Source organism: Nocardia sp. NPDC004168 (assembly GCF_040610355.1).
Classification (GTDB): Bacteria; Actinomycetota; Actinomycetes; order Mycobacteriales; family Mycobacteriaceae; genus Nocardia; species Nocardia sichangensis.
The window spans coordinates 111973-169643 of the sequence record NZ_JBEXME010000009.1 but is presented as its reverse complement, the minus strand read 5'-3'; the positions used below and the strand labels follow the sequence as shown (position 1 = coordinate 169643).

Here is a 57671-nt window from a genome sequence, read left to right as displayed (position 1 = left end):
GTCGACTCCCGACCGAAGCACGGCCGACCACACCGCGCGGCAGAACGCTCAGGCACCGACCGGCGTGCCATCCGCTCCGGACCAGACGGCGCCGCAGGGCGGACACTCCTCGACACCGACCAGCACACAACCCGCACCGCAGCCACCCATCGACCCGGCGACGTCGACTCCCGACCGAAGCACGGCCGACCACACCGCGCGGCAGAACGCTCAGGCACCGACCGGCGTGCCATCCGCTCCACCGTCAGCAGACCCGACCAGCGGCGGGACCTCGCCCGTAACCGGCCCGGAGGGCGCGGCACGGCAGGGCGGACACCCGTCGGCCCCGACCGCCACGCCAGTATCCAGCGCGTGGCAGGCCCCCGACCCGCTGAGCGAAAATGCGCAGTCACCGCACGGCGAGCAATCCGGGCCGTCAACGGACGAGCACGCAGGGCCGCACGGCGCTCCGACAGCGGCACGTTCCGCTGAGGATCCCGTTTCCGGCAGAGCGGACGCTGTTCGGCAGGCCGAGAGCCGAGAAGCGACGCCGACCGGCGCCGAGACCGCCACCTCATCCACCGGCGCAAGCCCGACCGAACCGCACAGCGCGAACACCACTGCCGGGGTGAACCGGAGCGCGGCAGCGGCTCAGGCCCCGACAACGTCGGCAGGTGCGGGATCCGAGCATGGCTCCACACTGGGCACCGGCGACATCACGCCGTCGAGCGATGCCCACCGGACACCGCCCATTACCGAGCATCCGGCGCAAGCCCCGCAGACCGCCGCACCCGCTCCCACGGCGGTGATTCCCGATGGTCCGCCGCCGTGGCTCGCGGCTCCTCGGCCCGAGCAGGCCGCCGCGCCCGCGACCGACGCGCCGCGCCGACTCCCACCGCTGCCCGACCCGCCCGCGCCGCACAACAGTGCATCCGGTACCGCGCCGGAGGCCCCCGTGCCGCCCGACTCGGCCGGGTCGGTCGATGCGACTCGCGCACAAAGGGACTCGAGCGCACCGGCGTCGAACCGCGCCGGCGCGACCGACATCGGCCCGGTGGCGGCGCGACCTGTCGCCGGTGGCGGACGCCACCGGCTGTCGGCGGAGCCGAACGAACCTTCGGCGTCCCAGCCGCCGGTCGGACAAGCGCCGAACTCCGACCAGCAGCCTGCGCCTCAGCCCCGTCCGGATGCGGCTTACGACGCGGGCGCGCCACAGCCGCACCCCAACGCCTCGAGCGACGTACCCGCCGGTCACCCGACGCAGTTCGCGGGCGATCAGGCAGCGGGCAGCGCACCGCAGGTCCCCGTCGACCAGTGGCGCAATGCTGCCGCGCCCGAATCCGCTCCGGCATCACCGCATTCCGTGCCGCCGCACCAAGCCACTGGTCACCCCGCCCCGCAGTGGGGCACGCCTCCCGGCTACCCACAGCCGCCCGCCCGGCAGCAGGGCGCCCCGTTCCAGCAGCCTTCACTCGACGACGTGCCGCTGCGCCGGGCCAAGAAAGCTCCGGGAACCGGGTGGCGCAAGGCCGTGCACCACGTGTCCGGCGGCGCGATCAACCCCGGTATGTCCGCCGAGGAACGCAGGTTGCAGGAACTGGTCGCGCGGATCAGGCAGCCCGTCCGCGGCGACTACCGGATCGCGGTGCTGTCGCTCAAGGGCGGTGTCGGAAAGACCACCACCACAATGGGTCTCGGCTCCACCTTCGCCTCGATCCGGGGCGACCGGGTGATCGCCGTCGACGCCAATCCTGACTTCGGCACGCTGTCGCAGCGGGTGCCCCTGCAGACCAGGTCCACCGTGCGCGACCTGCTCCTCGATTCGACCATCCAGCGCTATTCGGATGTGCGCAGGCACACCTCGCAGGCGACGAGCCGCCTGGAAGTGCTCGCCAGCGAACGTGATCCGGCCGCGTCGGAGGCGTTCAGCGAAGAGGAGTACCGCGCGGTCGCCCGAATCCTGCAACGGTTCTACAACATCATCCTCACCGACTGCGGTACCGGGCTCATGCATTCGGCCATGTCCGGTGTGCTCGACCTGGCGCACTCGCTGGTACTGATCTCCTCCCCCGCGATCGACGGAGCCCGCAGTGCCGCAGCCACATTGGACTGGTTGTCGCTGCACGGCCACGACCATTTGGTGCGCAACGCGGTGGTGGTGATCAACTCCCCGCGGGCCGGATCGCCGAACGTCGGTATCCAGCAGCTACGGGAGTACTTCCTGTCCCGGTGCCGCGCCGTGCACATCATCCCGTTCGACGCGCACATGTCCGAGGGCGCCGAAATCGATTTGCACCGCTTGCACAAGCAGACCAAGCGGGCCTACGTCGAGCTGGCCGCGACCGTCGCGGACGACTTCGCCACCGATCATCGTCGTTACCACCCGTGACACCCGCCGGGCGGTGGCCCGGCGGGGCGAAGGGCGAACGGATCAGCCGCTCACCACTCGGGCAGACGCCGCCTGCCCGCCATGACGTCGCGCACCAGATCGTCATAGGCGTCCGCGAGTTCGGCGAGATGATGCCACGCGTTGTGCAGCAAATCGTCGTGCGCGTTCAGAGTCATCAACGCGTGGTGCGCGCGCACCGACGACTCGGCGAGGCGATCGATCACCGCACCCACCGTTTCGGTGTGCAGAGTGGCGCCGAGCCGATGCTGCGGCACACTTCGCATCACCCAGTCGTCGATGGCCATCACCAATTCGACTCTGCGACGCTCGATTTCGCGAACCACCGCCACGGAGGTGTCCACCGAACCACCGCGGCCGACCAGGCGGCGCTCATGTAGCACTGCCAGATCACGAGCGAACCACAAGAGCGGACCACCGACCACGCGGTGTCCGCGACACGCCCGAACCAATAGGTCGGACGTGGGAAGCAATCCCGGTGCCGAAGAGCGCACCGAAGGATCGACACACCTAGGTGTGCCAGGGAGGGCCATTACGACCGTTGTATCCGAACCTGCCACGTTGCCTCGCCGTCATCGCCGCACAACACCGGATCAGGACTTCATTACAATAAACCTCTGAAGGCACCTGTCAAGCGTTAACGGGCCGTAGGGAGTCACGGAGAGTACACTTCGTTACCTGCATGACCAACCGAGGAGCAAGATGGCGGACGGTCCGACGTATCACCGGATCGCAGACCTCCTCCGCGAGGAGATCCGCGCAGCCAAGTGGAAACCGGGCGATCGACTGCCCAGTCACTCGGAGCTTGCCGATCAAATGCAGGTCTCGATTACCACGGCCCGCAACGCGATCCAGGTGCTGGTGACCGAAAATCTCGTCTATACAGCTACTTCCCGCGGAACGATCGTTCGAAACCAGGAAATCCTGGAATCCGTTGTCACCGATTCCATCCGCCCCGACCGGCCGCAGACCCCGCACGACATCTTCGAGGAGATCGCGCGGGCCGCGCACCGGGAGCCGTCGAAGGAGTTCAGCGCGAAGATGGAGCCCGCCAGCCCCGAAGTCGCGTCTTGGTTGGGGATACCGCCGGATTCGTGGGTGCTGGCCAGGACGGTGGTCCAGTATCTCGACCATGAGCCGTGGTCGTGGGAGGTCAGCTTCTATCCCCGTGATCTGGCCGAGGCCACCGGAATCGACTCACCGCACGATATTCCGGAGGGCACCACCCGCCGCCTCGCCGACCGGGGTCATGCCGAGACCGCGCACCGCGACACGCTCGTCGCCCGGCCTGCCACCGCGGAGGAAGCCTTGGTGCTCGGCGTCGCCACCGGCACCATCCTGCTCGACCACCTGCGCATCGGCGCCAACCACGAGCGCGTCACCCGTGCCACGCGGCAACGTTCGCTCGCCTCCGGCAATCGGCTCGCCTACGAGCTCGGCGACGCCGAAGGCACCGCAGTCATCCGGACCACGCTTGCCGATTCGCACGGGACCGGCCGGGCCTAGCCCATGACGATCGCGCTGCGCCAGGCGACATGGGGCGATCTCGGCATGATCTGCCGCCTGCGCGTGCAGCGCACGGCGTGGCTCACCGCGCGCGGCTCCGATCAGTGGACGGTCGCCGGACGCGGCCTGCCCATCGAGATCTTCGCTCGCGCCGTGGGACGGTCGCTGGACGCGGGCGAGACCTGGATCGCCGAGGTCGCGGGCGAACCGGCGGGAACGATCACGGTCAACGACCGCGCCGACGCCGGTCTATGGTCGGCGTGGGAGCTCGACGATGCGGTGATCGCCCATTACATGATCGTGGATCTGCGTTTCGCGGGCCGGCGCGTGGGCCATCACCTGCTGGCGCACGCGGGACTGCTCGCCCGCTCGCAGGGCCGCACCTGGGTCCGGCTCGACGCGTGGACCACCAATACCGACCTGCACGCCTACTACCGTTCGGCGGGATTCCGTTTGGTGCGCATAGCGGGCCCGCTCGCGCTGGGCCCGTCACGCGCGCTGTTCGAGCGAAGAGCCGATAGCTGGGATCCCGCACTTCCCGTGCCGGTCCCCGCTGTCGGGCGAGTGGCCGCGCCTGCGCTTTTGCGCCCACCGCCGCCGAACAACTGATCCCACGCGGCGACAACTGAACGATCCGCGCTGTCCGGGGCTGCCCGCCGCGCGCGACGGGCACGGTGTAACCGAATATCGCAGGACGCCTTGTGCGCGATCGTGCCGCGCACTCACGAGCCGCTCCGCGCACGCCGGAATATCCGGCGCACGACGGCGAACCGATCAGATGGGCGGCAAGTGCGCGATGTGCACCATCTCGATACCCCTGCTGCGCGAGACCAGTGTTCCACGGCCGGGCGGCAGCTTGCTCGGCCGCACGTCGCCGATCAGCTTGCCCTCGTCGCGCGACCCGCTCATGATCAGCGTCTCCACCGAAAGGTTCTTCATGGTGCCCAGAATCGGGTCGTACAGCGCGCGGGACACACCGCCGCTGCGGCGGGTTACCACGAAATGCATGCCGATGTCCCGAGCTTGGGGCAGGTATTCCAACAGCGGCGCGAACGGGTTCATGCCGGTACCGGCCGCCACCATGTCGTAGTCGTCGACCACGATGTAGATCTCCGGGCCGCTCCACCAACTGCGTTCGCGCAGTTGCTGCGGTGTGATATCCGAGCCGGGAATCCGTTTGGCGAGATACCCGGCCACCTCTTGGATCATCGGACCGCAGGTCTGCGACGACGTCGAGTATCCGGCCAGGTGGTCGCCCTCGACCACGCCGAGCATGGTCCGGCGGTAGTCCACCATGATGATCCTGGCCTGCTCGGTGGTCGACTGTTCCACCACGCCCATCACGATGTTGCGCAACAGGGTGGTCTTGCCGCATTCCACGTCCGCGAAGGCCATGAAGTGCGGTTCTACGCCGAAATCCAGCACCAGCGGCTGCAATTCGGACTCGCCGCGACCGACGACCACGCGGGTGGGGCCGAGCTCGACGCCTTCCGCCTTCGCCGAGGCCATCAGCTCGTCCCTGCCGAAGCGCAGCGGCAGCATGCGCACTTCGGGCGCGCGGCGGTTCGGGTACTGCTGTTCGAGTCCGGCCCGCGCCTGCGCGACACCGTCGGCCAGGCTGCCCTGGTCGGAGTCGGAGTCCAAGCGCGGCAAGGCGATCAGCATGTGCAGCTGGTCCGCGGTCAGACCGCGCCCCGGGCGTCCGACCGGAACCTGGTGCGCGGTGCGCCTGCCCATCTCCGAGTCGGACGGATCGCCGAGCCGCAGCTCGACCCGGGTGCCGATCTGGTCCTTGACCACCGGGCGGATCTCGGCCCAGCGCGCGGCGCCGATCATCAGGTGGATGCCGAACGACAAGCCCTGGGCCGCGATGGCGTTGATCTGCGGCTCCAGCAGGTCGAACTCTTCGCGGATCGCGGCCCAGCCGTCGATCACCAGGAACACGTCGCCGAACTTGTCGTCGGCCAAGGGGTCGGCGGCCCCGGCTGTGCCATCCGGAACGCGACGGCCCTCGCCGAACTTGCGGCGCCGGAACTCGGCCATCGATTCGATGCCCAGCGCGGCGAACCGCTCCTCGCGCTGACGCATCAGCGTGGTGAGCTCGGCGACGGTGCGGCGCACCCGATCGCCGTCGAGGCGACCGGCCACCGAGCCCACGTGCGGCACGCCGGACAAGCCCGCCATGCTGCCGCCGCCGAAGTCGAGGCAGTAGAACTGCGCCTGTTCGGGAGTGTGCGTGGCCGCGGTCGCCATGATGATGGTGCGCAGGGTCGTCGACTTGCCCGACTGCGGGCCGCCGACGACCGCGACATTGCCCTGGGCGCCAGCCAGATTGATGGTGAGCACATCGCGGCGCTGCTCGTAGGGCTTGTCGATGACGCCGATCGGCATCCACAGTTGGCCGTGCCGGTTGACCGGCGAACGCCAGTCCGGGTCCGGCAGCAGCATGTCCACCGTCGGGGATTCGTCCAGCGGCGGCAACCACACCTCGTGCGCCGGGCGGCCGTGCCCGGTGAGCCGCTTGACGACCACGTCGAGCAACGTGTCCGGGATGCCCTCGTCGGCGCTGGGCACGGCCCCAGCGGCCGACGGTGGCGGCGGCAGCTCCAGCAGCGGGTTCGACGGCGCGACCGGTTCCGCTTCGGTCTCCGCATCGATCGGGTCGGGTATCTCCACCGGCACGGCGGTGAACAACGCGGGCCGCCTGCCCGCGACCGGGCTGCCGTCCTCGCCGGTCACCGTGCCCTGCGGCGCGACGTACGGACCGGACACGTAACTGGCGTTGAACCGCAACGGATCCGACGCGTCGCTCTTCAGATATCCCGATCCGGGCACGCTGGGCAGATGGTAGGCGTCGGTGATGCCGAGCACCGCACGCGACTCGTTCGCCGAGAACGTGCGCAGGCCGATGCGATAGGACAGATGCGATTCCAGTCCGCGCAGCTTGTTCTCCTCCAGGCGCTGCGACGCCAGCAGCAGGTGCACGTGCAGCGACCGGCCGAGGCGGCCGATCATCACGAACAGCTCCGCGAAATCCGGCTTCTGCGAGAGCAGTTCGGAGAACTCGTCGACCACGATGAACAACGCGGGCAGCGGATCGAGCGGCACTCCCGCGGCGCGCGCCTTCTCGTAGTCGGTGACGTTGGCGTAGTTGCCCGCCGAACGCAGCAGCTCCTGGCGGCGGTTCATCTCGCCCGCGAGCGCGTCCTTCATGCGATCGACCAGCGAGAGTTCCTCTTCCAGGTTGGTGATCACGGCGGCGACGTGCGGCAGCGAGTCGAGGCCGAGGAAGGTCGCGCCGCCCTTGAAGTCGACGAGCACCAGGTTCAGCGCGTCCGGCGAATGCGTGGTGACCAGCGAGAGCACCAGAGTGCGCAGGAATTCCGACTTTCCGGAGCCGGTGGCGCCGATGCACAGGCCGTGCGGGCCCATGCCGTTCTCGGCCGACTCCTTGATGTCGATCTCCACCGGAGTGCCGTCGGGGGTGATGCCGATCGGCACCCGCAGCCGCTCCCTGCCGGTGCGCGGACGCCACACCCGCGCCGGATCGATCTGGGCCGCGTCCGGGATCTTCAGTAGCGCCATCAGTCCCGGATCGGCCGTGGTTCCCTCACCGAGACTCACGATCTGCGCGGCCGTCGCGAGCCGGTATCTGGCCAGCGCGCGAGCGAAGGACTCGGACTCCGCCGTGCTCACCTCGTCGGCGGTGGCGAACTTCTCCACGCCGGCCGCACTGCGCGCGGCCACCTCGCCGTCGCCGACGACCAGTTGCAGTCCGCGCCGCGCCGCGAGCCCGCCTTCCGGCGCGGTGAGGTCGAGCACCGTCACCGAATCCAGGCCCGATTCGCTGACCAGCCGTTCGCTGCCGCTGACGTAGCCGTCGTCGATGACGACGACCAGATGTAGTCGCCCCTGGGTCGGCTGTGGGTTGCGCATGAACCGGCCGCGCTCGAGCAGCTCGGCCGCCAGCGCTGTTTCCAGTTCACCGAGCGAGTGGTACATCATCCGCGTCGAGCCCATGCCGTCGCGCTGGGTCGGATGCTGCAGTTGCGGTAGCCATTTCGCCCAGGACCAGGCCGGGCCGTCCGGGTCCGAGCAGACGATCGCGATGGCGAGATGGTCGGGACCGTGGAAGGCGGCCAGCTCCATCAGCATCGCCCGCGCCAGCATGCGCGCGTCCTCGACCTGGCCGCCGATGTTGATCGCGGGGAACGCGCGCAGCGACACGGCGGTCGGCAGGCGGTGCACCACCGAATGGGTACGCACGAATCGGCGCAGGGCCACGGTGGACACCGGTTCCAGATCCTCCAGCGGCCCCGTCTCGGGGCGCGCCAGTTTGGTGGCCAGCCGGTGGCTGCCGACCCCGACGCGCACGTGTCCGAAGTCCGGGTCGTTGGGCCTGCGCTCCCACATTCGCCTCGTCCCGATCAGGGACGGCAGGTCGGCGGGTTCGGGGTGACTCCACCGGAGCGTCTCCAGCTGCTTGCCGCCGGTGCGGCGCACCTCCTTGCGGACCTGGTCCAGATAGCGGAAGTAGTCCTTGCGCTCCTCGTTGAGTTCCACCGCGCGCTTGGGCCCGCCGCCACGGAAGCCCGCCATCATGCCGACCATCGACATGAGCATCATCATCGGGAACATCATCATGAACGGATTGGCCAGTAGGTTGCGGCCCATCATCGCCATCATGGCGATCATGCCGACCACCGCGACCACCATGACGACCGGCATCAGCTTCATCATCAGCGGCGCGGGCAGGGCGCGCGCGATCTCCGGCGGAGCGGTCAGCGCCACCTCACCACCGGGTGCCCGGGGCGGCGCGATACGGGGGCGGCGCACAAAGCCTTCGGTAGCCATGATTCCTTCGTTCGGTCGGCGGCGAGCGGTCGAGCTGCGCCCGCGCTACGGATCGAATTCCGCGTTCAGGTCCTGCCTGGTCCGCCGGAACGGAAACGCCACGGCCACACCGATGGCGAGGCAGGCCAGGGAGACGATGGAGCCGATCACCGCGATCCGGCGCGGCCGCGGGTCGGGGCCCGGCGGGATCACCGGCGCGGCGACGGCTCGTGCGGCGTCGGCGCCCGCGCTCACGGGTTTCTCCGGCAGCTGCGCGGTGAGCGCGGCGAGCGGATCGATCAGGCCGTGGCCGATCCGGTCGTCGCGGCCGGTGCCCGGTCCGTGCGCGGTGCGGATGATGCGGTCCATCACCTGCTGCGCGGTGAGTTCCGGAAAGCGGGCCCGCACCAGCGCGGCCAGCCCGGCCACGTAGGGGGCCGCGAAGCTGGTGCCCTCCACGGCCCGGATTCCATCGGTGGTCTGGACGCCGTCGACCAGGCCGGTGGCGCCCGGTTTGCTGTCCAGCGACACGATATTGCGGCCGAACGCGGCGACGCCCACCCATGGGCCGTGCAGCGACAGCTCCGACACCTGGCCCGTCGAGTCCACCGAGCCCACCGAGAGCACGTAGGGCGTGAACCAGGCCGGACTCGCGACCGTGGCCACCGAACTCCAGCCGGAACCCTCGTTCTGTTTCGAGCAGGCGCCGTCGGGCTGCAGATTGCCCGCGGCCGCGACCACGACGACATTGCGGTCGTAGGCGTACTTCACCGCCGCGCCGAGCGAGGCGTCGGCGGTGTCCGAACCGGCTGCGGTGCACGCTACTTCGGAGATGTTGATGACGGTGGCGCCGAGATCGACGGCGCGGACCACGGCCGCCGCCAGGGTGAGCACGCTGCCGTAGCCGTCGCTGCTGATCTTGCCCGGCGGATCGCCACGGCCGCCGCGGTCCTTCGGCTCGTAGGCCAGGCTCAGCTGCCGGATGGTGAGCAGGTCCGCGTCGGGCGCGACGCCTGCGAAGGCGTCGCCGGGGCTGGGCTGGGCCGCGATGATTCCGGCGACCAGGGTGCCGTGGCCGTCGCAATCGACTGTGCCGTCGCTGTCGGAGACGAAGTCACCGCCAGGTTGCAAAGACCGTAACCGCGGGTGCGGATTCACCCCGGTATCGATGACGGCCACCTTCTGCCCTGCGCCGCGGCTGAACTGCCACGCCGACGGCAGATCCAGCACGCGCTGGGCCATCGGAGGCTCGCCCGGCGGCGCGCCGGTGAGCAGGGGTTCGGCGCAGACGGCGCGCTGTTCGGTCGGCTCCAACGGCGCGGGCCGCGCGCTCAAACCTTGTGCGGCGCCGAGCGCGCCGGGGTCGATGCCGGGTGGGGCGATCGCCTGGGCACTCGGCCACGGCACGCCGATTCCGGCGCCGGCAACCGTTGCCGCGCAGGCCATCCGCATGACGATCCGGCGGAAGGCGCTGCCGGTCATATGTTCCGGGCCATCGAGTAGATGTTCATCACCCACAGCACGAGCGGAATCACCGCCACGATCAGCAAGTACTCGAAGATCTCGATCATCCGCCGGGTCACCGGGGTGACCTCGATGTGCGGACCGATCACCCCGAACCCGACCACGCCCGCGGCGAACGCGAGCAGGATGCCTGCCGCGAGCAAGGTGTAATCCGAATCCCCGACGGCGAATCCGACGGCCAGGGCCACGACAGTCAGGCACCCACCGCCGATCATCGTCGCGGCCTGGGTGAGATCGGCGAACGAGCGGCCGCGCAGCGCGAGGATGATCGCGGTCACGACCGCCAGCGTGATGCCCTGCCAGCGTCCGGAACCCAGCGGATCGGCCACGCCGAACGCGCCGACGACCGCGCTCGCGGTGCACGCCGCGACCAGGCCGGACTGGAACCGGTTGGCCGTTCGTGCCCGTACCCCTAGTCCCGCGGCCGAGGGCAGTGCGCTGGCGCCGATGGCGCCGATGCCCTCGATGGTCGGTCGCGGCTCGTGGTCGGCCGGGTCGATCGCGCCGCCCGCGGTGGGAACCGGCGGAATCGGCAGCCGCGCGAGCACGGCCGCCAGCCGCGGCACCGCCGAGATGATCACGATGCCCGCCACCAGCAGACCGGCCGACAATTTCGGCAGGCCCGGATGCCAGATGAGGTGGATCGCCGCGGCGACGCCCGCGATCACGGCGAGCGCGGCGGCGCAGGAGAACAGCGTCGCGCCGGTGCCGGTTATCCGGTAGCCCAGCAGCGCCGCGATCAGCAGCACCGAACTGCCCAGCAGCAGATGGGGACTGCCGAGCGTGCCCGGCACCAGCAGCGCGGCGCCGCCGAAGAGCAGTAGCAGTCCGTCCAGGGACAACCAGGTCGCGGTCGCCGTGTCGGCGTATCTGTGCGCGGCGATACCCGCTGTGACGAATCCCGCTGTGCCACAGCCGAGCAGCGCGAGAGCGGGCGCGATCGGATCGCCGTGCCCGCGCGAGATCACCAGCACGACCAGCGTGACCAGCACGCTGAGCGCCGACACGACCAGACCCATCCAGCGGGCGGCCACCCCGGACCAGCTCCGGAATTCCTCGGCGGTCAGCCGTGATACCGCGTCGATGACGTCGTCGAACAGCGCGGGCGCTTCCTTCGCGGCCACCGACCGCAGCACCAGCAACTCACCGTCGTAGACCTCGGCCTCGGTGAGCGTGCGGCTCGGCGCGATCGCCTCCCGGCCGAGCCGGGCCAGGGTCCAGTGCCGCGCGTCCAGCGGCGCCGACTCCTCCTCGGCCTCGGTCCGCTCCGGGTTACGCGATTCGATGAGCGCCACCAGATCACCGATGAATGTGGCGATCGGCACGGTGGCCGGCAATCCGACATCGACCTGAGTGTTCCCACCGATGACCGAAACACGACTCAATACGGGTTCGGTGGCACGTATACCGCTCGCCGACTCGATCAACGGCAACCTTCCCCAGCCCTCATCCGGAACAATGATTCACGCATCGACAACATTTGCTGGAACCCGTCCCGAGTGCCCGACTTCACCACATCGAGCACTCGCACACATAGCCGACTCTTGCGTTGCGACCTCCCGGCAGCTGAACCTAATGTAACGGACGAACCGGGCCACGCGCGATCGGTAGTCTGGTATCCAGATGAACGTCTCTACTACGAGAAACGAAGATTTCGGGGTTCGACAGCAATGACCGGCAACCGTCAAGCACAACGCGCATTCGATGCCGGAATCCTGTCGCTCGGATTGTCCATCGAGGGGCAAGAATCCGCACGTGATCTCGACTACGCGAAACTGGCTTTTCAACGCGCCACGGAGTGGGATCCCACGATGTGCGACGCGTGGCTCGGGCGCGCCGCCGCGGGCGAGCTGACCAAGGACGTTCTGTTCAATCTGCACAAGACCAGCGCGAGCACGCTCTACCGCGAGCAGCGCAGGCTCGGATTGCGTCCACGCGAACTCGCGGGCCGCTTCCTGCCAGGTCTGTACATCGACTACCCGCTGGCCAACCACACCGAGGTCACGCTGGCCTGGGCGGCACAGCTGATCGCCGACAAGGAGTACGACGAAGCCGAGCGGGTGCTCGACGAACTCGACACGTTCCGCGGTGGACAGCTGAGCAACCCCGAAGGCGAGATCGACAGCCGCATCTGCGCGTATGTCCGTGGCGTACTGCACTACAACACCCAGCGCTGGCCCGATGTGATGGCGGTGCTCGCCGGTTCGGCGGACTGGGAGGATCCGTACCTGGCGGCGGGCGCGCACGTCATGGTCGGCACCGCGTGCGCCCAGCTCGGCTTGTTCGGCGAGGCGATCCGGCGGATGCAGCAGGCCGAGGCGGGCCCGATCCCGGCGGCGCGGTCGACCGCGATGTTCTGCCGCGGCTTGTGCCTGCGGGAATCGGGCAACGAGGAGGAAGCCCAAGCCCTGTTCGAGAAGGTGTACTCGCAGGCACCGGATTTCGAGGCGAACGCGGCCGCGATGCGTGACCGCACCTACCGGATCACCGTCACCAGCCGCGAGGTGATCGATGCGCGCACCGACAAGTGGGACCCGGCGTCCTCGCCGTCGATGGAGCAGATGGAACAGGCCGAGAGCCAGGACCGGGCGAAGAAGATCCTGGTCGAGGCCAGAGCCGAACTGGACTCGCAGATCGGCTTGACCTCGGTGAAAACCCAGGTGGCGAAGCTCCAGTCGTCGGCGCAACTGGCGAAGATCCGGGCCGAGAAGGGCTTGGCGAGTCAGCCGCGCGGCCAGCACCTGGCCTTCACCGGACCGCCCGGCACCGGTAAGACGACCATCGCGCGGGTGGTCGCGAAGATCTACTGCGGCGTCGGCCTGTTGAAGACCGACAAGGTGGTCGAGGCCAAGCGCGTCGACTTCGTCAGCCAGAACCTGGGCGGCACCGCGATCAAGACCGAGAAGCTGATCGACACCGCCATGGACGGCGTGCTGTTCATCGACGAGGCGTACACGCTGATCCAGACCGGTCTGCAAGGCGGCGACGCGTTCGGCCGGGAAGCGGTGGACACGCTGCTGGCGCGCATGGAGAACGACCGTGATCGTCTCGTGGTGATCATCGCGGGCTACGACGGCGAGATCGACCGGCTGCTCACCGCCAACGACGGCCTGGCCTCGCGCTTTTCGAAGCGGTTGCAGTTCCCGTCCTACACGGCGGACGAACTGGGGCAGATCGGCCAGGTGATCGCCAGGAAACGCGATTCGGATCTGTCCGAAGAAGCGCTCGGGCAGCTGGTCCGGGCCTGCGAGCGCCTGTACGCGATGCAGAGCACCGACCAGAGCGGTCAGCCGCGCCGCGGCGTCGACCTCGCAGGCAACGGTCGGTTCGTCCGCAACGTGATCGAAGCGGCCGAGGAAGAGCGCGAATTCCGGCTGGCCAACGACGAATCGCTGGACCTGACCGACATCGATGAGGCGGTGCTGCGCCGCATCGAGGCGTCGGACATGGAGCTGGCCTTGTCCAGCCTGCTCACCTCGCTGAACGTCGGCTGGACGGACTGAGTCCGGTCGGGCGGCCCGGCGAGCGCTATTTCGCGGGCAGCGAATCGTGGCTGACCAGCGCTTCTCGCGCCGACAGCGTGGGCCCGGGGACCATCTGGCCGACGATCGCCCATGGCGCGAGGCGCGGGGGGCTGCCCAGTCCGAGCACGTTCGCGGTGGCTGCGTCCGGAATGCCGTAGCGCACGCCGGTATCGGCGATGTAGAACAGGCTGTCGCGGCGCGGGCTACCCGGTTCCATGCCGGTCACCTGCACGAACTCCCCTGAACCCGGCGGGATGTAGGCCGCGTCGACCCGGTCGCCCGCGCCGTCGGAGGTGGACACCTCGACGGGTTTCGCGGACTCCGCGATCGGCAAGCGGGTGCCGACCAGCAGGCTGACCGCCGCGCGCTCGCCGGGGCCGTCACCCGTGTTGTCCTGGCCCTGCCCCGGAGCGGCGCCCGGCGACTTCGCCCAGGCCACACAGGCGACGGGCGCGTCCTCGGCGGGCAGAATCCTCGGGGCACGCACCGGGAAGTCGTCGACCGGCAGTCGCCGGACCACCGGAACCCGTTCCAGCACATCGGGAGGCATGGTCGCGATCTCCCGCATGCCGTGCGAATCGGCGTACCTGATCACCTGCGCGGTGAACGGCGACACCGGCTGCAAACCGTCGGCGAGCACGACGTACAGCGCGGCACCGCCGTCCGGCCCCACGCCGGACACCGAGATGATGCCGCCGACCGGGATCTCCGACAGCGGGCCCGGCCCCCGCTCCCCCGCCCGGGGGATCTGCGGCGGAGCCAGCGCGGGAACCTGCGTCGTCGCGCCGAGCAACCCGGTGCCGACCGGACGGGGCCGCTGGGGGCGCAGGTCCAATGCCCTCGCCATCACCGAATTGGCGGGGTCCACCTCGGCGCGTTTGCCGTCGTAGACCAGGTAGGTCTTGTTGTCGCGCCGGACGAGCAGCGCCTCGTCGTGATTCGAGGTCCGGATGCGGTCCGCGAGCGCGGGGTGGCCTGCGATCACCGTCGTCGTGCCACCCGATGATGCGGCGGCGCTACCGCCTTCGGACAACGGAATGGTCTCGCACAGCGACCACTCCGAATTCTTGCCCTGCGTGGAACCGGGCAGCGCGCTCGGCGCGCCGGGAATGCCGAGCAGCGGCCCGCGCGGCAGATCGCCGAGCTTGTCGTCCTTCACCGCGTGCGGCTCGGCGTCGGCGCCGGTGATCAACCGCGCGGACGCGAGATTCAGCACCGGGTGCAGGGTCTTGTTGCCGTCCTGGCCCTGTACCACCACGTACAGCGCGCCGCTCTGCTTCCCGGAGACGATCACGGCGTCGCCGATCGCGCCCTGCGGACGCAGGAAGGCCAGGATCGCGGCGCCCGCCACCACGAGTACGCCGAGCACCGCGCCGACGAGCAGCGAGCGGATCTGCGAACGCATCGGATCGTGCAACATGCGCACGTCGCGACGGACCAGCGCGTGATCGAGCCTGCGCAACAGGAATCGGTATCCATTGACCTGAGCGCGGGTGGTCAGCTGTGCAGGCACATGGTCTCCATCGAGCTATCGATCACCATTCTCTTCGACACGGTACCGTAATTCACCGACGGCCCTGAACCGATGGAATCCGAAGCCGATCAACGGCGGCCGTACCGAGGCGAAGCAGGGACAAACAACTGTGCACGAAACGATGAACGGCGAGGCAACCGATAGTGAAATAACGGATGCGCCTGCGCCGAGAAATCAACGCCGATCGGACTATGACACACTGCGCGATCCGGAATTCTGGTTGTTTCGCATTTTTCCCTTGCGCGTGACAGTTCCCGTCTCGATATCGGCCGCCGCGGTCGCGTGGATCGTTCTCGCCGTCAGCCATTCGATCTGGGGTGCGATCGCCGCGGGCGCGGTGGTCGCGCTGGCCGGTCTCGCGCCGCTGCGCGGCCACACGCCCGCCGAACGCCTCGGTAGCGCGATCGCCCGCAGACGTCCCGGACTGCGCCCGGCCGAACGCCTCACACAGGCTCCCGCCCTCGACGTTCCGCTCGCCGAGGGCGGCGGTTACGGCGTGCGCTGGGACGGCGATCTGCTGCTCACCATGCTCCGGATCGATCCGCCGCCGGACACGCTGACGCTGCTGGACCGTGGTTCGCTCAGCACCGACCAACTGCTCCCGCTCGCCGAGATCGCCCGCTGCCTCGATCAATTCGATCTGACCCTGGCCGGCATCGACGTGGTGAGCACGGGCGCGCGCACGGCGGGCACCGGCGTGGCCGCGCAACTCTACGACCGCATCCTCGGCCCCCTGCCCGCCATCGCGCACCGCACTTGCTGGCTGGTGCTGCGGATGGATCCGCTGGCCAACGCCGAGGCGGTCGACAATCGCGGCGGCGGTGGCAGCGGCGCGCTGCGCACCGCGATCATCGCCACCCGCCGGGTCGCCAACCGGCTCGCCGCACACGACATCGCCGCGTCCGTGCTGACCGCCACCGAGATGAACACAGCCGTGCGCCAGCTCACCCACGGCTTCGACGTCGACCAACTCGCCGAGTCCCCGAAAACGTTGGAGTACCAAGGCCGTTACCTCACCCAGTACCAGATCGCGGCCGACATGATCGGCCCACGCGGACTGGCCGACATCTGGGCGGTGCCCAGCTTGTCCACCACGGTTACGTTGCGCCTGCGGCCGGGAGCGGGCCGCCACGATCGGCACACCGATTTCGCCGACACCGTTGTGCTCAACGCCGTCGTCCGCTTCGACACCGTCGCACCGCCCGAACAACCACCCCTGCCAGGGTTGCGCGAGCTGATCGGCAACCAGCTGCGGATCCTGTTGGACACCTTGCCCATCGGTTACGCAGGCCGTTGGGGCAGCGACATCGCCTATCGCGGCACGCTGGCCGCGCTCACCGAGTTCGCGGTGCCGACGGCGGGCTGCGGCCAGCTCATCGGCGCCGACGAGCGCGGGCAGGGCATCGCGGTGCCGTTGATCGGCGAGGGCACCAGGCACCTGGAGGTGATCGGCAACCTGGATCTCGCTCAGCAGGTGATCCTGCGCGCCACCGCGCTCGGCGCGCATGCCATCGTGCACACCGCCAGGCCCGAGGCGTGGCACACCATGGTGGCGAATCTCGGCGCACCGCATGTGCTCTCGATCGCTCCGCGGGCCGCGGGCGCCAGCTACCATCCCCCCGCTCCCCCGCCGCCTCCCGCCGCTCCCTATCCGAGCACGACGGTGCTGGTGTTCGACGGAATCCCGCCGATCGCCCACGCGGGCGGCGCGACGATCGTGCACGTGCGGCGGCCGGACGATACCGGCAGGTCGGTCGACGCGGACGTCACGCTCATCCAGGATCCGGACGCGCCCAATCGGATCACGGTGCGCACCGCCGCGCGCAGCGCGACCGTGCTGATGGTCACCACACCGGACGAGATGCACTACATCGGCGAGTCGCTCGCGGCCCGCTGACCGCACACGAAACGGCCGGCTGGAACCCTTACCGTTCCAGCCGGCCGCTGTTCGTCGCTACCCCGCGATCAGAAGGCGGCGAAACCGTCGCCGACCTTGCCGTCGGCCTCGATGGCGCGGTTCAGCGCGTTCTCCACCTTGACGCCCAGGTTGTCCAGCTTCTGGAGGGTGTCCTCCAGCTCGCCGGTCAGATCCTTGTGCGCCTTGGTGAAGTTCGCGACCGCCTGCTCACCCTGCAGGTTCTGCTGGAACGCGGCGGCGGCGCCGTTGAGTTCGTCGATCCGCGCCTTCATGTTGGAACCGTACTGGTTCAGGTCACTGACCATCTCGGTGATGGCCGGGGAGTTGTACTTGATGGTCATGGTTATCTCCTTCTGCTGAGAGGTTGGGGATCCGGCTGGACGGCATCACCGTCCAGCGGTCACGCCAGACCGGCCTGGTCGGAGCCGACGATGGTGTTCTTGCCGGAGGTCACGGCCTGCGAGAGCCGGTCCAGCTTGCCGTTGAGCGCGGTGACCTCGTCGTGCCAGTCGTGGGCCGCGGTGTTGAACTCGCGGTGGGCGTCGCCCTGCCAGCCGCGCGCGACGGCCTGCACCGACTCGTCGATCTGGTTGATCGAGGTGCGCAGCGTCGAGATCGAGTCCTCCATGCGGCTGACGACGCTGTCGATGCCGCCTGCTTCGACACCGTAGGTGTTCCCCGAGCCGTCGCCGAGAGATGTGTAAGCCATTTCGTTGATCCTTTCGTCAGAACTTGTATGGGTGCGGAGATCCGGACGATCTCACCGAGCAGCTACTGAGGCAGCCACCTCCCCCCGGGCAGCCCTTCCAGCAACGTGGCGACCGCCTGAGTCACCCGGTGGTCGGTGCCCGTCGTGACCGTCGACCAGATCTGCTGATCCGGCGCGACCATCGGGGCGACGACGATGCGGCCGCGGCCGGTGTCGTACACCACCACCGCGCCGGGCGCCCGGCTGGTCAGCCCGTCTCGATGGGCGTAGGCCACGATCTCGGCGTAGGCGCGGCAGGAGCCGAAGGCGAGGCCGAGCACGGCGGCGTCGCGCTCGCCGACGCCAAGGGCGTACACCGCGTCGGCGTAATCGCCGGAGCCCTCGGCCGCGTCCATCCGGTCGGCCAATTCGCTCGCGAGCGCACTGAATCCGGCGATCCGCGCGGGTTCGCACGAGCCGAGCGCGGCCAGCAGTGGACGAGTCAGTGCGGCGTCCGAGCCGTCGGCCCAGATCGACGTCACCTCGAAGCTGTCGCCCGAGCGGACGGCGAGCGCGTGCTGTTCGCCCCGGCGCGCCAGGCAGAAGCGGCGAGCGCCGTCCTCGGTGTAGACGCGGGCGACGAGTTCGCGGTCCGGCTGCGCCAGGACGAACAGCGCACCGGCCAGGTCGGATTCGACTTCACCCTCGGCGTCGAGCAGGCCGTCACCGATCAGGCCGGACAGCGCACGCTCCCGCGCGGCGCGATACTCCTCGATCGAATCCTGTTGCGGCCCGACCGAAAGCACCAGTGGCAAGGTTTGCACACCGAGCCGCTCGGCGACGACGAGCAGCGCGTCATTCGTCAGCGACGTCACGGCGCACCTCCCGTCTGGGCACCGGCCTCGCTCGGCGCGACGGCGTGCGTCGCGGGTTCGGCGCCGCCGAGCACCGCGGGCGCGGCTTGGATGCCACCTTCGAAGCCGATCTGATCGCTCGTCTCCGTGGGAAGTCCGGCGCGTGGGAATCGTGCCGCGTCTTGTGCGGGCCCGGCTTGCCCCAGCGCACCGGGAACGAGCGGAGCGGGCTGCCCACCCGCGTTCACCGTGGCCGGGGCGGCGCGCGGGACGACCTCGGCCGTGGCGGCCGACTGCGCGTACACCGGCGCCTGGTACGCGGTGGGCACCCGCGGCATCGCCGGGATGGGCACCGTCCCGATCGGCATCGCACCGATCGGCGCCGCACCGCGCGGCATCGTGGCCGAATTCGCGGCCTCGGCCGATCCCGCGGCCTGTTCGGCGGCCAGCGCCTGCTCCGGCGCCACGACGGGCGGTTGCTGGTGCTGCCACGGCAAGGCCAGTGGTTCGGTGGCCATCTCGTAGTTCCGCATGACCCGCGAGGCCATCGCCTTCGCCGCGTCCTGCTCGGCGTCGGTGTCCGCCGCGATCGCGCGGATCGGCGTACCGAGCATCCCGGTCACCGACTCCAGCATTCGTTGCACCTGCTGAAGGGTTTCCAGATCGGCGGTGTTCGGCATCGCCAGCCGGGCGATCTCGTACGCGGCGACCTGGGCCTGGAACCGCGCGGCGTTGGCCGACGCAGCGGCGGCGGCGTCGACCAGCCAATCCCGCAGAGTCGTGATCTGTTGCAGCACTTCGTCGCTGCGTCCCGACTGCCAGGCCCCGCGCACGTCCGCGAGAACCTTCTCGTACTCGACCACAGCGGCACCGAACGACGCGGCGAGGCGCGACCACGCGGCGACGGCCTCGGCCATCGGCACAGCGCCCGGCCCCGTGGTGAGCTCGCGCGCGAGCCGCTCGGGCGGGCGCGCGGTCCACACCACGCCGGTGAAACCTGGCTGCGGTGGTTCGATCATTGCCGCGGAAGACCTTTCGGTTGCTCGGCGACGGTCAGGCCGACCGGCCGCCCGTGGTGTCGAAATCGGCCGTGTTGGCCGATTCCATGCCGTCGAACTGGTTCGAGTGCAGCCGCAACGTGGCCGCCAGCTTGCGCAGTTCGTGCACGCTGGCCTGCGCGCCGGCCAGGTACGACGACGCCACGTCGTTCGCGGTCTGCGCGGCCCGGCCGGACACCTCGTCGGCGCCGGCGGGTACGACGGTCAGCGCTTCCTCCGCGGAGCGCAGATCCGACGCCAACCGGTCGGCCAGCGCGTCCAGCCCGGACGACGCCTTGGCCGCCGTGACCGAGTCGAATCGCACGCTGTCGTACACCTGACCCCGCCCGTCACTCATAAGACCCTCCTGTGTACTGCTCGGCACTCGCGTCAGAGCGTGAGTTCCTTATCCGGCGGTGGTTCCGATGTCGCGTCGGCCGCGCCGACCACCGGCAGCGAGACCCCCTCGATCCGGCCGACCACTTCGTCGCCGTGCTGACCGGTGACCATCTGGCCGCGCAGCGCGTCGGTGGTCGATTCGCCGTCGCGGGCCAGGCCCGCTCCCGCCATGCCCGCGCCGCCCATCGGCATGTATCCGGCCCCGGTTCCGGTCCCTGCCGCGGCGGTACCCGCGACGGTGGTCGACACCTCGGACGACGTTCCGGTACCAGCGGCGCTCGCACCGCCGATGCTGCCGAGCGACCCACCGGCCACCCGGGTCCCCGGCCAGGGGTTCAGCGGGGCGGAAGCCGCGGCGATCGCACCCGGGACGCCACCGCCGACGCCACCCGCGCCGCCTGCGTGCTCGCCTTCCTCGCCTTCCTTGCCTTCTTTGCCTTCCCCGGGCTCACCCGCGCCTTCGTGCGCGCCGAGGGCGCTGATCGGTTTCGGCGCCGGCAGCGAAGGATTGGCGGCCGCCAACTGCCCGAGCGACTGCGCCACCTGACCGGCCGTGCTGATCAGCGGCGTGATCATGCTCATCAGCTGGGTCAGCTGTTCGGTCGACTTCACTCCCGTCGGCGCGTTCGTGATCGGCACCTTCTGACCGGCCTGCGTCATGCTCGCACTGTGCCCGACCATCTCCGCCTTGGTCTTGGCGGTGATCGCCAGCGCCTCGGTCATCGCCTCGATCGCGGACGCGACGAGGAAACCCTGCCCGCCCGGCGATGCCGCGAGCAGCGGCGCGAAGGCCATGGTGGTGGAGAACTTCGCCAGCACCGCCGACATCAGGCCCGCGCCGGTGAAGACGCTGCCCGCCGCGCTGCCGAGCACCGACTTCTCCTGGGTGCTCTGCGCCGCGAGCTCGTTCGCGTCGGTCTGCGCCGCACCGGCCTTCTTCGCCGCCTCCATCGCCGCCATGCCCTGCCAGACCGACATCAAGGTCTGCACCAGCGACGAGCCGACCTGCATCACCGTCTGCATCACGGTGGACACGTTCTGCAGCAACTGCGTCGGGTCGGCCGGAGGCGCGGGCGCGGCGGTGGCACCGGCCTGTGCGGGCGCGGGCGCGCCGAGTCGACCGGTGCCGAACGCGGAGGCGAGATCGGTCAACGGGCGCATGAGCGCGCCGAGATCGATCGTCGGCAGCGGCGGCAGCTCCGGCAGCTGCACGAAGGCAGGCATCTCCGGCAGATTCGGTAAACCCATGCTGCGCAAGACGTCGTTCACCGGCATGTCGAGCATGGGCGCGAGAGCGCTGCCCCGCAGCAATTCCAGGATTGTGGGATCCAGTGGATCGGCGCCGGGTGGCGGAATGGCTCCCGGCGTGGTCATGACCGCGTGCGGATGGCTCCGATGGCCGCGCCCGACGCGGTGTCCGTGCCCTCGTAGGTGGCGGCGGCCTGATGCGCCGTCAACGCCGTACCCGCGTGCACGGCGGCGAGCTGCGCCACCGACGACAGGTGGTTGGCCTGGGCGAAAGCGTACGAGACAAGGAACTCTTGGCCGATCAGGCCGAACACCGGGACCACCGCGGCGACCGTCGCGGCTTGGTCGGTCGCGGCGATCGCCCCTACTCCGGCGGCCATGGCCGCCGATTCGCTTCCGTACACACGCAGCGCATCCGGGACTACTTCAATGTGGCTCATGATCATCGTCCAATCCCGAAACATCCCCCGACGTTTCGTATTCAACTTTACCTAGCGAAGACCGCGTATCGCGATCCCGTCGTGGTTAACATCCGGTGACTACCCGGTGGCCTCCTCGTTGAATGCGGTGATAAGTGCGCCGCGCTCCGCAAAAGCCTTGTGCGCAGCCGCTCGCGCGGTGTCGACGACCGTTTTCTCGAACTCGTCCGGTGAAAGTTTCGACACCGCAGCGGAAAAGCTGAGTCCGATCAACGCGGCGTTGCCGTCCACCTCCGCGGTCACCGCGCCGTCGGGCGATGTCTCGGCTACCCGGATCCCATTCATGGCGTCATTGAGATCGGTGAGCCGATAGAGCTGATTCTGTACGCGAGCGATGAGCTCGTCCATTGTTTCGACCATGCCGACCTCACGAATTCCGTTGCCGCTCAAATCGATCGCAGCCAGCTCTGCGGTTCGATGTCGTACTCTTGCTCGTCGATGATCTCCTGCGTCGCCACCTGCTGTTCGGTGGGCAGCCCGGCCAGCGCCAGCATCTCCGAGGTGAATCCCAGTTGCCGCAATTGCGCCCGCCGCGCCAGGCCCGCGCGGTTCGCCGCCTGTTTGCATAATCGCAGCACCTCGCCCGCCAGCGCCTCCGGGTCGCGGCGCAATTGATCGGCGTCGACCTTGACGCCCAGCGGCAGACCCATTTCGGTGGTGCGCACCGAAATCGAGCCGGTGAGCGAAGTAGCCACGAATTCGGCAGGAAAATCGCCAGGGTTCCCCTGCTGCGATGCGGTCATCGAAAACCCCTTCGAAGAATCGAGATCGAAAACGGAATGGCGCGCATACGATCGATCACATCCGCTCGTCTTTGATGGCTTGGACGACTTCGGCGATCCGCGCGTTGATCAATTCGGTCAGTCGCCGGACGTCCGCCGCGAGCACTGTCGGCGGGCTGCCCGGCACGATCGCGTAACGCCCGTCGTCGACGAGATCGCGCCAGGCCAGGTGCGCCCGGGTGATACCGCGCGGACCGAACCGCGAATGCCCTTGCTCCACCACGATGGTGCCCACCGTGGCGGCGGGCGCGCGATCGAAGGACTCGCTGCGGCCGGCCGTGCGGTCTTCGACGTCGTTCACCAGGGAGCGGCCATAGGAGTAGTCCAGCCCGTCGCCGCCCGGCTCGATGAGATCGAAGGCGGACCCGCGCCCGGCGTCGACCTTCGGCAATGCCTCGGCCACGCTGTGGCCGAGCGACAGAACGTCGTGTTCGGCGACCGTGAATCCCTCGGTTCGGCGTTCCGTTCCCGGCTTCTGGGTCACCAGGAACGCGCGGTCGCCCTTGCGGCCGGCGAGCATGCGGATGGCGCCCTTCGGGTTCCGCGCGTCCCGGCCGTCGATCCCGCGGATCACCAGCCGGATGTCGGGAACCGTGAGCACGTCCATCAACTCCTCCAGCGCCCGGCCCCAGCGGGCCTGGATCCGCTGCCACGCTTCGGCTTTCTGCCTGCGCGCGTCGTCGTAATAGGTCGTGCCGCTGAGGTAGAAGAACGGATCCGGCAGGCTCTCCTTCGCCGCGTGCCATGCCGCGGCGAATTCGAGACCGGAGAACTCCCACGTGTCGTTCATTGCTCGACAACGGGTTTCGCTACCACGGGCGCGTCGCCGAGCGCCTCTTCCAGATGCTCGGTGGAATCCAGGTAGTCGGCGCGCTTGTGCTCCTTCTGCTGGCCGCCCTGGGCGGCGCCGGGGCCGCCCATCGGCATGCCGGGGCCGCCCATCATGCCCTGGCCCGCCGCCAGACCCGCGCGCCCGGTGGCCGCCGCTGCGACCGCGTTCGTCGCCCGCGGGAACAACTTCGACGCCTTCTCCAGGTTCTGGTTCGCGGCCGACTTCGGTGCGCCGGGACCTCCCGCCGAACCACCGGGGCCGCCCGCACCCTTCGCCAGGGCCGACTCGAGTTTCTTCGTCGCGTCGGACAGATTCGGCATGCCCGGCAGGCCCGCCAGCGCGGCCTGCTGCGCGGCCTGTTGCGCCGCTTGCTGCGCGGCGCCGGCGGCCTGCTGCCCGATCTGCTGCGCCTGTTGCGCGATCTGCTGGGCGGCCTGCTGCGCCTGTTGCGCCAGCTGCTGGGCGGCCTGCTGGGCGGCTTGCTGCGCGGCCTGCTGTTGCTGTTGTTGTTGCTGCTGCTGTTGCTGTTCGGCGGCGCGGCGCTGAGCGTCCAATTGCGCTTGACGCTGCGCGTCTTCCAGTGCCTTCTGCTGCTGTTCGGCCTGCCGTTGCGCGTTCTGCATCGACGCCAGTTGTGCGGCGCTTGTCCCCGGCCCCGGTGCGGCGCCCGGCCCTGGACCGCCCGGCCCTGGCCCCGGTCCCGGCACTTGGCCGGTGGTCGGGGGGATCGGATCCGGCAGTACCGCGATGACCTTGTCGGTCTCCTCTACGCCGGGGACATAGGCGGCCTGCATCGCCCTGACGTAATTCCGGACCGCGGCCTCTTCCTTCCGCTGCCGGTACGCGTCGTCGGTCTCACCCGAGGTTCGTGTGGGCGGATAGTCGTCACCCTGCTGGAGCAGCACTCCGGTGGTGTACAGCCATTCCGACACGTATTCGAGGCTGTCACCGATCAGTTTCATATTCGTATTCAGCTGATCGGTGCCGGTTCCATAAGCGGTGATCGCTTGGCGTGCTCGGTCCGCACCGCCATTGTTGTTCGGACTCGTCCAGCTCGACCTACTGGTCGTCATCTGGTTGGTGAGGATGTCGAACGTTTCCTTGAGTTCTCCGGCCAGCCACCGCCAATCCGACGCGGCTTGCGCGACCTTGATCGGCATGGTCGGACTGCCCCCGGTGATCGACGAAATGATCGTCTGATACTGGGAATACGTGAAGTTCTCCGGGTCGTCCGCACGCACGCCCCGCGGTTCGAATTTCACATCGCCCGGATCGGCCAGGCTCGTCGGCAATCCGTGGTTCTCCTCGGGCTTTCGGTTCCCGACCTCGTTCCAATCCGGATGCGCGTAGGTGTTTCCGCTGCCGTCGCCCGCGGTGGTCAAACCGGCGGGATCCCAGCGCTTCGAGAGGTTTTCGGTGATACCTCTGTGTTCGCCCACCCGGCGCTCCAGCGCGGCGAAATCGACCCTGTTGTCTTCCTCGGTGCCTCGGTAGTGCCTGGCCGCCGCGAAGAAGGTGTCGGTCAGATCGTCGAGGATGGTGATGTGGTCGTCCAGGATGCTGCCGAGTTCTTTTCCCTTTTCCGAGAATCGGGAGGCGAGCGCCTGGGCCGATAGCAACACATCGGCGAACGGCGGCAGCGAATCGATCTTGGATAGCTCCTTTTTCACCGAGGCGACGCGGACGCGAACTCCGTTCGCCGCGTTGATCAGAGCTTCGAGTGTGCCGGGCCGCAGCTCCAAGGTGCCGTTCTGTGCCTCGCGGGACAGGCTGCTCCATGGATTCGTCTCAGACATGCCGCGCTCTTTCCGTCTCGACGATTCGGAAGGCTCCCGCACCTGTTGTCATCGCTGGGAAGCGCACTGGATGAGCGCCGACGCCCCCGGGAGATACGATGCCGAAGTCCGATCCCGGAGGCAGAGACTCCGACTCGCACAACTGAATACCTCCCCGACGTGGGCGTCGACGATATGCGCGCCACGGCGCGGCGTCCCGTTCGCCCCCGCGTACGGGATCACTCTCCTGCGCCCGGCAACTCATACGCTGACGACCCTCCTCATCGCTGGCGTGCCGTGAACGGCTGTGCGCCACACGTCAATATGGCAGCCGGTTCTTACGGCAGACCGAATATTGTCTTACGACGCACCAACGATTCTATGGTGAGTCGGTTCGCCGAGGCATGTACAGACCCGAATCCTGGTGGGCCCCTCCGCGCCGCACACCGCCCCCGACCAGCCGGTTTGTGACGCGGCGCAGATGAGACACGAAGATCAGGACGCGCCGACCGGACCGTGCCGGCCCTGGAACCGCCGCTCGAACTCCGCGCGGTAGACCGATGGCGCCACCGAGGACGAAGACCGTTCCAGCACACCGTCGTCGGCGATGTAGTAGATCGCCCGGCCGATCGCGATCTCACCCGGCTCGACCGGGACGTACACCATCCAGCCCACGCTGATCCGATCGGCGCGCAGGTCCTCCAGCGAATAGTTCGCGAGATCGGCCCCGCTGTCCCGGATGAACCGCTCGACCCGGGCGAGCGCGTCCTCTCGCGACATCGGCCCCGGCGCCGTCATGGTCACCCCGGCCATGGTCAGCTGGAAGAAAGCGCCGTCCACGTCGAATCGTTCGTCGTCATCGAAGACACCGGCGAGGGTGTCCCGCGTGACCACACCGGCCTCCGCGGCGGACACCAGCGCGCCGACGGCCGCGCGCCGCCGCGCGTTCGCGTCGTCGCCGAGCAGGCTGCCGACGATGTCCACGACCGTCTCCGAGCTCCACACACCCGGCATCGCCTCGGCGAACCGGGCGGGTCCCGGTGACGCACCGCGGTACCAGCGGCCGTTCTCCCACCAGTAGCAGAACGACAGCAGACCGCTGGTGCAGCGGTGGTTCAACACCTGTCCCGCCACCCATTCCGGCGCGCCCGCGTACAGATCGGGCAACTGGAGGCCGTCGTTGTAGGCCGCCGCCAGTTCCGGGGCATTCCACACCCCGCCGGACAGCACGGCCCGCCCGCCGGGCAGCGCGTACAGCGAACAACCGCTGCGCTTGGCTCCCTCGAACCAGCTCACGGAAGGTAGCAGCCTTGGACCCCATGGTGATTCGGCCGCGACGAACGCCGCGGCGAGCACGGCCCACCGGGCGGCCATGATGGGGAACGGAGGCAGCTCGTCCTCGGACGGCACGGCCCGCACGCCCGCCTCCCGATCCGCCCGCGCCTGCGCCGCCGCCACCTGCGGCGGTCGCGACTGACGGTCACCGTGACCGACGTAGGCGCCGAGCCAGACCGGCAGCGAATCCCGGGGAAACGCCGCGAGATCAGCGAGATAGACCTCCGGCGGGAACAACTGCTCGTCCGGAAACGGCTCGTCGCCGTAGTCGTAGTCGACCTCCATCCGGCCGTCGCTGGTCAGCGTGAAGAGCAAACGCCACCAGGGCCCGTCCTCGAGCCCGGCCGCCAGCTCCCGATGCTCGCGGACCAGCGCCACGATCTCGGGTTCGGGAGTCACCCGCGCGGCGTGCTCTCGATCGTCGGAGTAGACGGCCAGCGCGACCTCCGCGGCCACCGTCAGCGCGAACACCGCGTCGACCCGCCGCCAGCCCTGCGGACCGCCCGCGGCCAGCTCCCGGGCGACCTGGTGCATGAGCGCCTTGGCCCGTTCGGCGACATCTTCGACCGGCGCCGCCTCGGAGAGGGTGAAGCCGACATCGGGCTCCTCCGTTGCGACCTCGTGGCCCTCCGTGGACTGGTGGGCTACCGCTTCGGCCGGCACCTCGACCGCGGACGGCGACAGGTGCGGCTCGGCAGCGCCGTGTTCTGGAGCAGCACCGAGCTCGTCGCCGGTCGCCTGGCCGCCTGGTCTGGTCACGTCGCGGAAATCCCCTCATCCACCGCATCGGAGCCGGCGTACACGCCGCGATGCCTGCTCTGCTCGTCGTTCATCCTCATACAGCGCCGGTCCGCGCGGTGCTCGTCACGGCTCCTGCCGCAGGCCCAGTAGCGGCAGGTCGAGCTTGCGATTCCCCGAACGCTCGTTCCACCCCGTATAGGCCAGGGCAGTGGGGGCGTCGATGCCGAACCCGTCGCGCAACCCGGTGACGACCATGTCCGCCAGGCGGCGGTATTCGGTCGTGGGACTCGGCCACGGCAGCTCGGTCCACCAGTTGTTGTGGCTCGTGTCGCGTTCGCGCCAACCCGATTCGGCGATCAGCGCGCGTCCCGCAGCGCCCGCGCGCAAGGCGGGGTCGAGCCATTCGTCATCGACCAATTCGGCCTCGAGCGCGTCATCGAGCTGGAGGAACTGGGCGTATCGCCGCCGCGGTCCGGTATCGGACTCGACCAGCTTCACGATGGAACCGGCGCGCAGCGCGGCCAGTTCCACGGCCAGACCAGCGGCGAAATCTCCCCACCCGGTCAACTCTGCTCCTGCTGCTCCAGCTCGACGGCCTGATCGTGCAGTTCGAGCCAGGAATTGGCGGTCGAGGACAGCTGAACCGAGCGGCCCAGGTCCGCCACCACCAGTGTCGTTTCCGGCCCCGCCCAGCGGACCTCCGCCGTGGCGCCAGGAACCCGGGTGGTCGGTTCGCCCAGTGCGCCGGTCAGCGCCGCGACCATCGCCACGAACGCGTCCCTCGACCGTGCCCTTCCGTCCGCGTCGTCCGGGGCGAAATCGGTGACGCGCAGCTTGATGTCGACGATCAGGCCGGCACGTCCGTGAATCTTTCCGCTGGCCATCCCGAATCCGGCGTCCAGCATCGCCCGGTCCGGATGGGCGGTCAGCACTTTCCAGCCGAACGCCTCGGCCAGCCGCGGCACCGCGTCCATCGGCTGGGAGCCGTCCAGCGACCGCAGGCCGGTCGCCAGGTCGACGATCTCGCTGTCGGTCAGCGCGCGCCATTCGGTCATGGGCCCACCTTAGGTCGTGACATCGGTGCTCACCGGGCCGACCGCCGACGATTGATCTCCTCGATCTTGCGGGCCAGCGCCTCCTTCCGCTCGCGCGCGTTGGAGCCGTCGAGCTGGCCCGCGAACGCCGAGCGGGCCGCGTCGACCAGCGCGTCCGGCACGTCGGGATAGGCGCGGGCGATCGCCCACAGCGCGTCCTCGGTCTTCATGTCGAGGCCCGTCTCCGTGCGGATGCCGCCGCCGGTCAGCACGGAGCGGAGCATCTCGTCGAAGTTCTCTCGCAGTTCGTCATCGGTCGGATGGTCGATCCGCATCACTACTCCTCACGTCGATGGTTACCTTGTCGCATCGCCGTCCGGTCATCCGGCGAAGATCTCGGCGCGGCGCACCGGGTCGTCGACCACGGCTCGGACCAGCGCGCCGATATCCATCTCCTCTGGCACCGAGCGATAGGTCAGCTCGCAGAAGACGGCACCGCCGATGGCCACCGCGAACCGGGTGGTGCGCCATCCCACCGTGCCCCATTCGACGCCGACGGGCCCGTCGAGCTCGACCGTGCGGTCACCGACACGAAGGACGAGTCTGCCGTCGTGTCGATAGAACACCACCGAGACTCCACCGAGCTCACCGTAGACGCCGTCGTGCGCGGACGCCTCGGACGGGTTGGCGCGCAGCGCGCCGGTGATCGGGTCGAACTCCGCGGGTACACCGAAGCCTGCGAACGGGCGGACGAAGATACCGCGTTCCGGGTCCTGGCCGCGGCGCCCGTTCCCCTGCGGCCCGCGGCCGTTGGTCCGTGCGCCACCGTTCACCGCTGGCGTCATCGGCATGCCGGGCGGCATCGGGGGCATGGGCATACCCGGCGGGACCGTGCCGTCGGGCCGGCCTGGGTCGTTCGTGTTGCCAGGCCAGGTCGGTGACGTGGGTGGATACGGTGCGGACGGTCCCGCGTATGGCGGTGCGGACGGTCCGGGGGTCGGCATAGTCGGGTATGAGGGTGGAGTCGACGGGTATGGGGGCAGTGTTCCCGGTGGCGTCGACGGGTACGGAGGCGTCGGCTGGCCGGGTGTCGGCCCGCCGGGCGGGAAGGGAGGCGTCGGCGGGTACGGAGGTTGCGTGGGCGGAACCGTAGGTGTGGGGGGCTCCGTGGGTGTCGGCGGGACCGGCGGCTCCGTGGGTATGGGCGGCTCTGTGGGTATAGGCGGAACCGGCGGCGTGGGAGGAACCGGCGGTGGCGTCGGCGGAACCGGAGTCGGCGGTGGCGTCGGCGGAACCGGAGTCGGCGGTGGCGTCGGCGGAACCGGAGTCGGCGGAGTCGGCGGAACCGGCGGAGTCGGCGGAACCGGCGGAACCGGTGGCGTCGGCGGAACCGGCGGAGTCGGCGGAACCGGCGGTGTCGGCGGAACCGGCGGTGCCGGTGGCGTCGGCGGAACCGGCGGAACCGGTGGCGTCGGCGGAACCGGCGGTGTCGGCGGAACCGGCGGAACCGGCGGGAGCGGCGGAACCGGCGGCGTGGGTGGCTGGGGTGGGTTCGGCGGCTTCGGGGGTTCCGGTTGCGGCATAGGGACGGGCCACCGCTCCACTTCGTTCAGGAACGGCCCCGGCATTTCGAACTCGTAGTCCCTCGGCGGATGCGGAATGTGCGAGCGCAGCGCCCAGTTCGGCGGCATCCGGCGGTAACGCACCGGCCCCGGGCCCGACGGACCCGCGGGCGGCTCCGAATCACCGTCGCGGTTCGAGCGAGCACCGCCCGACGACTCGTCAGCACCGTCGCGATGAACGCGAGTTCCGCTCTCCGGCGAATCCTCGCCACCGTCACGCTCCCGGCGTGACTTCTCCCCGCCACCGCGAGCAGTCCGGGAACCGGACGCGCCCTCCTGGGAGGAACGATGCGCGGAGCGCTCCGAAGGATGCTCGCGCACAGCGTCTTCGGCCCGCGCGAGCTCGTCCTCGGCATCGATCACACGCCGAGCCGCATCCTCGAGCCGCGCAACCCGCTCCTGCCACGGGCCCTGCTCATCCACCCGCATCGTCCGCCCACGCAGACCATCCAACGCGTCATCCAGCGCATCCCGCGTCAGATCCTCGTCATTCACCGGTAGTCCACGACGCGCATCCGTGAGATCGGCCTGCGCATCAGCCAACTCCCGCTCCGCCGCAGCACGCTGCGCGGACAGACGCGCCCGCTCCGCTTCCGCCTCGGCACGAGCGGACTCTTCCGCTGCCCGCGAAACCGATTCTTCCGGTCCGTCGGGCGAGAGCGGCTCGATGGCTCCAGCGGCCTGCTCGAGTGTCTCGTCCAACCGCGCGAGCCCGTCTTCGGCGTCGAATACGCGGCGGGCCGCACGCTCCAACTCCGTGACTCGGTCCTGCCACGGGCCCTGCTCATCCACCCGCATGGTCCGCCCACGCAGACCATCAAGCGCGTCATCCAACGCATCCCGCGTCAGATCCTCGTCGTTCACCGGCAGTCCGCGACGAGCATCCGCGAGTACTGCTTGTGCATCGGTCAACTCACGGGCGGCCGCAGCACGCTGCGCGGACAGACGCTCGCGCTCGGTATCCGCCTCGGCACGGGCCGATTTCGCTGCCGCGTCTGGAGCTGGTTCTTCTGCTGGAACGTTCGGCGACCGGTCGGATGGCTGGGGTGTCTGGGCGAGCGCGTCGTCCAGGCGGGCAACCTCCGCTTCGGCGTCGAAGACGTGGCGGGCGGCCTGCTCGAGTCCGGTCAGCCGGTCCTGCCACTGCTGTTGCTCGTCCACTCGCATCGTCCGCGAGCGCAGGTTTTCCAGTGCGTCATCCAGGGCTTGCGGCGTCAGGTCCGCGTCGTCGACCGGCAATCCACGGCGAGCCGCCGCGAGGTCGGCCCGGGCGTCCGCCAATTCCCGCGCCGCCGCGTCCCGCTGGGCGGACAGCCGCGCCCGCTCGGTATCGGCACGTGGGCTTTCGACCGCGTGACCGGTGTCTTGCCCCTCCGGCTGATGCGCTCGGTCGTGCGAGGGCGCCTCGGCTGCTCGATCGGCCTGCGCGAGGGCATCGTCCAAACGGGCCACCTCCGCATCGGCGTCGAAGACGCGGCGTGCCGCGCGCTCCAACGCTCCGACCCGCTCCTGCCACGGGCCCTGCTCCTCGACCCGCAACGTGCGCCCACGCAGGTTGTCGAGCGCATCGTCCAACGCATCGCGCGTCAGGTCCTCGTCATTCACCGGAAGACCGCGGCGGGCATCCGAAAGATCGGCCTGCGCGTCCGCCAACTCCCGAACCACCGCGGCGCGCTGCGCGGACAGGCGTTCCACATCGGCGCGGGCGGCGCGTTGAACGAGATCGGAGAGGGCGGCGATGTCGTCGGCGCGCCCGACGACCTCGGCGCGCAGCTCGGCCTGCACTTCGGCGAGCTGACCGGGGGTCAGTCGCTCGTTCTGGTCGAGCTTGCCGTCGCGGTAGACCTCGTAGACCTCGGCCCACCGTTCCGGGCCCGCGTCGGTCAGGTCCACGCCGACCAGGCGCGCGAAGTCCCGCCCGGCCCCGCGATCGGGGCCGGGCGCGGCGCTGGTGTCGCCGTCCAGCATGCCGAGCCGGCCGGGAGCCTCGGTGAGGTGGGCGACGTCGCCGATGACCTCCAGCAGGTGGCGAACGGCTTTGTCGTGCACCGGGAACTCGACATCGGACACGCGGGGATCGAGCGCTCGGTCACCGTGGGCGCGCGGGTCGAATACATCGACCGCGGCGAGCGCGTCGGCGTAGTCGGTGAGCGCGTCGACCAGGTCGGGGTGCAGGTTCGGCCGATGTGACTGGTTGGCGATCACCTCGCCCAGCTGCCCGAGGCCGGTGATCCGCACTGTTCCCGGCAAGGCGTCGAGACGCCGGACCAGCCGGTCGTTGGCCGCATCGATCGCGGCCGGGCCCATGCCGCGCAACAGCTTCGCGTATTTGACCAGCGCCTCGGCCCGTTGCTGCCGCAAGGCGTTGCGGATATCCGGGTCCGCCATCGCCTCGGCCAGGCGCCGCGGTGTCATGTCCGCGGCGTCCAGGCCGAGCCGGTGGGCCAGCACATGCCGCGCGTCGCCGACCTCGTGATAGGTGTCGATGTCCCAGGCGGTGCGCGCGTAGTCGATGATCGCCTCGATCTGTCCCGCGCGAATGGCGTTCTCGTCGCGCAGCACCGCGAGCCGCTCGGCGAGCAGTTCCGGGGAAGCCAGCTCCGCTTCGGTGATGTCGAGGCGCTGCGCGAGTTCACTGATGGCGTCGCCGATCTCCTGTCGCGACAACGGTTCCGGCGCCTCGTCCGCGACAGGAAGCGTGTCGGAGTTCACGACAGCGTCCGGCACGACACGCCAGCCGTCGCCGTCGTCCACCACGGTGACGTCGAGGCTGCGTCCCTCGACCTCGCCGGTGAAGTGACGCACCTGCGTCGCCCCGCCGTCGGCGATCGCGATCCGGTCCGGACGCACGTCGGTGACCAGGTAGTGGACCTCGACGATGCCCTCGTTGACGGCCTCGGCGAGCCTGGGGTGCGCCGCGAGCGCGTCGGCGAGGACGCGGTCGTGGCCGAGCGTGCCGTCCACGACCACCAACCGCATCGGCCCGCCGGGCTCGCCGGGGACCAGACCGAGACCGGTACCGTCTTCCAGCATCGCGCCGCCCCGCGCGAGTACCCAGTCCCGCCCGGCCATGTCGCCGATCAGGCCCGTGAGTTCGTCGGCCGCGGCATCGGCCCGCAGGAACTCGTCGGCGTCGGTGCGGAAGGCGGTCATGCCGCGCGCGTGCTCGCGGATCCGGTCCATCTCGTCGGCGAGCGCGTTCGCGAGCTGATGCGCGTCGAGCGCGTGCAGATCGGTGCCGAGCAGCTGCGCCCACACGGAACGCTCGTCCTTGATCTGGTCGCGGCGCAGCGCATTCTCGAAGAAGGAGCGCAGGCCCTGGTCCTGGCCCGGCTGGTCGGTGTCGTAGAGATCGCCCCACTCGCGGCTCGGCTCACCGCCGTTGTTGACGCCCTGCCAGTCCAACAGGGTGGGGTTGCCGCCGAAGGCGCGCACTACCTCACCGAGGAAACGGTTCATCGGGTTGGCGTCGAAGAAGCCGACCTCGTCGCTGTACGGGATCCGCTCGTGCTCGGCATTGTACCGGCGGGACGCCTCGGCGAGGCCGGTGAGCGCGCCGATCCGGCGGATCTGCTGATACCGCAGCAGATCGACGACCCGACGGACGTTCTCGGGGGTCGGTTCACCGAGGTCGACGCCCAGCGCATCGGCCGCGGCCACCAGGGCGTCGGCCAGTTCCTGCCGCCGGACCGTCGCCTCGGACAACTCGCGCAGCCAGTCGGCGAGTTCACCGGTGCTCGCGGGCAGCTCCTCGCCCGACCGCAGGGCCGGTTCCGGTGTGGCGTCGGGCGTCTCGCCGTCGGTCGGCTCCGGCCTGGCGATCGCGCGGGCGGCGTCCTCGGCCTGTCGCTTCAGCTCCTCGAGTTCCACCCCGAGTTCCCTGCGCACCAGCTCCGGATCGGCCTCCTCCAGCCAGTACCGGTACTCCTCGCCGTCGCGGGCGACCGGTGTGCCGTACTCGGCCGCCGAGTCGGCGACCCGGGAGGTCAGGCGCTTCAGGAACGGGACGAGTTCCCGCTTGCGCCACATGGTGACGGCTTCTTTGAGGATGCGGACCGGACTGAACTTGGTCTGCATCACCTCGTATTCGTCGCCGGGCGCGGGAGTCGGGTCGTAGTGCTTGGTGAGCGGCAGGCCCGCTTCGTGCGCGATCAGCGATTGGCCCGCGCTATCGATGCCGGAGCCGGACGGGTACTTCGGGCTCTCGCCGAGGTATCCCGCCGTCAGTGCCTCCCACAGGCGACGCAGCCGCGACTTCGGCCGCTCCGGTTGCCGCGGTGCGGGCACGTCGGTGTCCGCCGGTCCGGGTGCGTCGAGACGTTCGGGTGTCTCCACCCGCCAGCCGCCGTTCTCGTCGGCGACCAGCCGCGCCGGCACGCGCTCACCATCGACCTCGAGGGTGTACCGGCGGGTCTCCCCAGGCTGGGGCTCGGCGCCGGTCTGGCCGCGGGCCGCTTGGACGGCGTCGGCGAGGTCTGCGATGGCTTGCGCGTCGCGGCGCACCGCGGCACGGGCCTGCTCCACCGTCCCGGCCGGATCGCGATCGAGATCGGCCGGATCGATGCGGAGCCGCCGTGCCCAGGCGTCGCGGGTCTCGCGCACCTGCGCGCGCAAGTCCGGATGACGCGTGCCGCGCGCCCGCTCGGTCGCTGCCGCGAGCGCCTCGACCATGCCCGCCTGCAACAGGTTTCGGTAACGCAGGTCGGCGATGGTGGCGCCGAGATGCTCCGGGGACAGATCGTCCTCGTCGAGGGTGAATCGGCGTGCGAGCCGGTCGCGAGTCCGGTCGATCGGTTCAGGACGCGGAGCGCGGGACGACTCGTGCGCATCCCCGGCACGCTCTCGGTTCGCATCATTCGAGTGCGGCTCGGCTGCCCGAGTGACCTGTGCGCGGGCATCGTCCAGCCGAGCGACTTCCGCTTCGGCATCGAAGACACGGCGGGCAGCGCGCTCCAACTCCGTGACACGGTCCTGCCACGGACCTTGTTCGTCCAACCGCAGCGTGCGTCCGCGCAGTCCGTCGAGCGCGCCGTCCAATGCGTCCCGTGTCAGATCCTCGTCATCGACCGGAAGACCACGCCGCGCATCCGCGAGACCGGCGCGCGCGTCGGCCAATTCGCGGGCCGCCGCGTCCCGTTGCGCGGACGGGCGTTCCGAGTCGGCGACCGTGCGGCCTGGGTCGGCAGGTGGCAGGGCATCCGGGGTCGTGGCAGCCGCGGGCAGTCGCGGCTGCTCGATCGGCAGGCCCGCGCGGCGCAAGTCGTCCTGTACGTCGCGCAGGCCGTCGTCGGGCGCCTCGGCCAGCCAGAACTGCTCGTCTCCGTAGCGTTCCGCACTGGTGAGCGGCTCGAAATCGTCCGGGTAGCGCATGCGCGGGCCGTCGGCATCGTCGAGGAAGCCTCGCGCCCGCGCGATTTCGGCGAGTTCGGCCAGGGCGGCCAGCGGATCGCGCAGCGCGGCGAATCTCTCGTCGAGACCCAATGCCTCGGCGAGCAGGCGAACGTGCTCGGCCTCGGCATCGGTGAGCGGGTCGGCATCGCGCTGATCGGTCCAATCGCGCTGTTCGCGAAGGAATTCGAGCACGTCGTGAACGGGATTGCCGGTGCGACGAGCACCATCCGGACGGCCATCGGCCGGTGGCTCGGCATTCGTGGGCGGCGGCCCGGATGGCGGCTCACCATCCGCACCTGCGGCCTCCGCCCGCGGTTCGGCGGTGTCAGGCAGCCCAGCGACCGGGCGATCCTGGTCGGCGTCGGCACGCACCGGTTCTTCGGCCTCGACCTCACGTGTAACCGGCTCTGCGCCTACGTCTTCCGATGGCGATTCGGTGTCAGCAGCCCGAGCCGCTTGTGCACGAGCGTATTCGGCCCGCGCCAATTCGTCCTCGGCGTCGGACACGCGCCGCGCGGCACGCTCCAACTCCGCAATCCGCTCGTGCCACGGCCCCTGCTCGTCCACACGCGATGTGCGCCCACGCAAGGCTTCGAGCGCATCGTCCAACGCATCCCGCGTCAGATCCTCGTCGTTCACCGGCAACTCACGGCGAGCATCCGCCAGGTCGGCCCGCGCGTCCGCCAACTCCCGCTCCGCCGCATCACGCCGGGCGGTCGGGCGGCTCGGTTCGGCGTCGACACGTACCGATTCCCCGGCCACGGTGCCCGCTCCACGCGAAGCAGATTCTTCGCCGGGGTTGTCCGATATCGGACGGGCTACCTGGCCGTCCTCGTCGCGAGCGTCGTCCACCCGCGCGAACGCGTCCTCCGCGTCGAACACCCGCCGCGCCGCATCCTCGAGCCGTGCAACCCGCTCCTGCCACGGGCCCTGCTCATCCACCCGCATCGTGCGGCCACGCAGGGCTTCGAGCGCATCGTCCAACGCATCCCGCGTCAGATCCTCCTCGTTCACCGGCAACCCACGGCGAGCGTCCGCGAGGTCGGCCCGCGCATCCGCCAACTCCTGTGCCGCCGCATCACGCTCAGCCGACAGATGCTCGGCGTCAACACCCGTATACCTTTCGCCGCCAGTCGCACCTAGGTCGTCGGCTCGTGTTTTCCCCGCGACAGGCCCTCTGGTCTCCCGAGCTTCTCCGGGTGAAGCCGGGTCGCCGACGCGCGCACTTCCCGCGACGGGTCTCCTGGGAGACCGGTCGCCGTCACCCGGAGCCGGATCGCCCACGCGCGTAGTTCCCGCCACTGGTTCCCCCGGCGCGGGCGGTGGCGTTGGCTCTGTGCCCGAGGGGAACCCGTCGAGCTCGCGTTCGAGTGCGTCGAGGCGGTCCATGGCGCGGCGGTGGATCTCGTCCAGTTCGTCCAGCAGGCGCGTGTGCAACTCGTCCAGCGTCTGGGCCTCCGGAGACGGGTGTGCCGCGTCGTCCGGCCCGCCTGCGAGCCGGTCGAGCCGGGCGACGGCGGCGTCGAAGTGCTGATCGAGGTCCGTCGCGATCCCGTCGAGCTGGGCGAAGGTGTCGCGAAGCAGCTCGTCGAATCGTTCGTCGGTGCGCCGGGCCGCGTCGTCGAACTCCGCGCGGATGCGCTCCAGCGCCGCCTCGGCCGAGTTCTCCGCGCCCGGGCGGGCCGTGGGCGCCGCGAGCGGCGGGACCTCGGCTGCGGCCGGGACGCCCTGGTCGGGCCGAGCGGACAGCTCGTCGAACCGTGCGGCGATCTCGACTTCGATGTCGGCCAGGCGGTCGAGAGCGCGCTGCTCGATCCGGTCCAGATCCGTACTCGCGCGGCGCAACAGGTCGTCGAGCTGCTGGTCGATTCGGCGGTGCAGCTCGTCGAGGTCGGCGAGCGCTCGGTGCGCATCGTCGCGCGCGGTGACGGATGGGGAGTGCGGCGCGGCGTTCCGCGGGTCGTCCGACGCACTTTCACCGGACTCATCCGGACGCACGGTGCGCGGCGACGCCGCATCCGGCTCGCTCCCGGGACGGTCGGTCGACGGCACGGCTAGCTCACCGTCACCCGAATCATCGGACGCGCCCAGACGCGTGGTGCGCGACGCCTCCGCCGCATCCGGTTCGCGCTCAGGACGGTCGGTCCGCGGCACACCCTGCCCACCGTCACCCGAATCATCGGACTCGTCCGGACGAGCGGTGCGCGGCGACGCCGCATCCGGTTCGTCCTCGGGACGATCGGTCCGCGGCGCACCCTGCTCACCGTCACCCGAGTCGTCGGGCTCGTCGGGCTCGTCCGGACGCGCGGGTGCGGGTGGATCCTCCGGGGGCTTCTGCGCACCGCCGTCGGCGTTCGGCGCCGAGGATTCGTCCTCTTCGCGTGGACGCGACGGCTCCTCTCCGGCGGGCGGGCGGCGATCGCCGCCGCGGGGTCCTTCGCCGGGGCCATCGGTCGGGCCGTGGGGCCGCGACGGCGTCGCACCCGATGCGGGCGGCAGGTAGCCCGGGTCCGGTGCGAGCGGAGCGGGAGCGTACGGGATGCCCGCGCGCCAATCGGTCAACGGCGGGCGGTCGGCGTCCCAGTGATAACCGAGCGTGATCGCGTGCGCGTTGGCCTGCTGCCAGGTCGAAAGCGGATTTTCATCCAGGAATCGCGCTTCGGCCAGCATGTCGTCGAGCAGCACGAAGTCTTGTGACAGCGGGACGCCGTCGATCAGTCGCTGCCACGCCTCCGCTACATCGGCGAGGCGGTCCATCTTCTCGTCGGTGTACCGGCCGGCCGGATCGCTGTGTTCGCGTACCCGATGCTCGTCGACCATCAGGTGGTCCTTGATGCGCGCCAGTTCCTCGCGGGTGAACACGGGAACGTCGTCGCGCATGTGCTCGGCGAGCGCGGTGGCGATGTCGTCGGGATCGCCACCGCCCGCCACCAGTTCGCGGATGTCCTCCACAGTGTCGCGAATCGCGTCGGGGTCCTCGGCGGCGAACCGGTCCGCGAGGTCGGCCGCCATCCGGTCGATCTTGTCGTGGATGCGCCCGAGTTGCGCGTCGACGTCGCCGAGTGGATCGATACCCGGCTGCCGCCGGACCAGCCGTGCGACGGCGTCCACCACCTCGCGCGCCCGGGTTTCCTGCTCGGCGCGCCGATGCCGGTCCAGGCCGTCGGCGATCCGGTCGATGTCGGTGTCGTCGGCGAGGAAGCGCTCATATTCCCCGTCCGCCCAGTCCTCGACCCGCTGCCAGGCAGCGACGTCACGGTCCCACTCGCGCCGCAGGCCCTCCGGGATGTCGACCCGGTCGCCCGGCGGCACATGGTCGGCCGCATTCCACGGCCGGTGCATCGGCTGGATGTTGCGCTGCGGCGGGGCGAACCATTCGTAGTTGCGGAACACCGTGCCGAACGGCGGCACATGTCGCAGCCACGGCCGCGCCTGCACCCACTCGCCGATCTCCGGATGACGCTGGATCCACGCCTTCACCGCCGGATGCTTGGGCACCTGCGCCGCCATCAGCAGCAGGCGCACCACGTTGTACGAATCGCCGCCCCAGTGCTGGGTGTACACGTCGTGCTCGTCGACGCCCGAGGTGTCGTACCGCGAAGGCGCCTGCGGCATGTGCAGCGGAAGGGTGCTCTCCGGGATCATGCCCGGCGGGACGTCGTCGGTCGGCAGGGTGATGTCGTTGACGACGTCCTCCATCGCCCACCCGCTGACACCGTCCGGCAGTTCCTTCCGCGAGTACTTCTTCGGCGGTTCGCTGCGATCGCGCCCGAATTCCCAGTCCGGACGGGTCGGATCGACGCGGTGCCAGACGCCGTCGGCGTCGCGCCACGAGGTGATGTCCAGGCGGCGACCGCCGATCCACCCGGTACTCAACCGTTCGATCTCGGGCGGGTCCATGTCCTGCGTCCGCACGTTGTCTTCGCGGTCGGCGAGCACGTGACGGTAGTCGACCGTGGTCTCCGGGCGCACGATCGCCTGTGCCACATCGGAACTGCGGCGCAGGGCGTCGGCCAGAGCGGCGTCGTGATCGGCGCGCGGGGCGGACGGGTCGGGCCGGGCACCGAACACGATGATGCGCGGGCGCTCGCCGTCGATGATGCCGACCCGGTCGGTCACCATCCGGCCGCCGATGCGTTCGATGAAATCCCGATACGCGCCCGCAACCCTGGCCATGTCGTCCTGGATGCGGCCGATCGCGTTGTGCGCGTCGTTCACCTCGCGTGCGACGGCATCGAGCGCGTCGATGTCCCGGCGGCGAGCGTCGGCCTCCGCCTCGGAGAGCGTGCCGTCGGCGAGCCCGTCCCGGACCGCCGCGCGCAGGTCGGCCACGGTCCGGTCCAGCCGCTCCGGCTCGCAGGCCGCCTGATCGACTCGGCCTTCGGGATCCAGCAGGCCCAGGCGCGCCGCCAGGTCGTCGCGCTCGTGCCGCAGCGGCTTGACCTCGCGCAGCGCGTCGGCCCGCTGTTGGGCCAGCCCTTCCAGCGCGTCGATCACGTCCTGCGGCCGGGACCGCTGCGCTCCGACGCCTGCCCTGCGCAACTCATCGATTCGACGGTCCACCTGCTGGATCCGCTCGTCGAGCTGGTTGACCTGCTCGGCGGCCGCGGCGAGTTTCTCGATCGTCCGCCTGCGATGCTCGAGTTCCAGCGGCTCCGGCGCGACCCGGTCGGTGTGCGGCGCGTCGTCGGGGCCGCCGACGTCGTCGACCGTCCTGACGTTCGCGGCCTCGTACAGCCGCAGCACGGTGGTCTCCAGCTGATCCCCGCGCAACGCCGACTCGTCCAGAACGACGCTGTCACCCCAGGATTCGCAGCGGGCGGCGCGGTCCTCACGTTTGGCCCGCCAGAACTCGCGTTCACGGGTCAGGGCCTGGCGCTGCTGGACGAGCCGGTCGTATTCGCCCACCGGAGTGGTGGACAGTTCGAGATCCGCGAGTTGCGCTCCCAGGCGAGCGGTTTCCACGTCGGCGTCGGCGAAGTGCCGCGCGTTCTGTTCCAGTTCGTCGATCCGGGCGAGACGTTCCGGCATCTCGCTGACCGGCATGGTCCGTCCGCGCAGCTCCTCCAGCGTCCGGTCCAGGCCGTCCGGTCCGGGTCGCAGGGCCGCCCAGTCGTCGGCGTCATCGATCGGCAGCCGTCCCGCCAGTTCGTCGCGCCGCGAGCGCAGTTCGTCGCGCCGGGCCCGCGCCTGCTCGAGTTCGGTTGCGAGCCGGTCGTATTGCGCCCGCGTCTCGGGTGACATCCGAGCGCGCGGGTCGTCATCGGCGCCACCGGTCCGCGACTCGTCCGCGCCGAGCGGGGGTGTGTCCGTCTCCGGAGTGGCGGCGGACGACGGCGCGGAGTCGGTCCGCGCCGAAGCCGCCGAGTCCGGCGTGGCCGAATCGGCGTGTGGTTCGCTCCCGATCGGCGCGTAGAGCCTGCGCAACCACTGCGCCCGGTCCTCCGCCATCCGGGCGTTCCATTCCGCTTGTTGCGCGCGGAGTTCCGCCCATGGGTCGTCCGGATCGACGTCGGCGATGCGCCGCATCCGGTCCGCTTCGAGCGTGGCGGACCAGCTCTCGTTCTCCGCCTGCTCCAGTCGCAACCAGGCCGCGCGGTCGGCGGCCATGCGGGCGTTCCATTCCGCCTGTTCGGCACGCAACCGTGCCCAGCGGTCGTCCGGGTTCGCGTCGGCCAGCTCGCGCAACCAAGCGGCGTGGTCGGCGGCCATGTCCGCCTCCCAGTCGGCCTGTTCGATCCGCATCCGGAAGTACCAGTCGGATGGCGGGCCGGGCTCGTCGCCGGGGTCGTCCGCGGAGCGCGGTGTGGTCGGCGGCTTTTCGGCACCGCCGTCGCCCGAAGCGGGCTGCGCGGGACCGGCATCACCCTCGCCAGAGCTGGACTTCACGGAATCGGCATCACCCTCGCCCGGGCCCGGCTTCACGGAATCAGCTTCACCCTCGCCCGGGCCGGACCTCACAGAATCAGCTTCACCCTCGCCCGGGCCGGACCTCACAGAATCGGCATCACCCTCGCCCGGGCCCGGCTTCACGGAATCGGCATCGCCCTCGCCCGGGCCGGACTTCACATCGGCGTCACCCTCGCCGGAGCCGAGCCGCACGGTCTCGGCGTCGCCGAGCTTCGCGGAATCGGCTCTATCCTCGCCGGAGCCGGGTTTCGCGGTTCCGGATTCACCCGGCTCGGCTGGGCCATCGGATCGCCGCCCGGCCGCGGTGTGCCGCGACTCTCCGCCTGCGGCCGCATCCGCGCGCGGGGCGATCGGCACGACCCGGATGGTGCCGTCGGGGTCGACCCGCAGCTCGCGCGGCCGTGCGCCTCGAGCCAAAGCGTCCGCCACCTCCGGATGCCCTGCGGCCGCATCGGCCAGCGCGTGAGCCGGATCCGTCCCGCCGAGATTCACCACCAGCACCATCGGAGGCTCGCCCGCGAGGACGCCCACGCGATCGGTGACCGGCCGGGCATCCGCGCGCAGCAACGCGTCGCGTTCCAGGGCGGTCGCCATCGCCCGGTCCAGGCGCTCCACGCGCTCCTCGGCCCTTGCGAGCCGTTCCGGATCCTTCGCCGCGCGTGCGGCGTCGCGTTCGCGCACCGCGTCGTGGTTCTGCGCGGCAAGCCGGTCCAGCACCGCCTGCCGCCGGTCGGCCTCGGCGCGGCGGGCCTGATCCGGGTCGGGGGTGCGCGGCCGGTCGAATTGCGGCGGGTTGTGCTCGATCTCGCCCGCGTCGATCGAGCGCGGGGCGTCGTCGCGCGATCCGAAGGACAGCCGGTCGGCCATGCGCCGCAGCGCTCCCCTTGGTTCGCGCCGGACCAGATCGGACCCGCCGTCGCCGAGCAACCGGGAGATCCGCTTGACCAGCTTCTTGACACTGCTGTCGGACATGCCGTGGAAGAGCCTGCCGAAGGCGTCGTCCAAACCACCGTCGCCGGTCGGGGCCGGCACGCGCCACCCGCCGTTGCCATCGGCCTCCAGCACGATGCCGAACGAGTAATCGGCGATCTCGATGCTGCCGACCGTGGTCCGCGGCCACGACACGCCCGGTCCGGTCCCCGGCTCGGGCAGCGGCACCTGCCTGGTGGCCAGCCGGTGGGCCACCACCGCCGGATGCGGTTCGCCGACCTCCGGTTCCGTACGGAAGTTCGTCAGCGCGTCGTGGCGCAGCGAGCCCTTGTTCTGGCGGCCCTCGTAGGCTTCGTGTGCGTCCGCTTCCCGCTGATCCTGCCTGGTGTGAAACATTTCCGGACCGAGCTGACGCAGCCACGCCTCGAAGCCGAGACCGGTGCGGCCTGCCTCGCGATAGCGCAGATAGTGCGCCAAGAACTGTTGCATCGTCTCGTAGCGGTCGGGCGCGCGATACGGCCCCTCCGCCACCCCCGCGGGCAGCCAGCGGGTGCCACCGTCGTCCGGCGAGACGGCGAGGTAGTCGAGGCGATGCGTTCCGCTCCACAACACCTCGGCATATGCCGAATTCCGCACCGCCAGTTCACGCAACGCGTCGATATGCCCGCCGGGCTGCGCCACGATGACCAGGCGGTGCGCACCCCGCTCACCGGTGAACAGCGCGATGCGTTCGGTCAGGCGGACACCGGCGGGATCCCGGTCGAGCAGGGCGTTGACCGTGCGCCGCGCCACCGCCGAGTCGTCGGCCTCGACGGGAGCGTGCCGCGCCGGCTCCGCCGCATCATCGGCCATCGGCCACGGCTGGTAGCGGCCGTGGTTGTCCGCGGCGGAACGGGCGACTTCCATCGTGATCTCGGCCTCGGGCAGCCCCACCTTGTCGACGTACTTGCGCAGCGCCGTCAGCCCGGCGTCCAGCGCGCGACGCTCGGGCGGCACGCCGTCGTCGGCGTGCGACGCCTTCCGGTAGGCCCGATCGTAGGCCTGGGTGTAGGCGGTCTCGGCGGGGCCGACGGGCACGAAGCGCCCCGATTCCCGTAGCACGCGCAGGGTTTCGATCTCGACAGCGAAGTCACCGGTGCGCATCCGCCGCAACTCGGGCGAGTCCGCCTTGTGCGGGCTGGGCGCGTGGTCGAGGTCGGCGGCGGTGAATCCGTTGGCCCGGTCCCATTCCGCGGCGTAGTGGGTGGCGTAGTCGACGCCGTCGATCAGCGGCCCGCGTTCGACCAGCGCGGCGCGCACCTCGCGCACCGCCGCCCGGTAGGCCGCCGCGTCGAGCATCGATGGCCGGACCGACGAGTTGTCGCGATACGCGCGTGCGGCGATCTTGCGTGCCTTCTTGCGTGCCTCGTCGAACGTCTCGCGCAGTCGGTCGTCGTGTTCGACGGTGCGCGGCTCGTCCGGGGTTCGCTCCCGCTCGCTCTGGTACTTCGCGCGTTCCTCGCGGACCCGGGCGAACTCGAAAGCCCTGGCGTGCGCCTCGGCCTGGCGATCGAGCATCGTGCCGACGTACTCGTCACGCGACAGCGTGAGCCGTTCCAGCGGACCGTCGCCCACCCGCGTCTGCTCGGCCATGGCGGCGGCGTGCACCCACGCTTCGGCGAGCTCGAGCGCCGACGAATTCGAGTGCAGCACAATGCTGTCGGCCGACGGCACGTAGCCGCTGTCGGACCGCAGCTGCTGCCTGCCGTCACGCGCGGCCGGTGGGTCGTCGAACGTGAACCGGATATCGACGCCGAGCCGGTCGACGGTGCTCATGGCCCACCGGCCGACGGAATTGCCGTCGCCGCGCACCCGCTCGCCGCGCATGTTCTGGTAGACGCGCAGGTTGTCGCCGTCCAGCTCGCGCATCACGCGGTCGAGCCGGTTTGCCAGGTGGTCGGCCGGTACCGGCTCCTCGGCCGCGGGCCGCTCCGGTCGAGCGACATCGTCGGGCGGATTCGGCGTCCGCTCGCGCATCCAGTGGCCGTCGTCCTCGGACCGGACCGCGGAAGGATCGGTCTGCTCGTGCCGCAACCGCACCGCGCCGGAGTCGTCGACGTCCACCCACACCCGATCGGCGACGACATCCTCCACCGCCAGGGTGTGCCGCAGTGACGTGTCGGGCGCCTCGTCGCCGGTCACCCGGGTGAACCGATCACCGGTCTCCGCGACGAACACCTTCGGCGGCCGTCCGGGCAGCCACGCCACCCGGTCGGTGAGCCAGCTGCCACCGGCCTCGCGAACCTGCCGGTCCATCAGGTCGTGCCCGACTCGCGCCGCGAGTTCGAGAGCGACGCCGTCCCGCGCCGCGACCGCGCGCCCGCGATCGGCGGCGAGTTCGCTGAGAATCCGCACCTGAGCGTCGAACGTGACCAGCTGGTCGTCGCCGAGTTCGCGCCGGGCGCGGGCGAGTTCACGCAGGTGGGCGAGCACGTCCGCTCGATCCTGTGCCAGCGCGCGGCGATCGAGCGCGTTGTGCTCGGGATCGAATCCGTCGAGCTTGTGTACCAGTTCATCCCACACCGCGTCGATGCGGCCGATCTCCCTGGTGTGAGCCGCGTGCCTGCGCACGAGGTCCTGCGTCTCGCGCGCGGCCTCCGCTGTCGCGGGCCGGTATTCGGCGGCCGAGCGCTCGTGGTGCTGGGCGGCGTCCCAGTCCCGGCCGTGCGTGCTGCGGGCACTGGCGCGCTCCTCGGCGGACCACGGCGGGTCGAACAGGTCACCGGCGAGCAGCGCCTCGACGCCCGCCTCTCGTCCCCGTTCGCGCAACCGGCCGGCATCCATCGCCGGGTCGGCCTCTTGCGCCCGGGCCACGGCCGCGTCGTAGGCCTCGAGGTACTGCCTGCGTACCGCGCGCTGGTACTCGACCTCGACCGGCGCCAGCGCGGTGGGCCGGCCGGGATACCCGGCGTTCTCCAGTTCGCGCAGGAATTCCGCCTGCCTGCCGGTCGCGACGGCATCGGCGCGCAATTGCGCCGTGACGTAGTCCTCCCGTGACATGCCCCGGATCCGGGACGGCGTGACCTCCACCTGCCCTGCCCGGATCGCCTCGGTCAGCGCGGCCACACGCACGAGTTCGCCGGCCAGCTCCACCTGTCCGCGGTCATGGGTGTCGATCCGGATGTCCATGGTGCGGCGGTCGAAGACGTCGGCCGCGCCGATCTCGTCGCCGAGGTCGGCGAACCGCACTCGGGCGCCCTCCGCGCGGAGCAGTTCCGCCGCCTCGCGACCGACGGCGGACTGTTCGAGCACCTGCCACACTTGGGCCGATTCGGCGTCGACCCGGCTCAGCTGCCACAGGTCGTCGGCGCGGACTTCGCTGTAGGCGCGCTCCGGCTGGTCGGCCGCGTCGTCCGCCGCCGGTTCCCGCTGGTTGTCGTCGACCCGCTCGCGCGATCCGGTGGCGTCCGGCGTCGAGTGCGTGTCCGCGTCGGCGAACTCCGGCTCGCTGAAACGCACTGTCGGCGCGGGATCGCCTGCTTCGACACGTATTTCGGTGAAGCCGTGCTCGGCCGCCAGCTCGCCGAGGAGGGAGTCGCGCATCGTTTCCTCGGGCGTCCGGTAGAGGTCCGGGTCGTGGCCCGGACCACCGTCCCGGTGCCATTCGCCCCGGATCTCGGTCACCAGGTGCCCGAATTCGGACATCGCGCTGCGGAAAAGGCCCGCGCCGTCGGCCGCTCTGGTGGCGGGCTGTATATGGACGCGCAGCACCCCCTCGGTGTCGACGGTGACGTGGATGCCGCCTTTGCCGTTGGGGTAGAGCCAGGTGTTGCGTCGGTCGTATTCGCGGACCACGGTGTGGTCGTCGCCGACCGGCGTGATGGCGTCGGGCGGCGGCACAGGGGCGATGTCGCGCGCGTGCTCGCGTACCCGCGCCAGCCGCTCCATGGCCAGGTCGTGCCAGTCGGTGCGGCCGTAGCGCTCGAACTGCGGCCGCAGCGCGGCGACCCGTTCGATGAGGATGTCGACGGCCTCGCGGGTCAGCTCGTTGTCGCGGTAGCGGACGCTTCCGTCGGCGTCGCGGGCGAGGAATCCTTCGGCGAACGGGCTCACCGCGTCGCGGGCCTCGGCGCTGTTCTCGAAGGCGCGGCTGTGGTCGATGCCCGCGAGCTGCCGGTCCGGCCCGGCGAGCCAGCCGAAACGATCCCGGTCCGGGGGCCGGACCACGGTGTCGAGCAGGCCGAGGGCGCGGCCGGGAATCGAATCGGCGTAGCCGAGTTCGTGCGGATCGGCGAAATCGCGGTGCCGGTCCCCGGCCGGTTCACCTGGCATCACCTGCTGGTAGACGACGTTGGGCTCGTGCAGTACCGACTCGGGCACGGGGGCGTCGACGGCCCGGCCGAGCGCCCCGGTGAGTACCTCGGCGACGGCGTGCCGCGGATTGACGACGATCTTGCGGATCAGTTCGGTGCCGTTGGCGAACCGGACCAACTCGAAGCTCCGGGCGCTGTGCGCCGAATCGCCCTCGCGCAGTAGCGTCGCGCCGATCTCGCCGGAAGCCAGCGCATCCGCCACGACCTGGTCGAACGAGCGGGTGCCGTGCGCGGCGTCCCAGGCGTCGCCGTAGAAATCGGCGTGGGTCCGATCCGGGCCGACGGTCTCGGCGTCCATCAGCGGGCGCAGCGCCTCGAACGCGGCCTCGCGGGCCTTGTCCTGCAGATCCTCGGGCCAGGCGTTCGGCTCCGCCGCCCGCGCGGCCGCGTGCGCGGCGTCGTACGCCTCGGTGTACACCCGCTCGAGTTCGGTCTCGGGGATCTCGTGCCGCGCCGCGCGCAGTTCGCCGATCGCCGCGAATTGCATGATGCGCGCGGCCGTCTCCAGGTCGAGCATCGCGCCGACGTACGCGCGGCGCGACGACTGCGTCCGGAGCCGGGCGGCGTCGGGCATGTCCGGCGCGTGGGTCAGATCGGCGAGCGTGCCGCCGCGCACCAGGGCGAGTATCTGCTGGGTGTCGGTCAGGCCGGGATCGAGGACCAATCGCCGTTGCGCGGGGTAGTAGCGATCCGGCGCGTCCGATTCGTACTCGACCCGCACCTTGTGCTCGGTCAGCGCCCGATCGATCTGCCTGCCGATCTCGGTCCGGGCCAGTTCCGCACGGAGACGGGCGGTCCGCTCCGCTGCCGCGGTCCCGGCGAGATCGCGCGGCGTGACCGCACCGACCGGGTCGCTCGGCGCGATCGGCCCTGGCTCGTCGACGGATCGGACGCGCACGCGGCCGAAGTCGTCGATCTGCACTTCGAGGAACCGGCGGTCGACATCGTCGCGGCCGAGCAGCGCGGCCGCGAACGGGTCGCGCTCGGCTTCCCGCATGACCCGCTCGTGGTCACCGGCTTCCGCGGCGATCACCAGCCGGTCCGGCTCACCCGGCACATGAGCGACGTGATCGGTGAGCACCCGGGCGCCCGGCTCACCGCGGATGGCCGCGCCGAGCACGCCCCGCGCGGCCGATGCGGCGAGACTGTGCTGTTGCCCCTCGAGCCGGGTCCCGGCCTGGTCCCGCAGATCCGCCGCGTCGCTCAGCACACGCAGATCGTGCTGCCTGCGCAGCGATTCGGCATCGTGGTCCGACCGGGTGGCCGCGTCCTGCGCCTCCCGCAGCGCCCGATCGATCGTCGATCGGGCGACGTCGCGGGTGCCGAAGAGCGCCTCCGCCCGGCGGGCGAATTCCGCGGCGGCCTCCCGCGCCCGCAGCCTGGCGTCCTGGCGGGTCAGCGCGCCGTGCCATAGTTCGTCCGCGGTGGTCGGCGAGAACGGATGGTGCCTGCCCGCCTCCGCCGCGCCGTCGCGGCCGACATTGGCCTCGTCCCAGATGTTTCCGTAGTAGTCGGCGTAGTTGCGCCCGTTGTTCCATTCCGTCCGGCGCAGCGGCTCGCGCAGCGCCGCGACGCCGAGATCGTGGGCCTCGGTGCGGGTTCCCGCGTTGTCCCAGCGCCGCCGGGACAGCTCCCGGTCGAACGCTTCCCGGTAGTGCTCTTCGAGCGGATGTTCGGCGATCTCGTAGCCGAGCGCGCGCAGTTCGGCCGCGAGCCGGAAGTGCCTGCCGCTGGCGGCGGCTTCCTCGTCGACCATCGCGTCGACGAATTCATCGCGCGACATCGCGCGGATGCGCTCGGGTGTGTTCGCCGTGGTGCGCTGGAGATGACGTTGCGCGTGCAGCGATTCGTGCGCCAGAGCCAGCGCCTGGCGCACGTGCGAATTGCCCGCGGTGAACGCCAGCGCCGACAGTTCGCGACGCCGGAACTCGCCGGTCCGCCCGTCCGGCGCGGTGTCTTCGTAGCCGGTGCGGATCGGGCCGCTGTCCAAGCTCGCCAGAATCTGTTTGCCGTAGTCGGTCTGCCGGAGCAGGGCGCGGACCTGGTCGTCGTGGGTGTCGAGAACCAGGCGGTCGTTCGTCGGCGCGTCGACGGCACGGCCGATTCCGCCCTGCTCCGCGTGGTGCAGCAACAGATCGTGCAGCGCGCGTATGGGTTTGCTCGCCGGGCCGAGATCGCCGAAGTGGTCGCGCAGCACGACTTCGGCGAAAGCTTCGGCCACCGCCTCGTGATCGTCGAGCAGGCCGTCCTCGTCGAGGCTGTACCCGCTGAGTTCCCGCAGCCACTCGCCGAAATCACCGTCGGGGTCCGCGGCGGCCAGCTCGAGCAGATGGCGCTCCGCCCGCATCCGCGCGGCGAGACCACCGGCGTGGTCGAGCACGTGACCGTATTCGTGCACCGCGACGGCGAAGACGGGCCGCCGCAACATCATCGGCTTCAGTTGGTCGTTGCCTACGGCGTTGTGCACCGCCGCACGGAAGTCGCGCGCGCTCGTGGCATGCTCGTGACTGAGGACGATCGCCCTGGTGAAGACCTTTTTGGTGACGTCGTCGATCTGGCCGTCGGCCCACCCGAGCTCGCCCCGCTTCAACTCGCCGATGCCGACGCCACGCAGGTCGACGTGCGGGAACCGCTGGTGCATCTCGACCATGGCCCTGGCGTATTCGCGCACCACCTCGGGGTTCAGGCCCGGCCGGTCGAAGCCGAACACCTCGAACCCTGGGTTGCCCGTGACCTCGCGCAGCCGGTCCCGCAACAGCGCGCCGACCTCGTGCGGACTCAGCTGCGACCACTCGTCCGCGGTCGCGGCGCCGAGCACCTCCGTATCGGGCACGTCCGCCGCGATGTCCTCGGGCGGATGGGAACCGCGCGGGGACTCGTCCGCCACGCGGTCCCGATCGACGTGCGGATCGTCATTCCCGGACCGCTCGACGCGGTGCGGCTGTTCGCCTTCCGGTGTGCTCGCCCTGCCCGGCGTCAACCGATCGATGAAGCGGCCGAACCTGCTGCGCGGCGCGGCGCGATCCGCCAAGTCGGTGGAGCCGTCGCCGAGCAGCTCGATGATCCGCGCGACAAGCTTCTTCCGGTCGGGCGCGGCCAGACCCTGCAGATGCGTGGACAGGACATCGGATTCCGATCGGTTCGACAGCGGAGCGGGCACCCGCCAGCCGCCGTTGCCATCGGGTTCCAGGTGGATGCTCAGCACCGTCGACCCGACTCGGAAGATTTCCAGTTCGTGATGCGACGGGCGTGGTATTCCCGAGTCGCTGGGCAGCGCTATCCGGCGGGTGTACAACCGGTGCGCTACCTCGGCCGGATGCGGCGGCGTCAACGGCGGATCGGCGTCGGCAGCGGTGCGGTGCCCCGCCTCGTGGAAGCCCTCGGTCAGCCTGCCCGGCACGTGGAAACCCTGGCGGCTGGTACCGCGGGCCTTCTCGGCGTCTTCGGCGGTGTAGAACGCGTCGGGTCCGAGTTGTCTCAGCCACTCCTCGAATCCGAGATGCGTGCGGCCCTCCGCCCGGTAGCGCAGATAGTGCGCCAGCATCTCCGTGAGCGCTTCGGTCCTGCTGGGGTGACGGTACGGCCCCTCCGCCGCCGTGACGGTGATGTGGTGCATGGTCGGCAGGCCGCCTGCCCCGCGCACCGCCTCGCGGTAGTCGAGGTAGTGCGACCGGTCCCAGAGCACGTCGGCGAGTTCCGGGTGGTTCGCCGCCAGTTCGCGCAGGGCGTCGATGTGCTGTCCGGGTTCGGCGACGACCACCAGGCGCGGCCGCCTCCCCGGCTCGGAATCGGCCGGGTAGCGCGCGACGCGATCGGTGAGCCGCTCCGGATGCGGCTCGCCGTCGAATTCCTGATCCAGAACGCGCCGGGCGAGTTCGGCGTCGTCGTCGCGCCCGATCTCGCGCGTCGCTGTGTCTTCGGAGCGCGGCGCGATCCCGTCCTCACGCGCCTGTGGATGACCCCACCGCGACTCGTCCTCGTTGCCCGCCGCGCGGACGACGTCCAGGGCGATCTCGGCCCGGTCCAAGCCGACCCGGTCGAGATAGCGCCGTACCGCCTCGCGTCCCGCCCGGTGGGCGGCCTGCTCCGGCGGCGGAGCCTCGGGGTTGCGGCGATGCGCCTTCTCCGCCTTGGGGTACGCCTTGTCGTAGGCCTCGGTGTACGCGCGTTCGGCCGGGCTGACCGGGACGTATTCGCCCAGATCGCGCAGCATGCGCAGGCTTTCGATCTCCAGCGCGACATGCGTGGCGCGCTCCCCGGCCCTGGCACGGCTGTCGCGCGCCTGCGCGTCGGCATCGACGACGCGTTCGGTCGGCGTGATGCCGTGCGCCCGGTCCCATGCCGCCCCGAAGTGATCGCCGTAGTCGCGCCAGTCGACGTGCGGCCCGAGGTGGTTCAGATGCTCACGCACGGCGCGCACACCGGCGCGGAAGGCGGCCCGGTGGTATAGCGGGAAGGACCGGACGACGCCCGACTTCCAGTACGTCTTCTCGGCGTAGCGCAGCGCGTCGTCGTAGGCCTTGCCGTAGGCGCGTTCCAGGTCGTCGACGCCGATCCGGTTCGGATCGATCATGCCGGTGTCGTCGGCGTTGCCCGCGTACATCAGGGCGTACGCCTCGGCCATCCGGTCCAGCATCAGGTCGACGTATTCGTCGCGGGAAAGGGTCAGCCGCGCCAGCGGTTCGCCCGCTGCCTCGTTCATCTGCTCGGCCAGCCGCGCCGCGCGCACCAATTCCGCTGCGTGCCGCCGAGATCCGGCGTCGGATTCCAGCATGACGGTATTGGTGACCGGGTTGTAGCCCGCGTCCGGCCGCAGTCCGTAGCGGCCGCTGTCCATGCGACGGATGCTCGCCTCGGACTCGGCGCTGAACCGGATGTCCACCCCGAGCCGCTCGAGCACGGCCGCCGCCCATCTGCCCTGTCGACTGCCGCTGAGTTCGACCAGTGCCTCGTTCCGCAATGCGGCCGCGTGCTCGGTGATCGTCCGCTGGTGCGTCCCCTCGCCCACCCGGTGCCGGGGCGGATCGGCCGGCGCGGGCGCGTCGGCGGCGTCTCGGAGGACGTGCAGGTCACCGGATTCGTCGAAACGCACCCGGATGTCGGTGGGTGGCGGTTCTCCGGCCAGGGCGGCGCGGTCGGACAGGTCCCGCCGCACGATGTCGGTGATCTCGCCCAGTACGCGGGCATGCTCCGTGGTCGCCCGCGTGTGCTGCGCGGTCAGATCCGCCAGCAGCAGCACGTAGCTGGTGCCGTTCCAGATGTCGATACGCTCGGACCGTTCCCGGACCAGGTCGAACTTTTCCTGCCGGGTGGACGGGATCTCGTCGTCGGGAAGGTTGAATCCGTCCTGCAGCCCCCGGAACGCGCGATCCCAATCCGCCTCGACGCGCGCCAGCTCGCGCCTGGCCGCCGCCTCCGCCCGCTGGAGCCGATCCAGTTCGCGGGCCGTCGCGAGATCGGAGGGAGCGTATTCCGCCGCCCCCTCGGGTGAGCGGTGCGCGGCGTCCCACTCCTCGCCCGCCTCGTGCCGTCCGCTGACGCCCTTGCGTGGATCCTCCGGTGCGTCGAATCGCGGATCGGCCAGCAACTCGGCCACGCCCGCCGCGCGCCGTCGCTCACTGTCCACGCCCGAATCCGATTGCCGTTCCCAGGCATCCAGGTCCAGCACCCGACGCAGGTCCGCGTCGGCTCGGTTGCGCACCTCCTCGAGGTCGATCACCCGCAGCGACGCCCGCTCCAGTTCCGACAACCGGTCCCGCCATGCGCTCGCCTGGTCGATCCGGATCGTCCGGCCGTGCAACTGCTCCATGGTGTCGGCCAGTGCGGCGCGAGTGCTCAGTTGCCCCTCGTCCGACAGGCCGCGAGCCGCCTCCGCACGCAGCGCCCGCGCCACGTCGACCGCCGCGGCCGCGGCGTCACGCCGGGCGGTCAGCCGAACCACCTCCGCATCCCGGATCGCCCGGCGCGCCGGGTCGTCCACAAGGCCATCCGGCTCGACGGCCCGGTCGAAGACATCCAGATAGGCCGATTCCAGCGCGCTGCGCTGCGCGGCATCGATCACATCGCGCACCGGCCCGCCGTACGGGTCGTAACCGGCCTCGCGCATCTCCCGGTGGAATTCGGCTTGGCGGCCGAGCGCTTCGGCCTCCACCCGCACCCGCGCGGCGACGTGATCGGCGCGGTCCAGCGCGCGGATCCGGGCCGGGTTCACCTCGAGTCTGCCCTCGGCGACCGCACCGGCCAGCTCCGCCGTCCGCACGACCGCCGCCGCCTGCGCCAGCTGGTCGCGGCCACGGGTGCCGATGAACACTTCCATCGTCCGCCCGTCGAACCCGTCCGGCTGTCCGGGACCGTCGCCGGGTTCCTCGAACCGGACGGCGGCGCCGAGGTCGCGCAGCCGGGTGAGCGCTTGCCTGCCGATCTCGCTGCGCACCAGCACTTCACGTACTTCCGCCGCGGCCACATCGGTCGGGCGATGGTGCCAGCCTGCGGGTTGCGCCTCGTCCGGGCGGACCAGATCACGCGCGCCGTTCTCGTCGCTCCCGGCGGTGACGGGTTCGGTGAGATCGGCGGGCGGTGCATCGGTTCGGCGTCGCGGCTCCTCCCCGTCCCGGGGGTCGTCTGCCCGAACCGCGTGTCGCTCGGAGTTCTGCGGCGCTTCGACGGCGTCGCGTTCGAACCCGCCCGGATCATCGCGCGAGATGAACCGCTCCAGCCGCAGCCCGTCCATGAACCGGCCGAGCCACCCGCGGCGGCCACCGCGGTCGACCGCTTCGTGCAGCAGGCTGTAGGCCACCCGCGTTGGTTCGCTCACCTGGAACAGGCCACGCGACCGCACTTCGGCGAACGCCTCGGCCAGCGCCTCCGCCGGGTTGAGCTGCCCGGACTTGTCGAAGCTGTATCCGCTGAGGTTGTCCTTCAGCCACGCCAGGTAGCCCTCGGTAGTCGGTTCGCCCAGCTGCTTGGACATGTAGTGGTTCAGCAACGCGGCGTCGAGCTTGCGCCGGGCGTAGCCACCGCTGCTGATGTCGAGGATGTGGCCGAACTCGTGGACCGCCAGCGCATGGACGGGCCTGCGGGTGGCGCTCGAATGCAACCATCCCGATTCGACGCTCTCTTCGACGGCCTTCCGGAACTCCGTCGCGCTCGCGGCATAGTGCTCGTTGATCAGCAGGTCGTCCGCGTACACCCGCCGGGTGCCGTGCTCGATCAACTGCCCGGTTTCGGCGAAGACGCCGCGCGGCAGCTCGCCGACGACGAATCGACGCAGATTCGCCTGCGGGTTCCGCTCGAACATCTCGACCATCGACCGGGCGTATTCCCGCAGCACCTCCCCGTTGAGGCCGGGCCGGTCGAAGCCCGTCACCTCGAACTCGGCATTGCCCGTGATCCGCCGCATCGTGTCGCGCAGCTTCTCCCCGACCTCCGCCGGACCCAGCCGCGACCACTCGTCGTCGAACGGCGCACCGAGCAGCTTCGCATCGCCCTCGACCGCATCGATCAACCGGTCGTACAGCATCCGGACCGGCTCGGCCACGTTGTCGCGACCGTGGGCGACCACCTGGACCAACGCCTCGGCCATCGCCTCCGACGGTTCGATCCCTTGGGACGTCAGGCTGTAGCCGCTGAGGTTGTCGCGCAACCATTCCGTGAAACCGTCCATCGTCCGGTTGTCCGGATGGTTGTCCATGTAGTGGTCGAGCAGCTGGTCCTCGGCTCCGCGCCTGGCGGCGTTGTCACCCGCGGATTCCAGCGCGTGCCCGAACTCGTGGACGGCGATCGAATACGCGGGCCGCCGCAGGACCGCCCGGTCGTACAACCCGTCGCCGACCCGGTCGGTCATCGTCTGCCGCAGGTCCCGCGCGCTCGCGACGTATTTCGGGCTCACCGTGATCGACTCGGTGTAGTGGTGCCCGTCCTCGTACCCGGAACGCGCCTCCGCGATCGCCTTGTCCGGTAGGTCGCCGATGCCGATGCGGCGGATGTCGACCTGCGGGAAGCGCGAGTGCAGGTCGACCATCGCGCGGGCGATCTCGCGCACCGCCTCCGGGTTGAGACCGTCGCGGTCGAAGCCGAACACCTCGAACTGCGGGTTGTCCGTCATCCGGCGCAGGTCGTCGCGTAGTTTCTCGCCGACCTCCGCCGGGCTCAGGCGCGACCATTCGTCATCGGTCGGTGCGCCGAGCACTTCGGTGTCGGGGGCATGCGCCGCGGGCTCGTCATCCGGCGTGCGTGGCGGCGCCGGGTCGCCCGCCGGTTGCTCCGGGTGCTCCCCGACCGCGAGATCGGGATGCGCGTCGGCGGCGACGAACCTGGTCGCGCGCGCGTCGTGCAGCGTCCCCTGGATCAGCACCTGGGAGAACTGGTCCGGCAGATCGAAGATCGGCTTGTACTTCCAGGACGCGCCCTCCGGCGGCGCCCCGGTGCGCCATTCCAGGATCACCCCGTCGCCGTCGGCGAATGCCTCGGCGGCGCTGCGCGTACGCGACCACGACGTGGTGTCGCTCTCGGCGGCGCGGCGCTGGGAGATGTGCTCTTCGGCGGACAAGTCCACGGTTCCGCGTGGCACCGCGCGTCCCGAAATCGCCTCGCGATACGACGGATTCACCGACCCGTCGGGCAGTAACCGGGGGATGCCGCGATACAGCGGCGTCCCGTCCTCCGGCAGGTCGCCCTCGAACAGGACGTCCCCGTCGCGACCGAACGAGTCGTCGGGGTCACGCGCTCGCGAACCGTCGTTCGGAAGGTCGATGTGGTCGGCGTCGAGCGAGAGCGGCGCGTCGCTGTTCTCCGGCGGCTCGGCGGCCAGCCGGGTCAGCAGGTCGTGCAGCGCTCGGGCGGGCGCGCTGACCGGTTCGTCGTCGCCACGGAGCACGTGATCGGCGAACGCCTCGGGCAGCGCCTCTTCCGGCCGCAGGTTGCCGTCGCGGTCGAAGCTGTGGCCGCTGAGCTGGTGCAGCCAATCCTCGAAAGCGAGACCGGGGTCGCGGGTGTCGTCGTCGAGATAGCGCTCGTACAGGTGTTCCTCGGCGCGATGGCGTGCGCTCTGCTGACTCGCGTGGTCGAGCGCGTGCCCGTATTCGTGCGCCACGACGGCACGGACCGGACGGCCCAGAACTTCCGCGGAGAACCGGCCGTTGTCCACACCGATCCGCATCCGGTCCCGGAAGGTCTGCGCACCGGTCGCGTGGTCGTAACTGAGGACGATCGATTCGGTGAACATGCGGCCGGACGCGTCCAGCCGTGGCTGCGCCATGCCGATCACCTCGGGCGGCAGCCCGCCGATACCGATGCTGCGCAGGTCGGCGGACGGGAACCGATCGACCAGATCGACCATTGCCCTGGCGTATTCCCGCACCACCTCGGGGTTCAGACCGTCGAGGTCGAACCCGAAGACTTCGAAGTCGGGATTCCGCATGGCGTCGCGCAGGTGCTCCTCCAGCCGCTCGCCGACCTCCTCCGGACTCAGGTGCGACCATTCGTCCTCGCCCGGAACGCCGAGCAGCTCCGCATCGCGGGCGGCGGCCACGTCGCTGTCGCCGTCCTGCGGCGGGACCGACGAATCGTCGGCGTCCCGCGCCGAGGTGCCGGTATCGCGTACCGGAGCGTCGGCATCAGGTACCGAGGCGTCGGCCAGCGGCGCTCGAGCCGGTGTTCGCGCCAGCGCGGGCGATTCGATGCCGCCGATGACATCGACCCGCACCAGCGCGCCATCCCGATGAAGGTTGAACTCGCGCGAGGTGACAACGCCATTCTTGGTGGCGTGCACCAGGTGGTACTCGACCTCCAGCGTCCCGTTCCGGTGCGCCTCCAGCAGTTGCTCACGCGCCTTCGCCAGCGCCCGCCCCGCAGCGCTGTCCGGGTCGACGCCGCGCGCCGCCATCTCCTCGGGCGTCTCGGTCAGAATCCGCCGCAAGTTCTTGTCGATCGCGGCCGTACGGCGCAGATACTCCGGCGAACCCTGTTGCGCTTCAGCTACTTTCGAACCGCCAAGGTCCCAGTGGACACCCTTGGCCTCGATCACCACCAGTTTCGGCGGACCACCGTCGGCGCCGGGAACCAGTACCGCTATGTCGACGGTATCGGCGCCATCGATCGCGCCCTCGAACGGCGACAGCAGTATCGCCCCTGGCCGCGCTTCCGAGTCGAGCCCGAACGCCCTGCCCGCCAGTTCGCCGAGCGTCTTGGACGCCTTCACCAGCAACGGACCCAGCCGGTTGAACTCCGCGGCGTTGCGCTCCATCTCGCCGAGGCGATCCAGCTTCGCCTGCTTCTCCTCGTCGGAGAGGTCGGATTCGAGAATCTCGATCTCGAGTTTCTCCACGCGCCCGGGGAGCTTCTCCTCGGCCAGATCGCTGATCTTCTTGATCTCGAACTCCGCCATGTGCCGCTTGACCGCGTCATTGGCCTTGTTGCGCTGCGCCTCCACCGTCGCCCGCTCGGTGACCGTTTCCGCGATCTGGGCTGCGATCTTCGCGTCGACCACGGCGTACGGCTGCTTGTCGCCGGGATCGGCCATGAACCGGTAGGGGCGGCTCGTCAGCGGATCGCTGAGATATTCCTTGGTCAGCTCGTCGTGCAACCGGAAGCTGTCGTCGCGGTAGGTGCCCGCGGCGTCGTCTTCGTGATGCCACGTTCCGTCCGGATCCCGGTAGGAGTCGGGCCGATCACCGAACTTGTGCAGCACCCCGTCGGCGTCGCGGTACATACCGGTTGGCACATCGTCGTCGCCGTGCTCCGACCGGTGCTCGGCGTCGTCGGATTCACCGAGGAAGTCGGGCGACTCGTCGAGCGCCGGAGTGCGGTCGCGTGTGGGCCGCGCGCCATCGCCCTCCGCACCGCCGCGGTCCAGCGGCGCCCCCTTCCGATCGCCCGGTTCCGGCACCTCGTCACCGAGGCGCGGCGGCGTCGCCGGATCAGACGGCCGATTCGCCTGGTCCGCGGCACCCGGTTCACGGTCACCCGGCGGAACACGTTCGGGATCGGACGCATTCGAGTCGTCACGCGAGCGCGCCGGTTCCGTATCGCCGCGGTCCT

General features: G+C 70.3%; 26 protein-coding genes. 5 read left to right on the top strand and 21 right to left on the bottom strand.

Features of this window, described 5'->3' with window-relative positions:
- Window positions 1-607: 607 nt before the first annotated feature.
- Window positions 608-2368, top strand: a complete 1761-nt coding sequence (locus ABZW96_RS18865) for an AAA family ATPase (protein WP_355076202.1) — start codon at window positions 608-610, stop codon at window positions 2366-2368.
- A gap of 50 nt (window positions 2369-2418) precedes the next feature.
- Here the strand turns inward: ABZW96_RS18865 and ABZW96_RS18860 are convergent, their stop codons facing one another.
- Entirely contained in the window at window positions 2419-2730 is a 312-nt protein-coding gene (locus ABZW96_RS18860) for a DUF4254 domain-containing protein (protein WP_355076200.1), read from the bottom strand.
- 358 nt (window positions 2731-3088) lie between these two features.
- Here ABZW96_RS18860 and ABZW96_RS18855 point away from each other — a divergent pair, with 358 nt between their 5' ends.
- Window positions 3089-3892 (top strand): GntR family transcriptional regulator, encoded by an 804-nt coding sequence (locus ABZW96_RS18855; protein ID WP_355076198.1) that lies wholly within the window; start codon window positions 3089-3091, stop codon window positions 3890-3892.
- 3 nt (window positions 3893-3895) lie between these two features.
- Window positions 3896-4501, top strand: a complete 606-nt coding sequence (locus tag ABZW96_RS18850) for a GNAT family N-acetyltransferase (protein WP_355076196.1) — start codon at window positions 3896-3898, stop codon at window positions 4499-4501.
- 165 nt (window positions 4502-4666) lie between these two features.
- On the opposite strand, the gene eccCa is transcribed toward ABZW96_RS18850, so the two are convergent.
- The 3 genes from eccCa to eccD are packed head-to-tail and all read right to left on the bottom strand — an operon-like array spanning window position 4667 to window position 11634.
- Window positions 4667-8746 carry a type VII secretion protein EccCa gene (gene eccCa, locus ABZW96_RS18845; protein ID WP_355076194.1) on the bottom strand — a complete coding sequence of 1360 codons (4080 nt, stop codon included), beginning with the start codon at window positions 8744-8746 and terminating at the stop codon, window positions 4667-4669.
- A gap of 45 nt (window positions 8747-8791) precedes the next feature.
- A complete protein-coding gene (mycP, locus tag ABZW96_RS18840; RefSeq protein ID WP_355076318.1) occupies window positions 8792-10177 on the bottom strand; it encodes a type VII secretion-associated serine protease mycosin in 1386 nt (461 codons plus the stop codon).
- Between the two features lie 26 nt (window positions 10178-10203).
- Window positions 10204-11634, bottom strand: a complete 1431-nt coding sequence (eccD, locus tag ABZW96_RS18835; protein WP_355076192.1) for a type VII secretion integral membrane protein EccD — start codon at window positions 11632-11634, stop codon at window positions 10204-10206.
- 285 nt (window positions 11635-11919) lie between these two features.
- Here eccD and eccA point away from each other — a divergent pair, with 285 nt between their 5' ends.
- Entirely contained in the window at window positions 11920-13752 is a 1833-nt protein-coding gene (gene eccA / locus ABZW96_RS18830) for a type VII secretion AAA-ATPase EccA (RefSeq protein ID WP_355076190.1), read from the top strand.
- A gap of 25 nt (window positions 13753-13777) precedes the next feature.
- Here eccA and eccB read toward each other — a convergent pair whose 3' ends face one another.
- Complete coding sequence (gene eccB / locus ABZW96_RS18825; protein ID WP_355076188.1) at window positions 13778-15286, bottom strand: type VII secretion protein EccB; 1509 nt, start codon at window positions 15284-15286, stop codon at window positions 13778-13780.
- 265 nt (window positions 15287-15551) lie between these two features.
- On the opposite strand from eccB, the gene eccE reads away from it, so the two are divergent.
- Complete coding sequence (gene eccE, locus ABZW96_RS18820; RefSeq protein WP_355076186.1) at window positions 15552-17204, top strand: type VII secretion protein EccE; 1653 nt, start codon at window positions 15552-15554, stop codon at window positions 17202-17204.
- 68 nt (window positions 17205-17272) lie between these two features.
- On the opposite strand, the gene ABZW96_RS18815 is transcribed toward eccE, so the two are convergent.
- The 16 genes from ABZW96_RS18815 to ABZW96_RS18740 form a co-directional block, all read right to left on the bottom strand.
- Window positions 17273-17566: a type VII secretion protein EsxR gene (locus ABZW96_RS18815; protein ID WP_355076184.1), complete on the bottom strand. Its 294-nt coding sequence runs from the start codon at window positions 17564-17566 to the stop codon at window positions 17273-17275.
- Window positions 17567-17625: 59 nt separating this feature from the next.
- Window positions 17626-17934: a WXG100 family type VII secretion target gene (locus ABZW96_RS18810; RefSeq protein ID WP_355076182.1), complete on the bottom strand. Its 309-nt coding sequence runs from the start codon at window positions 17932-17934 to the stop codon at window positions 17626-17628.
- A 62-nt stretch (window positions 17935-17996) separates the two neighbouring features.
- On the bottom strand, window positions 17997-18788 hold the full coding sequence (locus tag ABZW96_RS18805; protein ID WP_355076180.1) for an ESX secretion-associated protein EspG: 792 nt from the start codon (window positions 18786-18788) through the stop codon (window positions 17997-17999).
- A complete protein-coding gene (locus ABZW96_RS18800; protein WP_355076178.1) occupies window positions 18785-19786 on the bottom strand; it encodes a PPE domain-containing protein in 1002 nt (333 codons plus the stop codon). The genes ABZW96_RS18805 and ABZW96_RS18800 overlap by 4 nt, the downstream gene beginning before the upstream one ends.
- Window positions 19787-19820: 34 nt before the next feature.
- Window positions 19821-20162 carry a PE family protein gene (locus ABZW96_RS18795; protein WP_355076176.1) on the bottom strand — a complete coding sequence of 114 codons (342 nt, stop codon included), beginning with the start codon at window positions 20160-20162 and terminating at the stop codon, window positions 19821-19823.
- 32 nt (window positions 20163-20194) lie between these two features.
- The gene (locus ABZW96_RS18790) at window positions 20195-21577 is read right to left on the bottom strand and encodes a hypothetical protein (protein ID WP_355076174.1); all 1383 of its coding nucleotides are present in this window, start codon (window positions 21575-21577) and stop codon (window positions 20195-20197) included.
- A complete protein-coding gene (locus ABZW96_RS18785) occupies window positions 21574-21891 on the bottom strand; it encodes a type VII secretion target (RefSeq protein ID WP_355076172.1) in 318 nt (105 codons plus the stop codon). Before ABZW96_RS18785 ends, ABZW96_RS18790 begins: the two co-directional genes overlap by 4 nt.
- A gap of 99 nt (window positions 21892-21990) precedes the next feature.
- Window positions 21991-22278, bottom strand: coding sequence for a YbaB/EbfC family nucleoid-associated protein (locus ABZW96_RS18780; RefSeq protein WP_355076170.1), 288 nt, complete (start codon window positions 22276-22278; stop codon window positions 21991-21993).
- A gap of 38 nt (window positions 22279-22316) precedes the next feature.
- The gene (locus ABZW96_RS18775; protein WP_355076168.1) at window positions 22317-22673 is read right to left on the bottom strand and encodes a hypothetical protein; all 357 of its coding nucleotides are present in this window, start codon (window positions 22671-22673) and stop codon (window positions 22317-22319) included.
- A gap of 55 nt (window positions 22674-22728) precedes the next feature.
- Entirely contained in the window at window positions 22729-23502 is a 774-nt protein-coding gene (locus tag ABZW96_RS18770) for an ESX secretion-associated protein EspG (protein ID WP_355076166.1), read from the bottom strand.
- Entirely contained in the window at window positions 23499-25340 is a 1842-nt protein-coding gene (locus tag ABZW96_RS18765; protein WP_355076164.1) for a hypothetical protein, read from the bottom strand. The genes ABZW96_RS18770 and ABZW96_RS18765 overlap by 4 nt, the downstream gene beginning before the upstream one ends.
- Window positions 25341-25814: 474 nt before the next feature.
- The gene (locus ABZW96_RS18760) at window positions 25815-27413 is read right to left on the bottom strand and encodes a hypothetical protein (protein WP_355076162.1); all 1599 of its coding nucleotides are present in this window, start codon (window positions 27411-27413) and stop codon (window positions 25815-25817) included.
- 105 nt (window positions 27414-27518) lie between these two features.
- Window positions 27519-27962, bottom strand: coding sequence for a hypothetical protein (locus ABZW96_RS18755; protein WP_355076160.1), 444 nt, complete (start codon window positions 27960-27962; stop codon window positions 27519-27521).
- Window positions 27959-28450 carry a DUF6301 family protein gene (locus tag ABZW96_RS18750; protein WP_355076159.1) on the bottom strand — a complete coding sequence of 164 codons (492 nt, stop codon included), beginning with the start codon at window positions 28448-28450 and terminating at the stop codon, window positions 27959-27961. Before ABZW96_RS18750 ends, ABZW96_RS18755 begins: the two co-directional genes overlap by 4 nt.
- Window positions 28451-28479: 29 nt before the next feature.
- Window positions 28480-28764 (bottom strand): hypothetical protein, encoded by a 285-nt coding sequence (locus ABZW96_RS18745; RefSeq protein ID WP_039795825.1) that lies wholly within the window; start codon window positions 28762-28764, stop codon window positions 28480-28482.
- A gap of 45 nt (window positions 28765-28809) precedes the next feature.
- Complete coding sequence (locus ABZW96_RS18740; protein WP_355076157.1) at window positions 28810-57519, bottom strand: hypothetical protein; 28710 nt, start codon at window positions 57517-57519, stop codon at window positions 28810-28812.
- Window positions 57520-57671 lie beyond the last annotated feature (152 nt).

What these genes read in the sequence shown, in the direction of transcription:
- ABZW96_RS18850 (WP_355076196.1), top strand. Translation starts at nt 3,896, where the DNA reads ATGACGATCGCGCTGCGCCAGGCGACATGGGGCGATCTCGGCATGATC.
- ABZW96_RS18815 (WP_355076184.1), bottom strand. Translation starts at nt 17,566, where the DNA reads ATGACCATCAAGTACAACTCCCCGGCCATCACCGAGATGGTCAGTGAC.
- ABZW96_RS18855 (WP_355076198.1), top strand. Translation starts at nt 3,089, where the DNA reads ATGGCGGACGGTCCGACGTATCACCGGATCGCAGACCTCCTCCGCGAG.
- ABZW96_RS18790 (WP_355076174.1), bottom strand. Translation starts at nt 21,577, where the DNA reads ATGACCACGCCGGGAGCCATTCCGCCACCCGGCGCCGATCCACTGGAT.
- ABZW96_RS18745 (WP_039795825.1), bottom strand. Translation starts at nt 28,764, where the DNA reads ATGCGGATCGACCATCCGACCGATGACGAACTGCGAGAGAACTTCGAC.
- ABZW96_RS18800 (WP_355076178.1), bottom strand. Translation starts at nt 19,786, where the DNA reads ATGATCGAACCACCGCAGCCAGGTTTCACCGGCGTGGTGTGGACCGCG.
- ABZW96_RS18765 (WP_355076164.1), bottom strand. Translation starts at nt 25,340, where the DNA reads ATGTCTGAGACGAATCCATGGAGCAGCCTGTCCCGCGAGGCACAGAAC.
- ABZW96_RS18775 (WP_355076168.1), bottom strand. Translation starts at nt 22,673, where the DNA reads ATGACCGCATCGCAGCAGGGGAACCCTGGCGATTTTCCTGCCGAATTC.
- ABZW96_RS18810 (WP_355076182.1), bottom strand. Translation starts at nt 17,934, where the DNA reads ATGGCTTACACATCTCTCGGCGACGGCTCGGGGAACACCTACGGTGTC.
- ABZW96_RS18770 (WP_355076166.1), bottom strand. Translation starts at nt 23,502, where the DNA reads ATGAACGACACGTGGGAGTTCTCCGGTCTCGAATTCGCCGCGGCATGG.
- ABZW96_RS18795 (WP_355076176.1), bottom strand. Translation starts at nt 20,162, where the DNA reads ATGAGTGACGGGCGGGGTCAGGTGTACGACAGCGTGCGATTCGACTCG.
- ABZW96_RS18785 (WP_355076172.1), bottom strand. Translation starts at nt 21,891, where the DNA reads ATGAGCCACATTGAAGTAGTCCCGGATGCGCTGCGTGTGTACGGAAGC.
- eccCa (WP_355076194.1), bottom strand. Translation starts at nt 8,746, where the DNA reads ATGGCTACCGAAGGCTTTGTGCGCCGCCCCCGTATCGCGCCGCCCCGG.
- ABZW96_RS18780 (WP_355076170.1), bottom strand. Translation starts at nt 22,278, where the DNA reads ATGGACGAGCTCATCGCTCGCGTACAGAATCAGCTCTATCGGCTCACC.
- ABZW96_RS18750 (WP_355076159.1), bottom strand. Translation starts at nt 28,450, where the DNA reads ATGACCGAATGGCGCGCGCTGACCGACAGCGAGATCGTCGACCTGGCG.
- mycP (WP_355076318.1), bottom strand. Translation starts at nt 10,177, where the DNA reads ATGCGGATGGCCTGCGCGGCAACGGTTGCCGGCGCCGGAATCGGCGTG.
- eccA (WP_355076190.1), top strand. Translation starts at nt 11,920, where the DNA reads ATGACCGGCAACCGTCAAGCACAACGCGCATTCGATGCCGGAATCCTG.